General features: G+C 63.5%; 55 protein-coding genes and 2 pseudogenes (2 of these 57 running past the window's edge). 28 read left to right on the top strand and 29 right to left on the bottom strand.

From position 1 onward, the window contains the following. From CK486_RS06100 to CK486_RS06090, 3 genes are all read left to right on the top strand, one after another. On the top strand, window positions 1–61 hold the end of the coding sequence (locus CK486_RS06100) for an OmpA family protein (RefSeq protein WP_095939391.1). 632 nt of this gene lie to the left of the window's left edge; only the last 61 of its 693 coding nucleotides appear in the window; its start codon lies off the left edge, out of view; it ends in the stop codon at window positions 59–61. A 127-nt stretch (window positions 62–188) separates the two neighbouring features. Then, on the top strand, window positions 189–926 hold the full coding sequence (locus tag CK486_RS06095; protein ID WP_176481659.1) for an OmpA family protein: 738 nt from the start codon (window positions 189–191) through the stop codon (window positions 924–926). A 104-nt stretch (window positions 927–1030) separates the two neighbouring features. Then, complete coding sequence (locus CK486_RS06090) at window positions 1031–1222, top strand: DUF1145 domain-containing protein (protein WP_176481658.1); 192 nt, start codon at window positions 1031–1033, stop codon at window positions 1220–1222. An 83-nt stretch (window positions 1223–1305) separates the two neighbouring features. On the opposite strand, the gene CK486_RS06085 is transcribed toward CK486_RS06090, so the two are convergent. Then, window positions 1306–1770 (bottom strand): CopD family protein, encoded by a 465-nt coding sequence (locus tag CK486_RS06085; RefSeq protein WP_095939388.1) that lies wholly within the window; start codon window positions 1768–1770, stop codon window positions 1306–1308. A 90-nt stretch (window positions 1771–1860) separates the two neighbouring features. On the opposite strand from CK486_RS06085, the gene dinG reads away from it, so the two are divergent. Beyond that, on the top strand, window positions 1861–4005 hold the full coding sequence (gene dinG, locus CK486_RS06080) for an ATP-dependent DNA helicase DinG (protein WP_095939387.1): 2145 nt from the start codon (window positions 1861–1863) through the stop codon (window positions 4003–4005). 5 nt (window positions 4006–4010) lie between these two features. Here dinG and CK486_RS06075 read toward each other — a convergent pair whose 3' ends face one another. Further along, a complete protein-coding gene (locus tag CK486_RS06075) occupies window positions 4011–4835 on the bottom strand; it encodes an HDOD domain-containing protein (RefSeq protein WP_095939386.1) in 825 nt (274 codons plus the stop codon). Between the two features lie 271 nt (window positions 4836–5106). Between CK486_RS06075 and CK486_RS06070 the strand changes: the two genes are divergently transcribed. From CK486_RS06070 to CK486_RS06050, 5 genes and pseudogenes are all read left to right on the top strand, one after another. After that, window positions 5107–7173: a beta-agarase gene (locus tag CK486_RS06070; RefSeq protein WP_371915479.1), complete on the top strand. Its 2067-nt coding sequence runs from the start codon at window positions 5107–5109 to the stop codon at window positions 7171–7173. A gap of 96 nt (window positions 7174–7269) precedes the next feature. Then, window positions 7270–8415 carry a serine hydrolase domain-containing protein gene (locus tag CK486_RS06065; protein WP_095939384.1) on the top strand — a complete coding sequence of 382 codons (1146 nt, stop codon included), beginning with the start codon at window positions 7270–7272 and terminating at the stop codon, window positions 8413–8415. Between the two features lie 311 nt (window positions 8416–8726). Next, window positions 8727–9242, top strand: a pseudogene (locus CK486_RS06060) (OmpA family protein); the annotation flags it as partial. 39 nt (window positions 9243–9281) lie between these two features. Then, window positions 9282–9929, top strand: a complete 648-nt coding sequence (pdxH, locus tag CK486_RS06055) for a pyridoxamine 5'-phosphate oxidase (RefSeq protein WP_095939382.1) — start codon at window positions 9282–9284, stop codon at window positions 9927–9929. A 3-nt stretch (window positions 9930–9932) separates the two neighbouring features. Continuing rightward, window positions 9933–11069 carry a glycerate kinase gene (locus CK486_RS06050; protein WP_095939381.1) on the top strand — a complete coding sequence of 379 codons (1137 nt, stop codon included), beginning with the start codon at window positions 9933–9935 and terminating at the stop codon, window positions 11067–11069. Here CK486_RS06050 and CK486_RS06045 read toward each other — a convergent pair. Further along, entirely contained in the window at window positions 11057–11290 is a 234-nt protein-coding gene (locus tag CK486_RS06045) for a hypothetical protein (RefSeq protein ID WP_095939380.1), read from the bottom strand. The two genes, CK486_RS06050 and CK486_RS06045, sit on opposite strands and share 13 nt — an antisense overlap. 154 nt (window positions 11291–11444) lie before the next feature. Here CK486_RS06045 and CK486_RS06040 point away from each other — a divergent pair, with 154 nt between their 5' ends. After that, window positions 11445–11909 carry a glycine zipper 2TM domain-containing protein gene (locus tag CK486_RS06040; protein WP_095939379.1) on the top strand — a complete coding sequence of 155 codons (465 nt, stop codon included), beginning with the start codon at window positions 11445–11447 and terminating at the stop codon, window positions 11907–11909. 52 nt (window positions 11910–11961) lie between these two features. Here the strand turns inward: CK486_RS06040 and CK486_RS06035 are convergent, their stop codons facing one another. Next, window positions 11962–13518, bottom strand: coding sequence for an NAD(P)/FAD-dependent oxidoreductase (locus CK486_RS06035; RefSeq protein WP_095939378.1), 1557 nt, complete (start codon window positions 13516–13518; stop codon window positions 11962–11964). Window positions 13519–13642: 124 nt separating this feature from the next. Here CK486_RS06035 and CK486_RS06030 point away from each other — a divergent pair, with 124 nt between their 5' ends. Beyond that, a complete protein-coding gene (locus CK486_RS06030; RefSeq protein ID WP_095939377.1) occupies window positions 13643–14665 on the top strand; it encodes an AraC family transcriptional regulator in 1023 nt (340 codons plus the stop codon). A gap of 54 nt (window positions 14666–14719) precedes the next feature. Here the strand turns inward: CK486_RS06030 and CK486_RS06025 are convergent, their stop codons facing one another. Together CK486_RS06025 and CK486_RS06020 are read right to left on the bottom strand one after the other, a co-directional pair. Further along, the gene (locus CK486_RS06025; protein ID WP_095939376.1) at window positions 14720–15940 is read right to left on the bottom strand and encodes an argininosuccinate synthase; all 1221 of its coding nucleotides are present in this window, start codon (window positions 15938–15940) and stop codon (window positions 14720–14722) included. A gap of 111 nt (window positions 15941–16051) precedes the next feature. Then, window positions 16052–16930 carry an OmpA family protein gene (locus CK486_RS06020; RefSeq protein WP_095939617.1) on the bottom strand — a complete coding sequence of 293 codons (879 nt, stop codon included), beginning with the start codon at window positions 16928–16930 and terminating at the stop codon, window positions 16052–16054. A gap of 195 nt (window positions 16931–17125) precedes the next feature. Between CK486_RS06020 and pyrC the strand changes: the two are divergent. The 4 genes and pseudogenes from pyrC (at window position 17126) to bfr (ending at window position 19933) form a co-directional block, all read left to right on the top strand. After that, window positions 17126–18165 (top strand): annotated as a pseudogene (pyrC, locus tag CK486_RS06015) (dihydroorotase). Next, window positions 18158–18835 (top strand): ribonuclease T, encoded by a 678-nt coding sequence (rnt, locus tag CK486_RS06010; protein WP_095939375.1) that lies wholly within the window; start codon window positions 18158–18160, stop codon window positions 18833–18835. Before pyrC ends, rnt begins: the two are co-directional and overlap by 8 nt. A 208-nt stretch (window positions 18836–19043) precedes the next feature. Continuing rightward, window positions 19044–19277, top strand: coding sequence for a bacterioferritin-associated ferredoxin (locus CK486_RS06005; protein ID WP_095939374.1), 234 nt, complete (start codon window positions 19044–19046; stop codon window positions 19275–19277). Window positions 19278–19462: 185 nt separating this feature from the next. After that, on the top strand, window positions 19463–19933 hold the full coding sequence (bfr, locus tag CK486_RS06000) for a bacterioferritin (protein ID WP_095939373.1): 471 nt from the start codon (window positions 19463–19465) through the stop codon (window positions 19931–19933). A gap of 65 nt (window positions 19934–19998) precedes the next feature. On the opposite strand, the gene nhaA is transcribed toward bfr, so the two are convergent. Continuing rightward, the gene (nhaA, locus tag CK486_RS05995) at window positions 19999–21180 is read right to left on the bottom strand and encodes a Na+/H+ antiporter NhaA (RefSeq protein WP_095939372.1); all 1182 of its coding nucleotides are present in this window, start codon (window positions 21178–21180) and stop codon (window positions 19999–20001) included. A gap of 179 nt (window positions 21181–21359) precedes the next feature. On the opposite strand from nhaA, the gene CK486_RS05990 reads away from it, so the two are divergent. Beyond that, the gene (locus CK486_RS05990; protein WP_095939371.1) at window positions 21360–22259 is read left to right on the top strand and encodes a DMT family transporter; all 900 of its coding nucleotides are present in this window, start codon (window positions 21360–21362) and stop codon (window positions 22257–22259) included. Window positions 22260–22268: 9 nt separating this feature from the next. Further along, window positions 22269–23372 (top strand): PLP-dependent cysteine synthase family protein, encoded by a 1104-nt coding sequence (locus tag CK486_RS05985; RefSeq protein ID WP_095939370.1) that lies wholly within the window; start codon window positions 22269–22271, stop codon window positions 23370–23372. Between the two features lies 1 nt (window position 23373). Here the strand turns inward: CK486_RS05985 and CK486_RS05980 are convergent, their stop codons facing one another. The 3 genes from CK486_RS05980 to CK486_RS05970 form a co-directional block, all read right to left on the bottom strand. Then, entirely contained in the window at window positions 23374–24474 is a 1101-nt protein-coding gene (locus tag CK486_RS05980) for a polyamine ABC transporter substrate-binding protein (protein WP_095939369.1), read from the bottom strand. A gap of 134 nt (window positions 24475–24608) precedes the next feature. Beyond that, window positions 24609–25643, bottom strand: a complete 1035-nt coding sequence (gene gap / locus CK486_RS05975) for a type I glyceraldehyde-3-phosphate dehydrogenase (protein ID WP_095939368.1) — start codon at window positions 25641–25643, stop codon at window positions 24609–24611. A 70-nt stretch (window positions 25644–25713) separates the two neighbouring features. Further along, window positions 25714–26391, bottom strand: a complete 678-nt coding sequence (locus CK486_RS05970; RefSeq protein WP_095939367.1) for a COG3650 family protein — start codon at window positions 26389–26391, stop codon at window positions 25714–25716. A gap of 108 nt (window positions 26392–26499) precedes the next feature. Between CK486_RS05970 and CK486_RS05965 the strand changes: the two genes are divergently transcribed. Next, complete coding sequence (locus tag CK486_RS05965) at window positions 26500–26820, top strand: DUF5629 family protein (protein WP_095939366.1); 321 nt, start codon at window positions 26500–26502, stop codon at window positions 26818–26820. 6 nt (window positions 26821–26826) lie between these two features. Here CK486_RS05965 and CK486_RS05960 read toward each other — a convergent pair whose 3' ends face one another. From CK486_RS05960 to CK486_RS05925, 8 genes are read right to left on the bottom strand one after another with little or no spacing between them, the layout of a single operon-like run. Further along, window positions 26827–27588, bottom strand: a complete 762-nt coding sequence (locus tag CK486_RS05960; protein WP_095939365.1) for an ABC transporter permease — start codon at window positions 27586–27588, stop codon at window positions 26827–26829. Then, entirely contained in the window at window positions 27585–28511 is a 927-nt protein-coding gene (locus tag CK486_RS05955) for an ABC transporter ATP-binding protein (RefSeq protein ID WP_095939364.1), read from the bottom strand. Before CK486_RS05955 ends, CK486_RS05960 begins: the two co-directional genes overlap by 4 nt. Window positions 28512–28568: 57 nt before the next feature. Next, window positions 28569–29222: an HAD family phosphatase gene (locus CK486_RS05950; RefSeq protein ID WP_095939363.1), complete on the bottom strand. Its 654-nt coding sequence runs from the start codon at window positions 29220–29222 to the stop codon at window positions 28569–28571. Further along, a complete protein-coding gene (locus CK486_RS05945) occupies window positions 29222–30211 on the bottom strand; it encodes an ABC transporter ATP-binding protein (protein ID WP_095939362.1) in 990 nt (329 codons plus the stop codon). The genes CK486_RS05950 and CK486_RS05945 overlap by 1 nt, the downstream gene beginning before the upstream one ends. Beyond that, window positions 30208–30993, bottom strand: a complete 786-nt coding sequence (locus tag CK486_RS05940) for an ABC transporter permease (RefSeq protein ID WP_095939361.1) — start codon at window positions 30991–30993, stop codon at window positions 30208–30210. Before CK486_RS05940 ends, CK486_RS05945 begins: the two co-directional genes overlap by 4 nt. Then, window positions 30980–31825 carry an ABC transporter permease subunit gene (locus CK486_RS05935; RefSeq protein ID WP_176481657.1) on the bottom strand — a complete coding sequence of 282 codons (846 nt, stop codon included), beginning with the start codon at window positions 31823–31825 and terminating at the stop codon, window positions 30980–30982. The genes CK486_RS05940 and CK486_RS05935 overlap by 14 nt, the downstream gene beginning before the upstream one ends. Continuing rightward, window positions 31822–32628 carry an alkaline phosphatase family protein gene (locus CK486_RS05930; RefSeq protein ID WP_095939360.1) on the bottom strand — a complete coding sequence of 269 codons (807 nt, stop codon included), beginning with the start codon at window positions 32626–32628 and terminating at the stop codon, window positions 31822–31824. The genes CK486_RS05935 and CK486_RS05930 overlap by 4 nt, the downstream gene beginning before the upstream one ends. Before the next feature lie 48 nt (window positions 32629–32676). Beyond that, a complete protein-coding gene (locus CK486_RS05925; RefSeq protein WP_095939359.1) occupies window positions 32677–33729 on the bottom strand; it encodes an ABC transporter substrate-binding protein in 1053 nt (350 codons plus the stop codon). Window positions 33730–34036: 307 nt separating this feature from the next. Here CK486_RS05925 and CK486_RS05920 point away from each other — a divergent pair, with 307 nt between their 5' ends. After that, window positions 34037–34753 carry a UTRA domain-containing protein gene (locus tag CK486_RS05920; RefSeq protein WP_095939358.1) on the top strand — a complete coding sequence of 239 codons (717 nt, stop codon included), beginning with the start codon at window positions 34037–34039 and terminating at the stop codon, window positions 34751–34753. 61 nt (window positions 34754–34814) lie between these two features. Here the strand turns inward: CK486_RS05920 and CK486_RS05915 are convergent, their stop codons facing one another. The 5 genes from CK486_RS05915 to minC form a co-directional block, all read right to left on the bottom strand. After that, entirely contained in the window at window positions 34815–36104 is a 1290-nt protein-coding gene (locus CK486_RS05915; RefSeq protein WP_095939357.1) for a M18 family aminopeptidase, read from the bottom strand. A gap of 76 nt (window positions 36105–36180) precedes the next feature. Further along, window positions 36181–36816, bottom strand: a complete 636-nt coding sequence (locus tag CK486_RS05910) for an RluA family pseudouridine synthase (protein WP_095939356.1) — start codon at window positions 36814–36816, stop codon at window positions 36181–36183. A 56-nt stretch (window positions 36817–36872) separates the two neighbouring features. Further along, window positions 36873–37127 carry a cell division topological specificity factor MinE gene (minE, locus tag CK486_RS05905; protein ID WP_095939355.1) on the bottom strand — a complete coding sequence of 85 codons (255 nt, stop codon included), beginning with the start codon at window positions 37125–37127 and terminating at the stop codon, window positions 36873–36875. Then, window positions 37127–37939 carry a septum site-determining protein MinD gene (gene minD, locus CK486_RS05900; RefSeq protein WP_095939354.1) on the bottom strand — a complete coding sequence of 271 codons (813 nt, stop codon included), beginning with the start codon at window positions 37937–37939 and terminating at the stop codon, window positions 37127–37129. The genes minE and minD overlap by 1 nt, the downstream gene beginning before the upstream one ends. A 365-nt stretch (window positions 37940–38304) precedes the next feature. Continuing rightward, window positions 38305–39063: a septum site-determining protein MinC gene (gene minC / locus CK486_RS05895; protein WP_095939353.1), complete on the bottom strand. Its 759-nt coding sequence runs from the start codon at window positions 39061–39063 to the stop codon at window positions 38305–38307. A 101-nt stretch (window positions 39064–39164) separates the two neighbouring features. Between minC and CK486_RS05890 the strand changes: the two genes are divergently transcribed. Both CK486_RS05890 and CK486_RS05885 read left to right on the top strand, forming a co-directional pair. Continuing rightward, window positions 39165–40091, top strand: coding sequence for a lipid A biosynthesis lauroyl acyltransferase (locus CK486_RS05890; RefSeq protein ID WP_095939615.1), 927 nt, complete (start codon window positions 39165–39167; stop codon window positions 40089–40091). Between the two features lie 58 nt (window positions 40092–40149). Next, window positions 40150–41406 (top strand): patatin-like phospholipase family protein, encoded by a 1257-nt coding sequence (locus CK486_RS05885; protein ID WP_095939352.1) that lies wholly within the window; start codon window positions 40150–40152, stop codon window positions 41404–41406. Window position 41407: 1 nt separating this feature from the next. Here the strand turns inward: CK486_RS05885 and CK486_RS05880 are convergent, their stop codons facing one another. Both CK486_RS05880 and CK486_RS05875 read right to left on the bottom strand, forming a co-directional pair. Beyond that, on the bottom strand, window positions 41408–42172 hold the full coding sequence (locus tag CK486_RS05880; RefSeq protein ID WP_095939351.1) for a VacJ family lipoprotein: 765 nt from the start codon (window positions 42170–42172) through the stop codon (window positions 41408–41410). Continuing rightward, a complete protein-coding gene (locus tag CK486_RS05875; RefSeq protein ID WP_095939350.1) occupies window positions 42165–43463 on the bottom strand; it encodes a serine/threonine protein kinase in 1299 nt (432 codons plus the stop codon). The genes CK486_RS05880 and CK486_RS05875 overlap by 8 nt, the downstream gene beginning before the upstream one ends. Window positions 43464–43627: 164 nt before the next feature. Here CK486_RS05875 and CK486_RS05870 point away from each other — a divergent pair, with 164 nt between their 5' ends. Beyond that, window positions 43628–43984 carry a hypothetical protein gene (locus CK486_RS05870; protein ID WP_095939349.1) on the top strand — a complete coding sequence of 119 codons (357 nt, stop codon included), beginning with the start codon at window positions 43628–43630 and terminating at the stop codon, window positions 43982–43984. Here CK486_RS05870 and CK486_RS05865 read toward each other — a convergent pair whose 3' ends face one another. After that, window positions 43985–44743 carry a hypothetical protein gene (locus tag CK486_RS05865; RefSeq protein ID WP_095939348.1) on the bottom strand — a complete coding sequence of 253 codons (759 nt, stop codon included), beginning with the start codon at window positions 44741–44743 and terminating at the stop codon, window positions 43985–43987. It abuts the gene before it with no gap. 23 nt (window positions 44744–44766) lie between these two features. After that, entirely contained in the window at window positions 44767–45687 is a 921-nt protein-coding gene (gene metR, locus CK486_RS05860; protein WP_095939347.1) for a transcriptional regulator MetR, read from the bottom strand. Between the two features lie 136 nt (window positions 45688–45823). Here metR and CK486_RS05855 point away from each other — a divergent pair, with 136 nt between their 5' ends. The 4 genes from CK486_RS05855 (at window position 45824) to metE (ending at window position 51461) form a co-directional block, all read left to right on the top strand. Then, entirely contained in the window at window positions 45824–46711 is an 888-nt protein-coding gene (locus tag CK486_RS05855; protein WP_076584454.1) for a LysR substrate-binding domain-containing protein, read from the top strand. Between the two features lie 97 nt (window positions 46712–46808). Next, window positions 46809–47918 carry an agmatine deiminase gene (aguA, locus tag CK486_RS05850; protein WP_095939346.1) on the top strand — a complete coding sequence of 370 codons (1110 nt, stop codon included), beginning with the start codon at window positions 46809–46811 and terminating at the stop codon, window positions 47916–47918. Between the two features lie 9 nt (window positions 47919–47927). Beyond that, the gene (locus CK486_RS05845) at window positions 47928–49019 is read left to right on the top strand and encodes an extracellular solute-binding protein (protein WP_095939345.1); all 1092 of its coding nucleotides are present in this window, start codon (window positions 47928–47930) and stop codon (window positions 49017–49019) included. A 129-nt stretch (window positions 49020–49148) separates the two neighbouring features. Beyond that, window positions 49149–51461 (top strand): 5-methyltetrahydropteroyltriglutamate--homocysteine S-methyltransferase, encoded by a 2313-nt coding sequence (metE, locus tag CK486_RS05840; RefSeq protein WP_095939344.1) that lies wholly within the window; start codon window positions 49149–49151, stop codon window positions 51459–51461. A 2-nt stretch (window positions 51462–51463) separates the two neighbouring features. On the opposite strand, the gene CK486_RS05835 is transcribed toward metE, so the two are convergent. Both CK486_RS05835 and CK486_RS05830 read right to left on the bottom strand, forming a co-directional pair. Continuing rightward, on the bottom strand, window positions 51464–51814 hold the full coding sequence (locus CK486_RS05835) for a hypothetical protein (protein ID WP_095939343.1): 351 nt from the start codon (window positions 51812–51814) through the stop codon (window positions 51464–51466). A gap of 161 nt (window positions 51815–51975) precedes the next feature. Continuing rightward, window positions 51976–52929 (bottom strand): class I SAM-dependent methyltransferase, encoded by a 954-nt coding sequence (locus tag CK486_RS05830; protein ID WP_095939342.1) that lies wholly within the window; start codon window positions 52927–52929, stop codon window positions 51976–51978. A gap of 206 nt (window positions 52930–53135) precedes the next feature. On the opposite strand from CK486_RS05830, the gene CK486_RS05825 reads away from it, so the two are divergent. Both CK486_RS05825 and brnQ read left to right on the top strand, forming a co-directional pair. Further along, window positions 53136–54155 carry an alpha/beta fold hydrolase gene (locus CK486_RS05825; RefSeq protein ID WP_095939341.1) on the top strand — a complete coding sequence of 340 codons (1020 nt, stop codon included), beginning with the start codon at window positions 53136–53138 and terminating at the stop codon, window positions 54153–54155. Window positions 54156–54320: 165 nt separating this feature from the next. Continuing rightward, window positions 54321–54834, top strand: the start of a protein-coding gene (gene brnQ, locus CK486_RS05820; protein WP_095939340.1) for a branched-chain amino acid transport system II carrier protein. It continues 800 nt past the right edge of the window; only the first 514 of its 1314 coding nucleotides appear in the window; the start codon lies at window positions 54321–54323; the stop codon falls past the right edge of the window.

Genomic DNA, 54834 nt, shown 5'->3' with positions numbered 1-54834 from the left:
CACCGAAGAAGGCCGTGCCATCAACCGCCGCGTTGAAGCCGAAGTCGAAGCTCGTCCGTAAGTCGCCTCAGGCCTGTGGCGGTCATGACCTCTGGTCTGGCCGTTCGCAGGCTGTCTTGTAGACCTACATAGTGTGGTCTTAACTCCTGTGTCACCGGAATTTAACCGGAGACACAGGAGATCATGCCATGAGAACAAGACTCTCACGGGCTGCACTACCCCTTCTCTTGGTCAGCAGTGTTCTCACTGGTTGTGTTTCAACCTCCAGCACGGGGGATGCGGCACTCAATCAGCAGAACTGGCCTATTTGTAGCTTGATCGGCGGTGCCGTAGGCGGCGGACTGGGTGCTATCGAAAGCTCAGCCTGGGCCGGCGGTGGCGCTGCGGCCGGTGCTTTGGTCGGCGGCCTGATCTGCTACGCGCAGGATGGCGATCAGGACCATGACGGGGTGCATGACCGCCGAGACCGCTGTCCGGATACGCCGGCAGGCTCTGCAGTTTTCCCCAACGGTTGTCCGTACAAGGATGATCCTGCTCCAACACCCGCTGTCGTTGCCGAACCCGAGGTCGCTCAGGACGAAGTCATTGTGCTCAGTGACCTGGGCAATGTGCTGTTCGAGTTCAATTCGGCCGAGCTGACGGGGAATGCACAGGCGGTTCTGGAGCAGGTAGCCAATCGCCTGACCGGTGCCAGTCTGGTCAGTGTGCGGGTAGTCGGGCATACCGACAGTGTGGGTTCGGATGCCTACAATCAGGGCCTTTCCGAGCGTCGTGCACAGAGCGTGGTCAGCTACCTGTCCAGCCATGGCGTGCCGGCCGAGAAGCTTTCGGCTGCCGGGCAGGGGGAAAGCCAGCCGGCTGCGGATAACTCGACCGATGCCGGGAGGGCGCAGAACCGTCGGGTGGAATTGTTCGTCGATCGTTGAGTATTGTTATGACCGAACAGGGGCGCTCAGGCGCCCCTTGTCGTTTCTGGTGTTCGGCACAGGCCAAGGCTATGGTGGCGGCTTCTGTTGTGCGGAGATTACCCATGCTCTGGTTACGCGCTATCGCCTGTGCTCTTGTGCTGCTGTTCTGGGGGCTGTTGCTGAGCAACCAGCTGAGCCCACTGAATCAGCCATTTTCTATGCTGTTGCAGTTGCTTGGCGCCACCATGCTGGTGCTCAACCTGCTGACTGTGGCTTTTTATCATCAGCTGCTTAAGCAGCAGTCCCATCCCTAGCGTCAGCCCTGCTGGTCCTGCTGTTTGGCGCCTTGCGACTGCCTGCAGAAGGCAGGACAGCAGACAGTCTGGAAAGCGCTTGATCAGAGCGTCGGGCGGGCGCTCGCCAGAGTAACCAGCAGCAGGCCAAGCAGCAGGTTGAAGCCCACCAGGCGGCGGATTTTCCCCAGTGCTTCACCGCCGGCGGGCCAGTTTTCGGCAGTAATCGTCTGGCGCAGCACCGGCAGTTGCAGCAGTTGCACGCGCAGGAACAGGGCGAGCATGGCCAGGTACAGGCCCATCATGATCTGCACGTAGCGCGGCGCAGTTTCCAGACCGGCAAAGCGCAGGTGCAACAGGCCCATGCCACTGATCGGCAGCACCAGCACGGCCAGCCATACCCAGCGGAAGAACCGCTGAAATACCGAGGCCCACAAACGCAGGCGTTCGGGGGCCTGCAGGGTATCTACAGCAGCGGGGCGCAGAATCATCCAGGCGAAGAACATGCCGCCGACCCAGATGAGGGCGGCGAGGACATGCAGGGCATAGAGCGGGGCGAAGGGCGTCATCTCGGACTCCGGCGATGGAAAGACGGGGCGCTATGATAGCCAGCCTGATAAAGTACTGAGAATTTATCCAGCTCTAGCGTTGTCCGATCCATGCTCAGTGCCGAACTCAAAGCCCAGATCCAGGGCGCTTACACTCGCTTTCTCGAGGCCAAGGGCCACAAGCCCCGTTATGGCCAGCGCCTGATGATTGCTGAGGTGGCTAAAGGGCTGGGCGGCATTCGCTGTGACGATGAAGGCCATCGGGAGGGGGAGCCGGCCGTGGTCGCGGTGGAGGCCGGAACCGGTACGGGCAAGACGGTGGCCTACAGCCTGGCCGCCATTCCGGCAGCCAAGGCGGCTGGCAAGCGGCTGGTGATCGCCACCGCCACCGTGGCGCTGCAGGAGCAGATCGTTCACAAGGATCTGCCGGACCTGCTGCGCAACAGCGGGCTCAGTTTCAGCTTCGCTCTGGCTAAGGGACGCGGTCGTTACCTGTGTCTGTCCAAGCTCGATGCGCTGTTGCAGGAAGGTCAGGCGCAGAGTGCCACTGCCCAGCTGTTTGCCGATGAAGGCTTTCGCATCGATGTCGACGAGCGCAGCCAGAAACTGTTCAACACCATGATCGAGCGCCTGGCCGGCAACCGCTGGGATGGTGACCGTGATGCCTGGCCTGAGGCCATCGAGGACGAGGACTGGGCACGCCTCACAACCGATCACAGTCAGTGCACCAATCGGCATTGTCCCAACTTCCAGCAATGTGCCTTCTACAAGGCTCGGGAAGGCATGACCAAGGTCGATGTGATCGTCACCAACCACGACATGGTTCTGGCTGACCTGGCTCTGGGGGGCGGTGCCGTGTTGCCTGACCCGCGCGAGACCGTCTATGTCTTCGACGAAGGCCATCACCTGCCGGACAAGGCCATTGGCCATTTCGCCCATTACACCCGCCTGCGTGCCACCGCCGACTGGCTGGCACAGATCGACAAGAACCTGAGCAAACTTCTGGCTCAGCATCCCATGCCGGGAGAGCTGGGGCGTCTGGTCGAGCAGGTGCCGGAGCTGGCCCGCGAGCTGCGCAGTCAGCAGCAGTTCATGTTCGGCGCCTGCGAGGAGCTGGCCGATTTCCGCGCCGGTGAGGACATGGAAGGGCGCGAGCGTCCACGGCACCGGTTCCCGGCGGGCGTTGTGCCTGATCACCTGCGCGAGATGGGCATCGAGCTGAAGAAGGGGTTTGCCAAACTCACCGATCTGTTCACCCGCCTGGCTGAACTGCTCAAGCAGGCGATGGATGGCGAGGCGGGTATCGGTATCGCCAGCCATCAGGCCGAGGAGTGGTATCCGCTGTTTGGCAGTCTGCTGGCCCGCGCTCAGGGTAACTGGGACCTGTGGCTGGCCTTTACCGCCGAAGACCCCGAGGACAGCCCGCCGATGGCGCGCTGGCTGACTCTGGCCGAAAGCGGTGCGCTTTTCGATATAGAGGTTAATGCCAGTCCGATTCTGGCGGCCGAAACCTTGCGCCGCAATCTGTGGAATGTTGCCTACGGTGCCCTGGTGACCTCGGCCACACTGACCGCGCTGAACAGTTTCGACCGTTTCCGTATGCGCGCCGGCCTGCCGCGTTCGGCAGTTACCGCCGTGGTCCCCAGCCCGTTCATGCATGCCGATGCCGGTGTACTGCGCGTGCCTGATCTCAATGCCGATCCGCGCGATGCGGCGGCGCACACGGCGGCCATCATCCGCGAACTGCCCAATCTGGTGAATGGCGAGCGTGGCAGCCTGGTGCTGTTTGCTTCGCGCAAGCAGATGCAGGAAGTCTTCGATGGTCTGCCGCGGGACTGGCGCAAGCGGGTGCTGATTCAGGGCAATCTGTCCAAGCAGGAAACCCTGAACAAGCACAAGTCCAGAGTCGATGACGGTGAGGCGAGTGTGCTGTTCGGTCTGGCCAGTTTCGCCGAAGGCGTGGACCTGCCCGGCGCCTATTGCGAGCACGTGGTTATCGCCAAGATTCCCTTTGCCGTGCCGGATGACCCGGTGGAGGCAGCCCTGTCGGAATGGATCGAGGCCCGCGGCGGCAATCCCTTCATGGAAATTGCCGTCCCCGACGCCTCGTTGCGGTTGGTTCAGGCCTGCGGCCGGCTGCTGCGAACCGAGGAAGACCGCGGCATCATCACCCTGCTGGATCGCCGGGTGGTGACTCAACGTTACGGCAAGGCCATTCTCAATGCCCTGCCGCCGTTTCGCCGCGAGATTGCCTGAGCGGGTTAGTTGAGCAACTGGGCAAAGGCCTTGTCGGCCTCCAGCACCTCGGGCAGCTTGCTGAACAGATCCTCCATGTCCAGACCTTCGCAGAGCGGGTTGTCCAGCTCGTTCTTGGTCGCCTCAAGATCGCCGTTATGCTGGTCGATGGCCTCGGCAATCATCACGGCCTGGGCCATCAGGCGCGGCAGCGGCATGTCTGCCCCGGCCTTGTGCGGTTGTGCCTGCAGGGCGATGGCCTGCTGAATCACTTCCGGCAACTGCCAGCGCTTGGCCAGTTCGGCGCCCACCTCTGGGAAGCCGAAACCCAGTTGGAGGGTTTCCTGCGCAACGCGTCCGGCCGCGTCCGTGGCCGCCTTGCGGTTGAGGCGGGCGGCAATTTCCGGTGCGCCGGTCTGAATCAAAAGTTCACCGATGTTGTGCATCATGCCGCAGGTAAAGGCGGTTTCTGCCGCCACACCGCGGCTTTTGGCCAATAGCCGGCAGAGGCTGGCCACTTTGAAACTGTGCAGCCAGAAAGCTTTGAGGTCGAAGCCCGAATCTGTATTGAAGGCTCCTGTTACTGCCGAGGCCAATACCAGTGTGCGTAAGGTATTGAAGCCCAGTCGGCTGGCGGCATCTTCAACACTGGCGGCTTCGCGAGCGCCGCGGAAGCGTGCGGAGTTGGCCAAACGCAATACTTTGGCTGCAATCACCGGATCGAGTGATATGTTGCGCGCCACGCTGTCGATACTGGTATTAGGGTTGTCGAATTGCAGAATCAGGTCTTGAGCGACCTTAGGAATAGTGGGCAGGGTATGCAGTTGATTGAAGAGGCTGTGCAGATCCATGAAAACGCTCCAACGGTTTGATCCTATGAAAAACAATAGTCAGAAGTCAGGGTTTTGCTCGGCTTAATAAGTAAAAATTCACCGCGTAACAGGTTGATTCTTGAGAGGTCTGATCGTGACAAAGGGAGTCGTGCAACTCCGTGGTCGGCTGTCTGCCGCGCTATTCGTGGCTTTGCTGGGAGCTTCCAGTCAGGTCATGGCTGCGGAGCAGGTGTTATTCAATTTTGTTCGGCCGCTCGATAGTGTTCAGGTCATCCTGAAAGATGCTGTGTTGCCTGACCTGCAGGCTGAGACCAATGGTCAGGGTGAGATTCTTCGCCGCGTGACTTTCAGTCCTGCCGCCCAACCAAGTCTGACGCTGACCCCGGCGCAGGGCAGTTGGGACTGGTCGCAGCAGGGCGCCATGAGCCTGCGTCTGCAGAATGCCATGGACTGGGATCTGACCCTGCTGGTGCGGATCGAGTCGCTGGATGGTCAGCAGCTCAGCAGCCGTATTGCTATTCCGGCCGGGCCGGCGCAAACCCTGCTGGTGCCCTTGCAGGTCACGGCGCCTATTGCTCAGGGGATGCGCGCAGCACCACCGATGCCCTGGCGGCATAACGGTCAGAGTGTGCTGGTGGCCACCGAGGTCAGTGGCCAGCTGGACGCGCGCCAGATCAAGCGCGTGGAGTTGTCCCTGGAGCAGCCGCAGACTGCGCAAAGCCTCTTGCTGGGGCGTTTTGGCAGTCAGCCGGAGGCGCCTCTGTCCGCTGTCTATGCCGGCTTGATCGACCGCTACGGGCAGTCCACCCGACGCGACTGGCCAGGTAAGATCACCAGCGATGCCCAGCTCAAGAACGAGGTTGTCCGTGAGCAGCAGCAAGTGCAGGGCTGGCTCAAGCAGCGTCCAGTTCAGGACCGTTTTGGCGGCTGGCAGACCAGTCAGCCATTCGAGGCCAATGGTTTTTTCCGTACCGAACAGCGTGACGGACAGTGGTATCTGGTGACGCCGGAAGGCAATCCGTTCTTTTCCCTCGGGGTCAACGCGGTGACGCCTCACCAGAGCCAGACTTACGTCACCGGCCGGGAAAGCATGTTCATGCAGCTGCCCAAACCCGGTGAGCCTCTGGCTGCCTTCTACGGAGAGTCCGACAGCCGCAGTGGTAATGCGGCCAATCGGGGGCGTGGCTATGCCCAGGGCCAGTGGTATGACTTTTATGCCGCCAACCGCGCGCGCAGCTACGGCGAGGCCGATCTGTCTGCCTGGCGCAGCAGCGCCCTGCAACGCCTGCAGGCCTGGGGTTTCAATACGCTGGGTGGCTGGAGCGAGGGCGTCTTCAGCGGCCAGGACCGCATTCCCTACACCATCTCACTGTCGATTCAGGGGGACTTTGCCACCATCGACAGCGGCAATGCCTGGTGGGGTGGTGTGCCCGATCCGTTCGACCCGCGCTTCGCCATGGCGGTTGAACGTGCGGTGGCGATTACCGCCCGTGACCACCGGGAAGATCCCTGGCTGCTCGGGTTCTTTGCCGACAACGAGGTGGCCTGGGCAGCCCCGGGCAATGAGCCTCAGGCACGCTACGCGCTGGCTTATGCCACCCTGCGTCTGACCACCGATGTGCCGGCCAAACGCGTCTTTCTCAAGCAGCTGCGCGACAAGTACCGCAACCATGAAGGGCTTTCCAGGGCCTGGGGTATCGAGCTGAAGGCTTGGGAGCTGATGGAGGATCCGGGGTTCCAGGCGCCGTTGCCGAGTGCCGAGTTCCCGGCCATTGAAAAGGATCTGCAGCGTTTCCTGCGCACCTACGCTGACACCTACTTCAAGACCATCGCCGATTCGCTGGAATGGCATGCGCCCAATCACCTGCTGCTCGGCGGACGTTTTGCCGTCAGCACCCCCGAGGCGGTGGCTGCCTGTGCGCAGTATTGCGATGTGCTGAGCTTCAACCTGTACACCCGGGAGCCGGAGCATGGCTACGACTTTGCCGCACTCAAGGCGCTGAACAAGCCGGTGATGATCAGCGAGTTCCACTTCGGCTCGCGTGACCGCGGGCCGTTCTGGGGCGGGGTGGTTGAGGTGTACAAGGAGGAGGAGCGTGGCCTGGCCTATGCCCAGTTCCTGGAAAAGGCAGCCCGCCATCCGCTGATCGTCGGTGCGCACTGGTTCCAGTACCTGGACCAGCCCGCGAGTGGCCGCCTGCTGGATGGCGAGAACGGCCATCTGGGTCTGGTAGCCATTACCGATCGCCCCTGGCAGGGCTTTGTCGAGCAGGTGCGCAAGGCCAATCTGCAGTTGCCGAACTGGCTGAAGGCCCCGCTTGCGGCACCTATGCCGGGGCATTCCGCCGCTCAATAAGGCGTGCGCCCACCTTGCGCCGGGTTTCCTGCGCGGGGTGGGCCTGAAACAATCGCGCCCCGCTACTCATTTAACCCGCAGTGCAGGAGTCCGGCTGTGCAGATTCAGGGCTATTTCGATCTTCGTTTCGAGGCAGTGAAGGATGCCTTCGCTGAACTGTTCAACGATCCGCAGGAGCGCGGTGCCGCCCTGTGCGTGCAGATCGACGGGGAAACCGTGCTCGACCTGTGGGCCGGTGTGGCCGACAAGGATGGCGAGCAGGCCTGGCACAGCGACACCCTGGCCAATCTGTTCTCCTGTACCAAGACCTTTACGGCGGTGGCGGCCCTGCAGCTGGTGGGCGAAGGCAAGCTGGCGTTGGATCGGCCGGTGGCGCAGGACTGGCCGGAATTTGCCCAGGCCGGCAAGGGCGCCATCACCCTGCGTCAGTTGCTCAGCCATCAGGCTGGTCTGCCAGCCCTGCGCCAGATGCTGGCGCCCGAAGCGCTGTATGACTGGCAGGCCATGACCGCGGCGCTGGCAGCGGAACAGCCTTGGTGGGAGCCGGGCAGCGGGCACGGCTATGCCCCGATCACTTATGGCTGGCTGCTCGGTGAGCTGATCCGGCGGGTCGAGGGCTGTGGGCCGGGCGAGGCCATCGTGCGGCGCACGGCCATTCCGCTGGGGCTGGATTTTCATATCGGTCTGCACGATGACGAGTTCCCGCGGGTGGCTGCCATCGGCCGCAAGAAGGGCGACCTGGGCGATGCCGCCGCCCAGCGTCTACTGCGCTGCATGATGAGCGAGCCGGCCTCGATGACCACGCGGGCCTTCACCAATCCGCCGTCGATCATGACCAGCACCAACAAACCGGAGTGGCGCCGCATGCAGCAGCCGGCGGCCAACGGCCATGGCACGGCGCGGGCGCTGGCCGGTTTCTACACGGGCTTGCTGCAGGGACGTTTGCTGGATGCGGCCTTGCTTGCAGAACTGACCCGTGAACACGCCTGTGGCGAGGACCGCACCCTGCTGACCCAGACCCGTTTCGGTCTCGGCTGCATGCTTGATCAGCCTCAGGTGGCCAATGCTACCTATGGTCTCGGTCCGCAGGCCTTTGGCCATCCCGGAGCCGGTGGCTCCATCGGCTTTGCCGATCCACAGCGCGGCGTGGCGTTCGCCTTCGTGACCAACAGCCTCGGCCCCTATGTGCTGATGGACCCGCGCGCGCAGCGCCTGGCTCGTTTGCTTGGTGAAAATTTGTAGCTGTGTCTGAGTGCTGTCCGTTCTGTTGTGTGCAGCAGCTTTAAGATTGCCTAGCAGGCTGGACGGCTGTGAGCCGACAGATTGCAAGGCAATAGCGCCGCAGAGCGCTTATCATGGCCAGCAGCATGAACCCGTCGGTAGTTTCGGGTCAGCGCACTATTCCATTGGGGGGAATAACCATGAAGAAAATCATTTTTTTGCTCAGTCTGGCCGTCCTCGCCGGCTGCAGTGGCGCTCCCAGGGAGTCGGTAGGGGCCAGTGATAAGAAACCGCTGACACCCAAGCAGGAAGTTGAAGCCCTGGCGGGCGAGACCAAGGCCTGGCTTGATCGCTACGAGCCAAAGCTCAAAGCAGCGATTGAGGGTAGCGGTTTTACCCTTGAGCGGCGTCGCAATGTGTTGGCAGTCCATATGCCGGTCAAGGGTGGTTTCAACCCCGACCGTCCACAAATGCTGATGCCGGCCAAGCTCGGCCCGCTGACCAAGCTGGCCAAGATTGCCGAGCAGGACGCCGATGCCGCTGTACTAGTACTCGGCCATGCCGACAGCAGCGGTGCCGCCGAGCAGAATCTGAAACTCAGCGAGCAGCGCGCCATGGCGGTGGCCTCGATCTTCCGCCTGAGCGGCCTGCAGCGTGATCGCATGCTGCTTAAGGGCATGGGGTCAAACATGCCGCGTGCCGCTAACGACAGTGCAGCAGGGCGTGAGCTCAACCGCCGGGTAGAAATTATCCTGACGCCGAAGAACACCCTCGTGGCGTTGATGAATTTCTATAACCAGCCAGCTCAACCGACTCTTGTCGCAGATCAAACCAGCAAACCCAAGGCCAATTAAGCTGCGCTCAGACTTTTCTTGCGGAGCATTGCCATGACTCAGAACATCGCCGATATGCGGCGTGACTACACCCGGGACGGCCTGAGCGAAGCTCAGGCTCCGGATGAACCGTTGAGCCTGTTTCATCGTTGGTTTGACGAGGCGGTCAAAACCGAACAGTTGCCGGTTGAGCCCAATGCCATGACGCTCGCCACGGTTGACGCTGACGGCCGTCCGCACTGCCGGGTGCTGCTGCTCAAAGCGCTGGATGAGCGTGGCTTTACCTTCTTCAGTAATTACGACAGTGCCAAAGGCGAGCAGTTGGTGGCGCGACCGTTTGCGGCCATGACCTTCTTCTGGCCAACCCTGGAGCGCCAGGTGCGCATCGAGGGCCGGGTAGAGCGCGTCACTGCTGAAGAGTCCGATGCTTACTTCCAGGTACGACCGCTGGGTAGTCGCCTGGGTGCCTGGGCTTCACCGCAGAGTCGCGTCATCGCCGATCGCAGCGAGCTGGAGCGGTTGCTGGCCGTGACCCAGGAGCGCTTCCTCAATACCGCGCCGCACTGCCCGGAACACTGGGGTGGTTATCGCCTGCTGCCCGAGCGTATCGAGTTCTGGCAGGGCCGCCCCAGCCGTCTGCATGACCGCCTGAACTACCGCCTGGTCGATGGTGGCTGGCTGCGTGAGCGGCTGGCGCCCTGATCCATGCGGGTGGTCTTTGCCCCCGATTCCTTCAAAGAGTGCCTGACCGCCGGCGAAGTCGCGGCGGCCATGGCGCGTGGCTGGCTGGCGGTTGATCCGCAGGCTGAATGCATCTGCGTGCCAATGGCCGACGGCGGTGAAGGCACGCTGGATGCTTTGCTTGCGTCCCGTGGCGGCCAGCGCCTGCAGGCCTGGGTCGAGGGGCCTCTCGGCGAACCCGTGCAGGCCGACTGGGGGCTGCTTGCGGACGGTACGGCGATTATCGAAGTGGCGGCCGCCAGTGGACTGGCACTGGTTGAGCCTGCCCGGCGTGACGTGCTGCGTGCCAGCAGTTATGGCACCGGTCAGTTGATTGGCGAAGCGCTCCGGCAGGGAGCCCGTCATTTGCTGCTGACCCTTGGAGGCAGTGCCTGCAACGATGGTGGTGCCGGTCTGCTGCAGGCCCTCGGGGTGAGTCTGCGTGACGCCGGCGGTGCCGAGCTCGAACGCGGCGGCGCAGCGCTGGCGCGCTTGCGTCATGTCGATCTCTCCGGACTGAATCAAGGCCTTAAGCGCTGTACCTTCGAGGCGGCGGTGGATGTCGATAATCCGCTTTGCGGCCCGCGCGGTGCTTCGGCCGTGTTTGGTCCGCAGAAGGGCGCCAGCGCGGCTCAGGTGGCGCAGCTGGATGCCGCGCTGGGGCACTTTGCAGCTTTGCTGGAGGCTGCCACCGAGCAGTCGGTGGCAACTGTTCCTGGCAGCGGTGCGGCCGGTGGTATCGGTTTTGCCCTGCGTTGTGTGTTGGCTGCAGAGCTGCGGCCGGGCGTGAGCCTGGTTGCCGAGCAGGTGGGGCTGGCTGAGCATCTGCGGGGCGCTGATCTGTTGGTGACCGGCGAGGGACGCCTGGATGGCCAGACCCTGCATGGCAAGACCCCGCTGGGCGTGGCGCGACTGGCTCAGGCCGCCGGTGTGCCGGTGGTCGCTCTCGGGGGCAGTCTGGGGCCTGGCTATGAGGCGCTTTATGAGCAGGGGGTGAGCGCGGCGTTCAGTCTGTGCGAGGGGCCGCAGTCGCTGGCAGAGGCCCTGGCCTGTGCCGGGCCGCAGATCGAGTCACGTATGGGAGCCATTGCTCGCCTGTGGCATGCGGCTCAGGGGCGGTAGTGCGCGGCGGCCTGCTGCAGCCACTCTGTTAGGTCGCGGCGCTTGATTTTCTGGGTCTGCGCCAGGGCCAGCTGTTCGAGCATGTAGGCACGTTTGCCGGCATCGCCTTCGGCCATCGACAGGGCCAGGTCGCGGTCGCTCCAGCGGCGAATCCGCACAAACAGCCACCAGTGAAAGTACAGGCCGGCGGCGGTGGTGATGAAAATAATGAAGTAATCCATAGGCTATCCTCTGCTCGCGTGCAGGCTACTGCAGGAAGCCTGGCTGATGACACTAGACTGATTGTCGCGCCGCCCCAGAGTTTTTCCCATATCAGCGGTGACACTTGGCACTTGCCGCTGTCTAATGGACACACCTTTAAAGCGAGGATTCATCATGCGTAAATCCGTTGTGCTGCTGGCTGCCATGACCAGTGTTGGCCTGCTGCTTGGCGGCTGCCAGTCGAGTCTGACCGGCGACTCCTATTCCCGAGATGAAGCGCGCCAGGTGCAGACTGTGCGTATGGGCACGATCGAGAGCCTGCGGCCTGTGAAGATCGAAGGCAGCAAAACGCCGATTGGGGCTATTGCCGGTGCAGGTGTGGGTGGTGTGGCTGCCAGTGGGATTGGTGGCGGTAAAGGCAGCACCGTAGCAGCCATTATTGGTGCAGTGGCGGGCGGTATGCTGGGAGCTGCTGCAGAAGAGGGCTTGACCCGTACTCAGGGAGTCGAGATTACCGTGCGTGAAGATGACGGTTCATTGCGCGCTTACGTCCAGGAAGTGCAGGAAAACGAGATTTTCCGGGTTGGCGAGCGTGTGCGCATCATGAGCGTCAACGGCACCAGTCGCGTCGCTCACTGATCAAACATTCAGCGAAAACGCCCCGCGTTGCGGGGCGTTTTTGTTTCCGCTGTCAGGCAGACTCTACGGCTTTCTGTTGGCGGCGCGGCTCCGGCTGGGCCTCGCGGCGGTGGAAACTGTAGTCGGCGAGCGGTACCTGGCGCGTGGCCAGCCAGTAACGCCAGGTGGACCAGGGCCAGATGGTGAAGTTCTTGCCGTCGCCCTGCTGGTACCAGCTGACGCAGCCTGAGCTCCATACCGTCCCTTTCATGGCTGCCTGCACCTTGGCATTGAAACGCGCCTGCGCTTCGGGCTTTACATCCAGGTAGTCGGCGCCGCGGTTGTCCATGGCCTTCATGGCTTCGAGGATGTAGTGCACCTGCGCTTCGATCATGAAGATGATCGAGTTGTGCCCCAGCGCGGTGTTGGGGCCGACCAGCTGGTGCAGGTTGGGGTAGCCATGCACGCTGATGCCCAGATAGGCCTCGGCACCATCCTTCCAGTCGTCCATCAGTTCATGGCCGGGCAGACCGCTGCAGGGGAAGTCCTGCATGTACAGGCGCGGGTCGACCTGGAAACCGGTACCAAGGATGATGCAGTCGGCTTCTATCTCGCGGCCGCTGCTGGTCACCAGCGAGTGTTCGCGGATCTCGCGCACGCCCTCGCTGACCAGCTCCACGTTGCTGCGGTTGAACATGGGGTACCACTTGTTGGAGATCAGGATGCGCTTGCAGCCCAGCACATAGTCCGGGGTCAGCCGGCGCACCTGTTCGGGATCCTTGACCTGGTATCGGATGAACAGCTTGGCCAGGTTCTGCAGGACCCTGGCGATCGCCGGATTGAAGATCGGCCAGACGCGCGATTCGTTGCTCCAGTACAGGCGCGCACGGTGCAGCTTGCGGATCAGCGGGAAGCGGGCGAAGAGTTTTTTCTTCCACTCGGGGTACTTGCGCGTATCGCGCGGGATGACCCAGGCCGGCGTGCGTTGCATCACGGTCAGTTGCTCGACCTCCGGAGCAATCTCCGGGCAGTACTGGATGGCGCTGCCGCCGGTACCGATCGAAATGACTTTCTTGCCCTTGAGATCGACGCTGTGATCCCACTGCGCCGAATGGAACAGCGCCCCCTTGAAGGTCTCCATGCCCTTGAACTGAGGGATGGAAGGCACATGCAATGGCCCGGAGGCGAGCACCACATGGCGTGCGCGGATCACATCGCCGGCGGCGGTGTCCAGTGTCCAGAGCGCGGTGCTCTTGTCGAAGCGGGCGCCGCTGACCATGCAGTTGGGGCGAATGTAGCGGCGCAGGCCGTAGGCGTCGGTGGTGTCGAGGATGTACTGCTGGATTTCCTGCCAGGGCGCATAGCGCTGGCTCCAGTCCGCCTTGCCGGCGAAGGAGAAGGAGTACATGTGCGATTGCACATCGCAGGCCGCGCCCGGGTAGCTGTTGTCGCGCCAGGTGCCGCCCACTTCGGCGGCTTTTTCCAGCACTACGAAGCGATCATTGCCGTTTTTCAACAGCTGGATGGCCATGCACAGGCCGCCAAAGCCGGCGCCGATGATGGCGACATCCACCAGCAGCGGCGAGGGCGCGGTGGCAGGATCGAACGAGGGGGTAACGCGAGCATTCATGGGCAGTCTTCCTTCTTGTTGTCGGGCGGCGGGTTGGCCGATGACCCGCACTTTAATGGGCTGCCGTTTTGTGGGGATATGCTAGGGTGGCAGGATAAATTGATAATTCCGGCAAGTGATCCGTATGACCACTCAACCCGTGCTCGGCCTGCTGTACATGCTCAATACCCTGCGTGCCGAGGGCTTCGATCTGTCGCCGGTGCTGGCCAGCTATGGTCTTTCCGAGGAGCAACTGGCTCCCGGCGCGCGCATCGACCGTGCGCTCGAGCTGCGTCTGCTCTGTGATCTGGCCGGCCGCTTGCCACGCGCCGATCTGGGTCTGACGCTGGGGCAGGGTTTTGGCTTCACCGGCTACGGGCCGTTCAGCTTCCTGTTGCTGACCTGCGCCAATGCCTATGAGGCGTTGCAGTGCGGGTTGCGCTACCAGCAACTGACTTTTCTCTTCAGTCCGCTGAGTTTCGTGCCCGGTGAGCGCGAGAGTGCGCTGTGCCTGACGCCGCTGGAGCTGCCCGAGCCCGGTCGGCGTTTTCTGGTCGATGTGGAAATGGCCGGTACCTACAAGCTGCTGCTCGATCTGCAGAACAATCTCGGCCTGAATCTGCGCGCTGCGCGGGTCGAGGTGCCATATCCCGCGCCGGCGGACGGCCGGCCCTACGAGGCCTATTACGGTTGCCCGGTGCGCTTTGGTGCCGAGCAGGCGCGCTTCTGGATTGCCAACGAGCACCTGCAGCTGAAGCTGCCAACGGCCGACCCGACGGCCCATGCCTACTATCGCGGGCAATGCGATGAGCGTCTGGCGCAGCAACTGCAGGAGCAGCGGGGTGGCGACGTGGTCGCTCAGGTACGCCAGCACCTGGCGTTGTATTCGCAGGGCTATCCGGATGCGGCTCAGGTGGCCGCTGCGCTCGGCCTGGCCGAACGCACTCTGCGTCATCAGCTGAGCGCCGCCGGCAGCAGTTATCGCCAGTTGCTCGACGAGACCCGCTTCAGTCGTGCCCGGCAATTGCTGGGCAGTGGTACCCAGAGTGTCGAACAGGTGGCGCTGGCGCTGGGCTATGCCGAGGCGGCGGCCTTCATCCATGCCTTCCGGCGCTGGGCCGGTTGCACGCCGGCGGCCTGGCGGCGCCAGCAAGCTGCGCCGGAATGAAAAAAGCCCCGTGCGGGTCGTGGCCGCACGGGGCTTTTTAACAGCTGCAGTCGCTTATTTCAGCGGGCTGCGGCCTTTGCCCGCCGCAATGCGCATGCGCAGTGCATTGAGCTTGATGAAGCCGCCGGCATCCGCCTGGTTGTAGGCGCCGCCGTCTTCTTCAAAGGTGGCGATGTTGGCGTCGAACAGCGAATCGTCGGACTTGCGGCCGGTGACGATGACGTTGCCCTTGTACAGCTTCAGGCGCACGACGCCGTTCACGTTGGCCTGGGAGGCGTCGATCATCTGCTGCAGCATCAGACGCTCCGGGCTCCACCAGTAGCCGTTGTAGATCAGGCTGGCGTATTTCGGCATCAGCTCGTCTTTCAGGTGGGCCACTTCGCGGTCCAGGGTGATGGACTCGATGGCGCGGTGGGCGCGCAGCATGATGGTGCCGCCGGGGGTCTCGTAGCAGCCGCGCGACTTCATACCGACGTAACGGTTCTCGACGATGTCCAGACGGCCGATGCCGTTCTCGCCGCCGATGCGGTTCAGTTCGGTCAGCACCTGGGCCGGGGTCATTTCCTTGCCGTCGATGGCAACAATGTCGCCCTTGCGGTAGGTCAGCTCGATGTAGGTGGGAACGTCCGGCGCCTTCTGCGGGCAGACGGTCCAACGCCACATGTCTTCTTCGTGCTCGGTCCAGGTGTCTTCCAGCACGCCGCCTTCATAGGAGATGTGCAGGAGGTTGGCGTCCATGGAGTAGGGCGACTTCTTCTTGCCGTGACGCTCGATCGGGATGCCGTGGGTTTCGGCGTAATCCATCAGCTTCTCGCGGGACAGCAGGTCCCACTCGCGCCAGGGGGCGATCACTTTCACGCCCGGCTTGAGTGCATAGGCGCCCAGCTCGAAGCGCACCTGGTCGTTGCCCTTGCCGGTGGCACCGTGGGAGATGGCGTCGGCGCCGGTCTCGTTGGCGATCTCGATCAGGCGCTTGGCGATCAGCGGGCGGGCGATGGAGGTGCCCAGCAGGTACTCGCCTTCGTAAACGGTATTGGCGCGGAACATCGGGTAGACGAAATCACGCACGAACTCTTCGCGCAGGTCGTCGATGTAGATTTCCTTCACGCCCAGGGCCTGGGCCTTGGCACGGGCTGGCTCGACTTCTTCGCCCTGACCGAGGTCAGCGGTGAAAGTCACGATTTCACAGTTGTAGGTGTCTTGCAGCCACTTGAGGATCACCGAGGTGTCCAGGCCACCGGAATAGGCCAGAACGACCTTCTTAACGTCCGTCATGCCATCAGCTCCACGGGGTTGTACGGAAAAGCGCACGATTCTACCGGTGGTAGACGCTCTTTTACAGGGGCGCGACACCCTCTGACGACAAAGCGACTGAGGATGATGGATTCAGGAGGTGGCCGCGGGAGTGTCGCTGCTGGTCGGCGTGGTCGGCGCGGGTGCTTCTTCGGCTTCAGGTTCGCGCGACAGGGTGATGGTTACCCGGCGGTTTTTCGCCCGGTTGCTGGCGGAGTTGTTGGGTACCAGCGGATAGCGCTCGCCATGGAAGCGCAGGGTGATCTGCTCTTCGGCGATGCCCTTGGCTTTCAGGTACTCCATGACGGCCAGGGCCCGTCGCCGGGAGTGGTCACGGTTGAGCAGGCGATTGCCACTGTTGTCGGAGTGGCCGTCCAGCTGGATGCGGTTCACCGTCGGGTCGGCCTTGAGGTACTCGAGGATGATGTCCAGCTTGGCCTTGCCCAGATCATCCAGAGCAATACCGCTGGCAAAACCGATCTGGGTGTTCCTGATCTGCTCGAAATTCACCGGCAGCAGCTTGGTGTTACAGGTGGCAAACTCGGCGTAGGCCTTGGCGAAGTGCGTTGGCAGCAGGCGCACTTCGGTGCGGTCGCCCTGCCAGCTCTGGTGGCGTACCAGCGGGCTGCGGCCTTCCAGCAGACCGGTCAGCAGGCGCGCGGCCTGGGCTTCGCTGGTGGCCAGCGGGGTGCTGCCGAACTGCACCTTGACCGCCCCGAGGTTGATGTCGCCTCGTCCCGGTTGCCAGGGGGCAGCTGCGGCCAGCAGGGTGGCTTGTCCCTGGCCCAGCAGGCGCTCGCTGGCGTTGAGGCGAAAGATCGCCTGCTCGCCGGCCTTGCGCACAAACTCGCCACTGCCAAAGTCCGCCACCGGCTGGCTCAGACGGCACTCGAACTGGTCGCCTTCGACCTGCCACTGGGCCTTTTCCAGTCGGGGCTGGAAGGTCAGGGCCGTGGCCGGCAGGCTCAGCATCAGGCCGAGCAGGGCAAATGTGGGCTGGTGCACAGTGCGCTCCAGAGTGACAAGGGTCGATGCAGTCAGTATCGGCGGCAGGCTCGCAAACTTGATGCCGGGCGACAGCTGGTGACCGGTCGGTGAAATTCGCTGCCCGGCAATCGGCCTTTTCCGGTAGCATTTGCCCACGTTTTACCCGCCAGGAAAGTCTTCATGTCCGACCGTATTTCTCTGCTGCGCCCCGATGACTGGCACATCCATCTGCGTGACGGTGCCGCCCTGGCGCAGACCGTCGGTGATGCTGCCCGCACCTTCGGCCGTGCCATCGTCATGCCCAACCTGGTGCCGCCGGTACGCAATGCCGCCGAGGCCGACGCCTACCGTCAGCGCATTCTCGCGGCGCGCCCGCCGGCAGCCGTTTCGAACCGCTGATGGTGCTGTACCTCACCGACAACACCACGCCCGATGATGTGCGTGGCGCCAAGGCCAGCGGATTTGTGCATGCCGCCAAGCTGTACCCGGCCGGGGCGACCACCAACTCCGATTCCGGGGTGACCAGCCTGGACAAGATCTTCCCGGCGCTGGAGGCCATGGCCGAGATCGGCCTGCCGCTGCTGGTGCATGGCGAGGTGACCCGTCCCGAGGTCGACGTGTTCGACCGTGAGAAGCGTTTCATCGATGAGCACCTGACCCGCGTGGTCGAGCGTTTCCCGACCCTGAAGGTGGTGTTCGAACACATCACCACCGGCGATGCCGCCGCGTTCGTTAAGGCCGCGCCGGCCAATGTCGGCGCCACGATCACTGCCCACCATCTGCTGTACAACCGTAACCACATGCTGGTTGGCGGTATCCGCCCGCATTTCTACTGCCTGCCGATTCTCAAGCGCGGCACCCACCAGCAGGCGTTGCTGGAGGCGGCCACCAGTGGCAACCCGAAGTTCTTCCTCGGCACCGACTCGGCGCCGCATGCCAAGCACGCCAAGGAAGCCGCCTGTGGCTGTGCCGGCTGCTATACCGCCTATGCCGCCATCGAACTCTACGCCGAGGTGTTCGAGCAGCAGGGCGCTCTGGACAAGCTGGAAGCCTTTGCCAGCCACTTTGGTGCTGATTTCTACGGCCTGCCGCGCAACACCGACCGCATCACTCTGGTACGCGAGGAGTGGACGGCACCGGCCAGCCTGCCGTTCGGCGATTTCGAAGTCGTGCCGCTGCGAGCCAATGAGCAGCTGCGCTGGAGACTCGTCGATGAGTGAGGATCTGGAGTACTACGAAGACGAACTGGAGCCGCACAGCGGCGGACTCAAGCCGCCGATGGCCCGTCGTTTCCGTGGCTACCTGCCGGTGGTGGTGGATGTCGAGACCGGTGGCTTCAATGCGGCCACCGATGCCTTGCTGGAAATTGCCGCGGTCACCATCGGCATGGACGAGGAGGGCCTGCTGTTCCCCGAGCACACCTATTTCTTCCGTATCGAACCCTTCGCCGGGGCCAATATCGAGCAGGCGGCGCTGGATTTCACCGGCATCAAGCTGGATCACCCGCTGCGCATGGCCGTGAGTGAAGAGCAGGCACTGGGCGAAATCTTCCGCGGCATCCGCAAGTCGCTCAAGGCCAATGGCTGCAAGCGGGCGATCCTGGTCGGGCACAACAGCAGTTTCGACCTTGGCTTTCTCAATGCCGCGGTCAATCGCACGGCCCTGAAGCGCAATCCATTCCATCCGTTCTCCAGCTTCGATACCGCAACTCTCGCCGGTCTGGCTTATGGTCAGACAGTCCTTGCCAAGGCCTGTCAGGCAGCTGGTATTGCCTTCGACGGCAAGGAAGCACACTCGGCGCGTTATGACACCGAGAAGACGGCCGAGCTGTTCTGCGGCATCGTCAACAGCTGGAAGCAGATGGGCGGCTGGATGGACGACGAGGACTGAGTGCCTGTGTCCAGAACGAAACCCGGCCTTGGCCGGGTTTTTTGTATTTGCTTGGCCGGCCCTGTTGGTCGGCGTGCCCTGTGGTCAGGCTCAGCCAAAGCATTGGATATAGATGTACAGAGGTTGTTGCGAATAAATAGCGGATGTTTTGACAAGCATTCTCATTAAGATTAAGCTCTGCGCATACGCTTAATCAGGACTCATTCGCATGTACGTCTGCCTCTGCAACGGGATTACCGACGGCCAGATCCGCGAAGCCATCTACGAAGGCTGCTGCAGCTATCGCGAAGTGCGCGAAACCTTGGGGGTGGGCTCCCAGTGCGGCAAGTGCGCCTGTCTGGCCAAACAGATCGTCCGCGAAACCGTGAGCAATATGCACACCGCCCATGTGGGGCAGGTTGGCGTGCAGACCTTCACGCCGGCCACCTACGCCGTGGCGTGAGCGTAAGCATCGGGTAAAACCGGGCCATGCCCGGTTTTTTTTCGCCTGCATTTCAGGGGTTCAGGGTTATGTCTGTCACCGGCAGGGCTGGTCCGTGCCGGCCGGCTTGCTTCTGCGTTTGACAGTAGGAAGACCGCGGACCAGACTCGGGCATTACTTCACTGAGCTTGATAGAGGCGCGGGTCATGAAAGGCGACAAGAAGGTCATTCAGCATCTGAACAAGATCCTTGGCAACGAACTGGTGGCCATCAACCAGTACTTCCTGCACGCGCGCATGTATCAGGACTGGGGACTGGAAAAGCTCGGCGAGCACGAGTACCACGAGTCCATCGACGAGATGAAGCATGCCGACAAGCTGACCAAGCGCATTCTCTTTCTCGAAGGTCTGCCCAACCTGCAGGATCTGGGCAAGCTGCTGATCGGCGAGAACGTCAAGGAAATGCTGGAGTGCGATCTCAAGCTGGAGATGAAGGGCATTCCCGACCTGAAGGCGGCGATTGCCTATTGCGAGAGCGCCGGCGATTACGCCACCCGCGAGTTGCTCGAAGAGATCCTCGAGTCCGAGGAAGAGCATGTGGACTGGCTGGAAACCCAGCTCGGCCTGATCGAGAAGGTCGGTTTGCAGAACTACCTGCAGTCGCAGATGGACGAGTAATTCCCCTCGCAAGAGCTAACAAAAAGGCCCGTCCACTGGACGGGCCTTTTTATTGTGCACCGGGGTCAGTTAGCCGGGGCGCGGCTGCTCAGCCGGCAGATCACATAACCGAGCACGGCGGCCAGCAGTGAGCCGGTGAGAATGCCCATGCGGTCCTGGCCGGCATAGGGGCTGACATCCGGGGTGAAAGCCAGGGAGCCGACAAACAGGCTCATGGTAAAGCCGATGCCGCAGAGTACGGCCACGCCCAGCAGTTGCCCCCAGTTGGCGCCTTCGGGCAGGCGGGCCATGCGGGTGAACACGGCGATGGCCGTCAGACCAAGGACGCCGACGGTCTTGCCCAGCAGCAGGCCGGCGGCAATGCCCAGCGGTACCGGTTGCAGGAAACTCTGCAGGTTCATGCCCTCCAGCGAGACACCGGCATTGGCGAAGGCAAACAGCGGCAGAATGCCAAAGGCCACCCAGCCATGCAGGGCGTGCTCCAGTGTGGCCAGCGGCGAGTGCTCGGGGTTATCGCCTTTGACCGGAATGAAGAACGCCAGCGCCACACCGGCCAGCGTGGCGTGCACGCCGCTTTTCAGCACGCAGACCCAGAGGAACAGACCCAGCAGCAGGTAAGGGCCCAGTTGGCGTACGCCCATGCGGTTGAGGGCAAGCAGGCCGATCAGTGCCGCGCCCGCCAGCATCAGTGAGAGGCTGGAAAGTTCGCTGGAGTAGAACAGGGCGATGACGATGATGGCGCCCAGGTCGTCAATGATCGCCAGGGTCATCAGGAACAGCTTGAGCGAGGTCGGAACCCGCGAGCCAAGCAGGGCCAGCACGCCCAAGGCGAAGGCGATATCGGTGGCCATGGGAATGGCCCAACCGCGCATGGCTTCGCTGTCGCCATGGTTGAACCAGACATACACCAGTGCCGGTACCAGCATGCCGCCGATAGCCGCGGCACCCGGCAGGATAATCTGCGAGGGAGTGGCCAACTGGCCGTAGACCACCTCGCGCTTGAGCTCCAGCCCGACCAGCAGGAAGAAGATCGCCATCAGACCGTCGTTGATCCACAGCAGCAGGGGTTTGGCGATCTTCAGCGCGCCAATCTGAACGGCTACCGGCACATCCAGAAGCGAACTGTAAAAGTGGGCAAAGGGGGAGTTGCTGATCAGCATGGCGAGCACGGCGGCAGCAATCAGCAGCAGGCCGCTGGCCGACTCCAGTTGAAAGAATCGCGCAAGCGCGTTTCGCAGTGCAGTCATGGGAATACTCCTTGAAAGACGCTTTAAAGCCTAACCAGATAAAGAGTTTGGTTAAACAAAAACTATATTCTTATTTGCTATATGCGGATTTTCAGGGGGCTGTACGGGTGCAATAGCGTCCGGCTGTACCGCAGCCCCGGTAGGCCGGCCTCTATACTGAGGTTTTCTCGGGAGTACTTATGGCGCGCGCAAACGGGGCGCTGCTGGCGCTGGTGCTGGCCATGGCCCTGTGGGGCAGTTCCTTCATCGCTTTGAAGCTGGCTTTTGCCGAATTGCCGGCGCTGTGGGTGATTGCCGCCCGCATGCTGATTGGTGCCGGGCTGTTTGCGCTGGCCTGGCGCTGGCGCGGAGAGATGCGTTACCAGCCCGGGGACTGGAAGTACCTGCTGGGGCTGACCCTCTGCGAGCCCTGCCTGTACTTCATCTTCGAGGCCTTGGCCCTGCAGAACACCAGCGCTGCGCAGGCCGGCATGATCACCGCGCTTCTCCCCCTGCTGGTGGCCGTCGGCGCCTATGTTCTGCTGGGCGAACGCGTCAGCCGCATGACTCTGATCGGCTTCGGGGTGGCGATTGCCGGGGCCGTCTGGCTGAGCCTGGCCGGCGATGCGCAGGAGGGCGCGCCCAACCCGTTGCTGGGTAATGCCTTCGAGTTTCTGGCCATGCTCTGCGCCACTGGCTATACCTTGCTGCTCAAGCACCTGTCCTCGCGCTATTCGACGTTTCTGCTGACAGCTTTGCAGGCCTTTGCCGGGACGCTGTTTTTCACGCCCCTGGCGTTCTGGCTGGAGCCTTCACCGGCACTGCCGGGCTGGCAGGGAGGACTGGCGGTGATCTACCTGGGGACCTTGGTAACGGTCGGGGCCTACGGGCTGTTCAATTACGCCGTAGCCCGCCTGCCGGCCTCGCAGGCGGCAGCCTGGGTCAACCTGATTCCGGTGTTCACCCTGATTTTCGCGGTGACATTGCTGGGCGAGCGGCTGTCGGGTGCTCAGATCCTGGCGGCGGGGCTGGTTTTTGCGGGGCTGGCCCTGAGCCAGTGGCGATCACAGGCGCCGGCACCGGCCGGCATTCTTGACTGAGGAGACCCCATGAACGATTACCGGCAGTGGGTGGGCGAGGCCGTGCGGCGGATCGAGGCCGACTTCCAGCGCAGCGCGGACACGCACCTGATTCCGTTGGCGCTGCCTGGGTTCCCGGGCGTGGATCTGTACTTCAAGGATGAGTCCAGCCACCCGACCGGCAGCCTGAAGCACCGTTTGGCCCGTTCCCTGTTTCTGTACGCGCTCTGTAACGGCTGGCTGCGGCCTGGCGCGCCGGTGATCGAAGCCTCCAGTGGCTCGACGGCGGTTTCCGAGGCGTATTTCGCCCGGCTGCTCGGGTTGCCGTTTATCGCGGTGATGCCGGCCACAACCTCGAAGGCCAAGATTGCCCAGATCGAGTTCTATGGCGGGCAGAGCCATCTGGTCGATGATCCGTGCGCCCTGCATGAGGCGTCGCGCCAGCTGGCGCGTGAAACCGGCGGACATTTCATGGATCAGTTCACCTACGCCGAGAGGGCTACGGACTGGCGGGCCAACAACAACATCGCCGAGTCGATCTTCCAGCAGATGCGTTTCGAGCCGAATCCGCTGCCCTGCTGGCTGGTATCGAGCCCGGGAACGGGCGGCACGCTGGCCACGCTCGGGCGTTATGTCCGCTACCGTCAGCACCCGACCCGGGTGCTGTGTGCGGATGCTGAACGTTCGGTGTTCTACGAGGCATTCGTGAGCGGTGACCGCACGCTGAGGCGCGAGGACGGTTCGCGGATCGAAGGTATCGGCAGGCCACAGGTGGAGCCTTCTTTCATGCCCGACGTGCTGGATGCCATGTGCCGGGTGCCGGACAACCTGTCGCTGGCGGCCATGCACTACCTGAGCGGCCGGCTGGGACGGCGGGTCGGGGCCTCGACGGGAACCAATCTGGTGGGAGCGTTGCTGGCGGCCTGGCGCATGCACGAGCGGGGCGAACGAGGCTCGGTGGTGGCGATTCTGTGCGATGGCGGGGAGCGTTACGCGGGCAGCTACTACGACGGAGCCTGGTTGCAGGCCAATGGATTTGAGCTGGCAGAGGATCTGGAGCGGATACGCGCGTGCGCGGAAGAGGGGGCGGCACTGCCGGCGGTGGTCGCCGGCAGTGCGCGCTGGCGCGACTGAATCAGTTGCCGCCTTTGACCTTGGTCCAAGCGCGGGTCATGGCGCGCAGGACTTTCTGTGGCAGTACATCGGATACCCACAGGGTCTTGAGCACTTCCTCGGAAGGGTAGACGCCGGGATTGTTGGTGATGGCTTCATCCACCAGCGATTTGGCGTCCTTGTTCGGGTTGGCGTAGGCCACGTAGTTGGAGATCGGTGCGATCACTTCCGGACGCAGGATGTAGTTGATGAAGGCCAGTGCAGCCTTGGGCTCCTTGGCATCGGCTGGGATGGCCATCATGTCGAACCACAGCATCGAGCCTTCTTTGGGGATGCTGTACTTGATCACCTGACCGTTACCGGCCTCATTGGCACGGGATGCCGCTTGCAAGACGTCGCCGGAGTAGCCGAGGGCTACGCAGATATCACCATTGGCCAGGTCGCTGATGTAGCGCGAGGAGTGGAAGTACTTGATGTACGGGCGCACGCTCTTGAGCTTTTCGGCGGCCTTGGTGTAATCCGCGGCATTGGTACTTTCGCCCGGCAGGCCCATGTAGTTGAGCACCAGCGGGAAAATCTCGTCGCCGGAGTCGAGCACGGCGATACCGCATTTGGCCAGCTTCTCGGCATATTTGGGTTCGAGAACCAGCTGCAGGGAGTCGACCGGAGCGTCCTCGCCCAGGATTTCCTTCACCTTCTTCTCGTTGTAGCCAATGCCATTGGTGCCCCACAGATAAGGCACGGCGTATTCGTTGCCCGGGTCTGCTTTCTGCAGTTGCTGCATCAGGATCGGGTCAAGATGGCTCATGTTTGGTAGCTGAGATTTGTCCAGCTTCTGGAAGGCACCGGCCTTGATCTGCTTGGACAGGAAATGCGCGGTGGGTACTACGATGTCGTAGCCGGAGCGGCCGGACAGCAGTTTGGCTTCCAGGGTCTCGTTACTGTCGAAGACGTCGTAGACCACCTTGATGCCGGTTTCTTTCTCGAAGTTGGCAATGGTGTCTTCGGCGATGTAGTCCGACCAGTTGTAGATACGCAAGGTGGTTTCGGCCAGGGCGCTGGTGCTGGCCAGTAGGCCACCAAGCGCCAGACTGACCAACGATTTTGCGAAGCGGAGACGCATGGGAAGAACCTCGGACTGTTGTTATTGATCTGTTGTCGAACGCGCCACCGGCAGTACGGGCGTGCGAAATGTCGTCCGATAGTGTTTGCTTTGCTTTACAAAAGCAACCAAAAAATTGTGACTTATGTCACGCTTTAGCCTGCGCCGCGGGGTGTGCTGTACTGCTGCTCCAGCGGGTGCAGCCAGGCCAGCAACACGTCAAGCATGCGGTTGGCAAAGGCCCACTCGTTGTCGTACCAGGCCAGTACCTTGACCAGACTACCCTGCACGCGGGTGTGGTTGAGATCGACCACGCAGGACACCGGGTAGCCATTGAAGTCGGCGGAGACCAGAGGCAGGTCATTGCACTCCATAACCCCCAGCGGCAACTGCCGAGCACCCTGCTGCAGGGCCTGATTGATGCTGGCCACGCTGCAGGCACGTTCGGCCTGGAAGCTGAGGTCGACCAGTGACACGTTGGGCGTGGGCACACGAACCGCCAGACCATCCAGGCGGCCGGCCAGCTCCGGCAGGACCAGACCGATGGCCTTGGCCGCCCCGGTGCTGGTGGGAATCATCGACAGGGCAGCGGCGCGGGCCCGGTAGAGATCGTCGTGCTCCTTGTCCAGCAGGTTCTGGTCGTTGGTATAGGCATGCACCGTAGTGACCAAGCCCTGACTAATGCCGACCGCTTCGTGCAGCACCTTGGCCAGTGGCGCCAGGCAGTTGGTGGTGCAGGAGGCGTTGGACACCAGTTGCTGGCTGCCCAGCAGCTCATGGTTGACGCCGTAGACCACGGTGAGATCGGCGCTGTCCAGCGGATGTGACAGCAGCACGCGCGGGGCGCCGGCAATCAGGTGCTGCTCGGCACTCTGGCGGCTTTTCAGCTTGCCCGAGCATTCCAGCACCACATCCACGCCCAGCTTGCCCCAGGGCAGTTTGACGGTGTCGCGCTGCTGAAACAGATGCACCGACTGGCCGTTGATCTGCAGGATGTCATCGCGCAGGTGGACGGTGTGCGGAAAGCGGCCGAAGGTGGAATCGAAGCGGGTCAGGTGGGCCAGGGTGGAGAAATCACCGAGGTCATTGATCGCTTCCAGATGCAGGCGCTGGTGCAGGCCGCGTTCGAACAGGGCGCGGACCACGGCCCGGCCGATACGGCCGTAACCGTTGATGGCAATACGCAACATGAGACTGCCTCGCTGAGGGGTTTACCTCAGCATAGGCAGTGTTGGCCAAACAAACGGGGTTGCCCGTGTCTTAGTCGCTTTGTGCGCCGCCATAGTAGGCGCAGCCGCGCATGACCTGGCCATTGAGGCGCAGTTCGGCGCTGAGGTGCTGCACGCTGCCGCTCATGCTGTCCTCGCAGCGTTGCGGGGCGACCCAGAGTTCCAGTTGCTGGCCGTTGGCCGCGCTGGAGAAATTGCGCCGGCCCTGCAGCAGGTCTTCTTCCAGATAGGGCAGGGCCAGGTCTTCCTGACCGGGGCGGCTGAGAATCAGCCCCTTGCTGGTGACGGCGATGCTCCAGTCCGGTTCATGACCGCTGGCCTGGACGCGTACACGCTTGTAGTTGGGGTCTTCGCAGCCAAGGCCTTCACCCTGCACCCGGTAGCGGCGAGTGATGTTGAACTGGCCGTTGACACCGGCCTCGGTGCTGCTGTCGAGCTGGCCCTTGAAGTCGCCATAGAGCCTGCTCTGGCCGTCGGCGGCCAGGCTGGCCAGATCCTTGAGGTTGTCCTGGCCTTCGCCATCGCTGAGCACAAAACGGCGCTGCTCCTGACACGGCCGCAGCAGCCAGCGGTCGCCCTGACGGCTGATTTCGCCCTGCAGACGTTGGCTGGGCTTTTTCACCGGGTCCTTGTATTCCAGATCGGCGAGGGTCTGGCAGCCGGCGAACAGCGGCAGGATCAGCAGCAGGGAAGAGCGAAGGTTGCGCATGCGGGGTCTCCAAAACAGTGGCGCCACGTTAGCCGCCCGGCGCGATCATCTCAAGCGCACCTGAGGAATGCTCTATCATGCGCGCCTTTCTTTTGCGGACATTCAGTCATGAGCCAAACCTCGACCACCCTGCGCAGCGTGCTGGAAAGCTGCGACATGCTGATTATCGACGACCTGCATGCCTGGCAGTTCACCCTCAAGGACACCGAGCCGGCCCTGCTCATCGAGTGCATGGATGGCCGCAGCCGGCGCGTGTGGAGCTTCACGGCCGAGGAGCTGGCCGCTGCCCGGCAGGACGGCGAGGACTGGCAACTGCGCAGTGCTCAGGGCGAGCATCGCCTGCAGTGTCTGGGCGCCATCTGTGCCGACAATGATGATGACCCGGACGACGAGCCCGGCGCCGAGAGCAGCGACGCCGAGCAGCTTTGAATCGCGTCAGTTCTTCAGCCGGTAGCCGCTGCGGAACATCCAGCTGACCACGCCCAGGCAGATGGCCAGGAAACCGGCCATCATCGCCAGACTGATGCCGACATCCACATCCGCCACGCCGAAGAAGCTCCAGCGGAAGGCGTTGATCAGGTACACCACCGGGTTGAACAGGGTGATGGTTTGCCACAGCGGCGGCAGCATGCTGATGGAGTAGAAGCTGCCGCCGAGGAAGGCCAGCGGCGTGACGATCAGCGCCGGCACCACCTGCAGCTTTTCCCAGCCGTCGGCCCAGATGCCGATAATGAAGCCGAACAGGCTGAAGCTGAACGCGGTGAGCAGCAGCAGGGCGAACATCCACAGCGGGTGGAGGATCTCGAAGTCGACGAACAGCCGTGCGGTGATCAGGATCACCAGACCGAGGATGATCGACTTGGTGGCGGCGGCGCCGACATAGCCGATGACGATCTCCAGTGGCGACACCGGCGCCGAGAGCAGCTCGTAGATGGTGCCCGAGTAGCGTGGCATGTAGATGCCGAAAGAGGCGTTGGAGATGCTCTCGGTGAGCAGGGCCAGCATGATCAGCCCGGGCACGATGAAGGCGCCGTAACTGACGCCGTGGACCTCGGTCATGCTCGAACCGATGGCCGAGCCGAACACCACGAAGTACAGCGAGGTGCTGATTACCGGCGTGGCGATGCTCTGCAGCAGCGTGCGCCAGGTGCGGGCCAGTTCGAACAGGTAGATGGCGCGGACGGCCTGCAGGTTCATGCGCGGTTCCTCACCAGATTGACGAAGATTTCCTCCAGCGAGCTCTCGCTGGATTTCAGGTCCTTGAACTCGATGCCGGCGCTTGCCAGCGCGGCGAGCAGTTCGGCAATGCCGGTCTGTTCCTGCTGGGCGTCGTAGGCGTAGCGCAGGGCGTGGCCGTCATCCAGCAGTTCCAGCTGATACGCCGCCAGGCTGGCGGGCACGGCGGCGAGGGGCTGCTTGAGCTGCAGCTGCAACTCCTTGCGCCCCAGACGCTGCATCAGGGTGTGTTTGTCCTCGACCAGAATCAGCTGGCCCTGACGGATCACCCCGATGCGGTCGGCCATCTCCTCGGCCTCCTCGATGTAGTGGGTGGTGAGGATGATGGTCACGCCGCGCTCGCGCAGGCGCCGCACCATGGCCCACATGTCGCGGCGCAGCTCGACATCCACGCCGGCGGTGGGTTCGTCGAGAAACAGGATGGAGGGCTCGTGGGACAGTGCCTTGGCGATCATCACCCGGCGCTTCATGCCGCCGGACAGCTCGATCAGCTTGGCGTCGCGCTTGTCCCACAGCGACAGGTCCTTGAGCAGTTGCTCCAGGTAGGCCGGGTTTGGCTTCTTGCCGAACAGGCCGCGGCTGAAACGCACGGTGGCCCAGACCGTTTCGAACACGTCGTTGACCAGTTCCTGCGGCACCAGACCGATTTCCGAGCGCGAGGCGCGGTAGTCGCGGACGATATCGTGGCCGGCGACCAGCACCTGGCCGCTGCCCGGATTGACGATGCCGCAGACGATGCTGATGAGGGTGGTCTTGCCGGCCCCGTTGGGGCCGAGCAGGGCGAAGATCTCGCCGCGGCGGATCTCCAGATTGATCTCACGCAGCGCGCTGTGACCCGACGCATAGGTCTTGCTCAACTGCTGGATGGAAATGACCGACTCCATGAGGGCTCCCTGTAGGTCGATGGCAGACGCGCAGGGTAGCAGGCAGCGGCAGGTGCGTCAGTGCCAGGCGAGAATGGGCCAGCCGTTCTCCTGTGCGTGGGCCCGCAGCGCCTCGTCGGGGTTGACCGCGCGGGGGTTGCTGACCTGCGACAGCAGCGGCAGGTCATTGCGCGAGTCGGAGTAGAAGAAGGCGCCTTCGAGGCTTTCAGCCTGCTCGCCGAGCCAGTGCTGCAGGCGGGTGACCTTGCCTTCACGGTACGTGAGCACACCGCAGGTCCTGCCGCTGTAACAGCCATGCTGCTGCTCCAGATCGATGGCCAGCACTTCACCGATGCCCAGACGTTCGGCGATGGCTTCGACCAGAAACACGGCGGAAGCGGAGATGACCAGAATGCGGTCGCCGGCAGCGCGGTGCTCGGCGATGCAGCGCATGGCATCACTGAAAATCAGCGGCTCGATGACGTCCTCAACGAAGGGGCCGACGACGTAAGCCACTTCTTCGGGCGTGCGGCCGACCAGAGGGGAAAGGGTGAACGCCATGTAATCCTCCATGGCCAGTTCGCCCCGGCCGTACAGCCTCATCAGCTCCTGCTCGCGGGCGAGGAAACTGTCACCGTCGACCCACTGCAGGTCCACCATGTGCTGCGCCCAGAGCGACGCACAGTCGCCGTCGATCAGGGTTTCATCGAGATCGAAAATTGCCAGGGCCATCAGGCCACCTCACGAATAGCGGTTGGATCAATGTTCAGGTTCACGGCACTGCCTGCCGGCAGCAGGTCGTCGGCTGAGCGGTTGAGGACATCCACCAGCAGATCGACGCCATGGGCCTGCACGCGGTAGCGGATCACGTTGCCCAGCAGGCTGTGACCCTGCACGATGCCGCGCAGCGAACCCTCTGCCTGCAGGCTGATGGCCTCCGGGCGAATAGCGATCTGCCGGGGTTGCGGGCGTTGCAGGAGGCGGCTGGCCTGCTCGGCATCGAGCAGGTTGTAGTTACCAATGAAACCGGCGGCAAAGGCGTTGGCAGGTTCGGTGTAGAGCATCTCGGCGCTGCCACTCTGCACGATCTGTCCGGCATTCATGAGGACAATGCGGTCAGAGAGGATCAGTGCTTCCTCCTGGTCGTGGGTCACGAAGAGGGTGGTCAGCCCCAGCTCCTGCTGAATGCTGCGAATCTGCTCGCGCAGGTGCTTGCGGATACGGGCGTCCAGCGCCGACAACGGCTCATCGAGCAGCAATAGTCGTGGCCGGGTGACCAGCGAGCGGGCCAGGGCGACGCGCTGGCACTGGCCACCGGAGAGCTGGTGCGGGTAGCGGTCGGCATGGGCGCTGAGTTCAACCAGGGCGAGGATGTCCTCCACGCGCTGGCGGCATTCGTCTCTGGCGACTTTCTGCATGCGCAGGCCGAAGGCGACGTTCTCCGCGACCGTCAGGTTGGGGAACAGTGCATAGCTCTGGAACACCATGCCGATGCCGCGCTTTTGCGGGGAAAGCGGCAGCAGATCCTGCCCGTCGAGGACAATCTGCCCTCCATCGACCGCTGTCAGGCCGGCGATGCAGCGCAGCAGCGTGGACTTGCCGCAGCCGGACGGGCCGAGCAGGGTGACGAATTCGCCCCGGTTGATTTCGCAGTTGATGTCACGGAATACCGGGGTGGCGGCGTACTGCTTGTGCAGACCGCGAATGCTCAGGTAACTCATGTCCGATCCTTGTTCAGGCGGCTGGCCGCCCAGGTGCAGAGTACGACGAAGCTGAAATACAAGATCACCAGCGCGCTGTTGAAGTGGCCGCTGCTGTTGCGCATGTTGTTGAGGTAGACCTGCAGAGTCTCAAAGCGGGTGCCCACCAGCAGGTTGGCAAAGACAAACTCGCCGAACAGGAAGCTGAAGGACAGAAACAGCGAGACCATCAGGCCTTTGCGCAGGTTGGGCAGAATCACCTGCAGCGCGGCCTGCAGCGGGCTGGCACCGAGCAGTTGGGCGGCATCCATCAGGTCATGCAGGTGGATGGCCTGCAGGTTGTTGCTGATGGCACGGTAGATGAACGGCAGTGACAGGCTGAAATAGCAGCCGAGCAGAATCCACGGCGTGCCGACCATGGCCAGCGGCCCCGAGCCATAGAGCTGCAACAAGCCGACCGAGGACACCACCGGTGGCACGGCAAACGGCAGCAGAATCAGCAGATTCATCAGACCGTCCAGGCGCGGGAAGTGGTAATGCACCACGAACAGCAGCGGCAGAATCAGCAGCACCGCCAGCAACAAGGCACCGGCGCATACCAGCAGGGATTGCGCAAAGGCGGTGAGAAAGCGCGCATCACTCCACAGCGCGCCATACCACTTGAGGGTCAGGCCGCTGGGCAGGATGGTGGCAGACCAACTGGTGGCCAGCGAATAGAGCAGGGTGCCCAGCAGTGGCAGCAGGAGAATCAACAGCAGCAGCCAGACCACGCTGCGGTGGTAGAGCTGATTAGCGCGCGACATGGTAGCTCCTCCTCAGCAGCCACTGGTGAACTAGGGTGATCAGCGCCATGAGCCCGACCAGCAGCATGGACAGGGCGCTGGCCAGGTTGGGGTCCAGGTTGATGTCGCCCGAGACCAGTGCGGCAATACGGATAGGCAGCACGTTGAAGTTGCCGGTGGTCAGGGCATACACCGTGGCGTAGGCGCCCAGTGCGTTGGCCAGCAGGATGACAAAGGTGCCGAGCAGGGCAGGGGTCAGCACCGGCAGAGCGATATGACGCCAGTACTGCCAGCGGTTGGCGCCGAGCAGGGTGGCGGACTCCTGCCAGTCCTGGCGCAGCGCATCGAAGGCCGGGTAGAGGAGGAGTACGCCCAGCGGAATCTGGAAGTAGGTGTACAGCAGGATCAGGCCGTTGCGCGAATAGAGGTTGAAATCCTCGATCAGTCCCGCCTGTTTCAGCAGCAGGGTCAGCGCGCCGTTGAAGCCCAGCAGGATGATGAAGGCGAACGCCAGCGGCACCCCGGCAAAGTTGCTGCTCATGTTGGCAAAGGCCATCACCAGATCGCGCAGGCGGCTGTCGATCTGACGCAATGAGTAACTGCCGAAGAGGGCAATCAGCAGGCCCAGCACGCTGGAGTAAAAGGCAATTTCCAGACTGTGCTGCACCGCCTGCAGGTAAAAGCGCGAGGCGAACAGTTTGCTGAAGTTGCCCAGTCCCCAGCCGTCCGGAGTGATCAGGCTGTGCACCGCTACCCAGAGCAGCGGCGCGATCTGGAAGGCAGTAAAAAACACCGCAAAGGGCACGAGGCACAGCAGGGCCAGCCATTTGCCACGGGGCAGACGCCGGCTCATGCGAGCAGCTCCGCGCAGCGCGGTTTGTCATGGGCCAGGCCCAGCAGGCTGCAGAGGGTGCCGCACAGTTCGGTCTGCTTCGGCCGGGCATCGGGGTTCAGGCTGAAGGCTGAGCCAATCACGAACAGGGGAACCTCACGTTCCTCGGGCAACAGGCCGTTGTGCGAGCGGTCGTTATTCATGCCGTGGTCGGCCGTCACCATCACCTGATAGCCGGCATCCAGCCAGGCCTGCAGGTAATCGGCCAGCAGAATGTCGGCACTGCGGGCGCTGTTGCGGTATTGCGCCGAGTCGGCACCGTGGCGGTGGCCGGCATCATCGATATTCATCGGGTGTACCAGCAGAAAATCGGGCTGGTGACGCAGGCGCAGGCTCTCGGCATCCACGAACAGGTGGGAGTCCGGATAGTGGTCGGCGTAGTAGAAGTGCCCGTGCTGGATCGGCAGGCTCGGGTCGCTGGTATGGCGGTCGCGCACGGCGACAAAGGGCGAGCGGTTATACAGCTCACTGATCCAGTGGTAGGCCGCCGCCGCGGTGGTCAGGCCAGCCTCGCGGGCGAGGTGAAACAGGCTCTGCTGATTCGACAGGCGCACGACCTGATTGTGCACCACGCCACTTTCGATGGGCGCGCTGCCGGTCAGCAGGCACTCGTAGAGCGGGCGTGACAGGGCCGGCAGTTCACAATCCAGCTTGTACAGCTGCGCGCGGCCGGCGGCCCGGTAGGCCTGCAAATGGCCCAGGGCATGTTCGGCGACCTGATAGTTCAGGCCGTCGAGAATCACCAGAATGACTTTGTGGGGCATGACAGCATTCCTGCAGGAAATGGGGCCGGCTGGCCGGCCCCGTTTCGCTTACTGCATTTCGATGATGACGTGTTCCTGCCAGAGCTGAGGCAGTGCCTTGGCCGTGGCCTCCCAGGCGGCGCCGTCTTTGACCGGCTGGACCTTGGCATATTGCTCCTGCGGCAGCAGCTTGGCCTGCACATCGGCTGGCAGCTTCAGGAACTCGGCACGTATCGGGCGGGCGTTACCCTTGGCCAGATTGATCTGGCCGGCATCGGAGAGGATGTATTCACGCGCCAGTTTGGCCGCGTTGGGGTTTTTCGCGTACTTGTTGATGATGGTGGTGTAACCGGAGATCACCGAGCCATCGGAGGGGATCAGTACTTCGAAGCGGCTCGGGTCGATCTGGTCCCGGTAAGACAGGCCGTTGAAGTCCCAGACGATACCGACTTCCACTTCACCCTTCTCCAGGGTCTGGATGGTCGGGTTCGACAGACCGAGACGGTTCTGCTTGGCCAGGGTGGCGAAGAAGTCCAGAGCCGGCTGGATGTTGTGCTCGTTGCCGCCGTTGGCGATGGCGGCAGCGAGGACACCATTGGTGGCTTGGGCGGCGGTGCTGACATCGCCGATGGTGACTTTGTAGCTGCCGTTTTTCAGGTCGGCCCAGGAGCGCGGAATATCCTTGACCAGCGTCTTGTTCACGATAAAGGCGATGGAGCCGGTGTAGGCCAGCATCCAGTGACCGTCGGCATCCTTGGCCCAGGCCGGGATCTGCTCCCACGTGCTCGGTTTGAAGGCCTGGGTGACGCCCTGCTGCACCGCAATAGGGCCGAATGCGGCGCCGACATCACCGATATCCGCCGTGGCGTTGTCCTTTTCGGCGGCGAATTTGGCGATTTCCTGAGCCGAACTCATGTCGGTATCCATGTGCTTGAGGCCGTAAAGCTTTTGCAGATCAGCCCAGGTGTCCTTCCAGTTGGCCCAGCTGTCCGGCATGCCGACGCTGTTGACAGCGCCTTCGGCGCGGGCGGCCTTTTCGAGTGCCTGAATATCCACAGTTGAAGCCTGGACGTTGAGTGCCAGTGTCGAGCCCAGCAGTGAAGCCAGCAGCAAGCGTTTCATGTGTGAGTCCTTTTCAGGTGGTTTGGTCTAGATCAGCAAGACGCGAGCCAATCTAACCATGGCAGGTGACGTTTTTATTGCAGCGTCGAACTGTCTCTGCAGTTCTCCTGTGCCCCCAATCATTCCTGCAGCCCCGTGTGGCTGTTTTTCAAAGCGCCGTGCGGAAGATCTGCAGAAGGGGTGGCGACTTCATGGTAAGAAATCGCTACTGTCTGGCGGCAGTCATAAACTGCGCAGAAATCAGTCACAAATTCGGCCATTTGGGCGTTTATGCTTTTATGGTCTAGTCCAATATGGAGCTGTATCCATGCGCGAAGAAGCGCCCCGCACCGTGACCGCCATCTGCCGTGCTCTGCAGGAGCAGATCGAGCATGGCCTGCTGCCTCAGGGGGGGAAGTTGCCGGCCGAACGCCAGCTGGCGGAGGTGTTCGATACCACCCGCATCACGCTGCGTGAGGCGCTGGGGCAGATGGAGGCCCAGGGCCTGATCTATCGCGAGGACCGCCGTGGCTGGTTCGTTTCGCCGCCGCGGATCGCCTACAACCCGCTGGTACGCAGCCATTTTCACGCCATGGTCGGTGAGCAGGGGCGGGTTCCGGAGACGGAGGTGCTGAGTGCGCGTATCGTGCCGACGCCGGCTGAGATGTGTGCGCGCCTTGAGTTGCCGGCCTTGTCCAGCGTGATCCAGATTCGCCGGGCGCGGCGCATCGACGGGCGCCTGGTGCTGTATGTCGAGCATTACCTCAATCCGCAGGTGTTCCCCGGTATTCTGGATTTCGACCTGACCCGCTCCCTGACTGATCTGTATGCCAGTGAATACGACATTCGCTATGGTCGGGTGGCTTTCGACATGGTGCCCACCGCCCTGCCGGCGGAAGCGGCCAGCATCCTCAAGGTCACCGCCGGCAGCCCGGCACTGCTGATCACACGGGTCAACCGCGATCAGCATGGGCGGGTGATCGACTGTGACGTGGAGTACTGGCGGCATGACGCCATTCACGTCAGCGTGGAAGTGCCGGACTGACAGGTCCTCAGGCAGCAAAAAGCCGGGCATGCCCGGCTTTTTCATGCGCCGCTGAAAGGCCTTACGGCAGATCGGCGCTGTTGTAGAACGCGCGCAGCACGGTGACCAGGTGCGCCAGGTCGTGACTGCCAGCCAGTTCGCGGATCGAGTGCATGGCGAAGGTTGGCAGGCCGATGTCGACGGTGCGCACGCCCAGCTGGCTGGCGGTGATCGGGCCGATGGTCGAACCACAGCCCATGTCGCTGCGGGTCACGAAGCTCTGCACCGGTACTTCGTTCTCCAGGCACAGGTGGCGGAAGAAACCGGCGGTTTCGCTGTTGGTGGCGTAGCGCTGGTTGTTGTTGATCTTGATCACCGGGCCGGCGTTGAGCTTGGGGCCGTGGTTGGCGTCGTGCTTGTCGGCGTAGTTGGGGTGCACGCCGTGGGCATTGTCGGCCGACACCAGCAGCGAGCGCTGGAGGATGCGCACCACGGCATCGCCTTCGGGCAGCAGGCGGCGCAATACCTGCTCCAGGAACGGGCCGTCGGCGCCGCAGGCCGAGCAGGAGCCGACTTCCTCGTGGTCGGTGCACACCAGAACACCGCTTTCCTCGTCGCTGGAGTCGAGCAGGGCCTGCAGGCCGGCGTAGCAGGACAGCAGGTTGTCCAGACGGGCGCCGGCAATGAAGTCGCGGTTGAGGCCGATCACGGCCGCGCTCTGAGTGTCGTAGAACGACAGTTCGTAATCGAGGATGGCATCGGCGGCCAGGTCGTGCTCGCGGGCCAGTTGGTCGGCCAGCAGAGCGCGGAAGTCGGCTGCACTCGGGTCGCTCAGTTGGGCGAGTATCGGTGGCAGTTCGTTCTGTGCGTTGATCACCCAGCCCTGGTTGGCCTCGCGGTTGAGGTGGATGGCCAGGTTGGGAATGACCGCCAGCGGTGCCTGGAAGTCGATCAGAGCGCTTTCCACCTTGCCGGCGGTGCGGTAGGTGACGCGTCCGGCCAGCGACAGATCGCGGTCGAACCATGGCGCGTACAGGGCGCCGCCATAGACCTCCACGCCCAGCTGCCAGAAGCCCTGGCGGGTTAGTTCCGGGTTGGGTTTGACGCGCAGGCAGGGGCTGTCGGTGTGGGCGCCGACCAGCCGCAGGCCGCCTTCGAGCAGAGGCCGCTTGCCGAGCTTGATGGCGATGATCGAGGAGTCGTTGCGGGTGACGTAGTAACGCCCGTGCGGCTGCACCGGCCAGGCGTCGCGCTCGTCGAGGCGCTTGTAACCGGCCGCTTCCAGGCGTTGAGCCAGGCTTGCGGTGGCGTGGAAGGGTGTAGGCGAGGCCTTGAGGAAATCGATCAGGCCCTGATTCAGCTCTTCGCGCATAACGGACTCCAGACGGGATGGGCGCAGTGTAAAGGATTTGCCCGGCCCGGCGGAGTCATGAAGGCTCAGCCAGTCCTCAGAACGGTGCGGGGCTCTCGAAGCGCATCCGCTCGCCGGTTTGCGGGTGGGTCAGGCTGAGCATGCTGGCGTGCAGGCACAGGCGTGGCCAGGCGGCCAGAGCCTGTTCGTGGGCGTACAGACCGTCGCCGAGCAGCGGGTGGCCGATCGACAGCATATGTACGCGCAGCTGGTGCGAGCGGCCGGTAATGGGCGTCAGCTCGACGCGGCAGTAGTCACCGCAGCGCTCCAGTACACGCCAGTAGGTCAGCGCATGCTTGCCCAGTTCGTGATCGACCACATGCCGTGGCTTGGTGGGCGGGTCGTAGCGCAGCGGCAGGTTGATACTGCCGCTGTCGGCTTCTGGCTGGCCCCAGCACAGGGCGGTATAGGCCTTCTCGGTCTCGCGGTCGTGGAACTGCCGGGACAGCTCACGGTGGCTGTCGGCGTCGCGGGCCAGCACGATGATGCCGGACGTTTCCCAGTCCAGGCGGTGGACGATGCGGGCTTCCGGATAGCCGTTCTCCTGCAGGCGGGTCACCAGGCAGTCGCGGTTGTCTTCGGCGCGGCCGGGTACCGAGAGCAGCAGGGTGGGCTTGTTGATCACCAGCAGGGCGGCGTCCTGATGGATGATTTCGACATTCGACAGCGGCATGGGCGTTCCACAAATGACAACGGCGGCCTGGGCCGCCGTTGTGTGCGCGCAACCGATCAGCGATCGGGGAGCGTGATGTTGAGTTCCAGAATGGAGCAGCTGCCCTGATTCTCCAGCGCTACCTGAACCTGGTTCTGGTCGATATTGACGTACTTGCGGATCACCTCGACCAGCTCTTTCTGCAGGGCCGGCAGATAGTCCGGCTGGCTGCGCTGGCCGCGCTCGTGGGCGACGATGATCGACAGACGCTCTTTCGCAATCGACGCAGGGGTTTCCTTCTTGCGCTCACGAAAGAAATCGAAAATGTTCATTAGCGCGCTCCAAACAGGCGTTGCATGAGTCCTTTCTTCTGCACATCGAGGAATCGATGCGGTACATCCTTGCCCAGCAGGCGGTCAACGGCATCGCCGTAGGCCTGGCCGGCATCGCTTTGTTCGTCGAGGATCACCGGTACGCCCTGGTTGGAGGCTTTCAGTACGGCCTGGGACTCCGGGATCACGCCGAGCAGGTTGATGGCGAGGATTTCCTCGACGTCTTCCACACCGAGCATTTCGCCCTTGGTCACGCGCTCCGGGTTGTAGCGGGTCAGCAGCAGGCGTTCCTTGATCGGCTCCAGGCCCTGTTCGGCGCGGCGGGACTTGCTGGCCAGCAGGCCGAGCATGCGGTCGGAGTCGCGGACCGAGGACACTTCCGGGTTGGTCACGACAATGGCTTCGTCGGCGAAGTACATGGCCATGTGCGCACCGGTCTCGATGCCGGCCGGGGAGTCGCAGATGACGTATTCGAAGTTTTGCGCCAGTTCGTCGATGACCTTGCCGACGCCTTCCTTGGTCAGGGCCTCTTTGTCACGGGTCTGGCTGGCGGCCAGCACGTAGAGGTTTTCCAGACGCTTGTCCTTGATCAGGGCCTGGCTGAGGGTGGCCTCGCCATTGATCACGTTGACGAAGTCGTACACCACGCGGCGCTCGCAGCCCATGATCAGGTCGAGGTTACGCAGGCCGACGTCGAAGTCGACGATGACGGTCTTGTGCCCGCGCAGGGCGAGGCCGGTGCCGATGGCGGCGCTGGTGGTGGTTTTGCCCACGCCACCCTTGCCGGAAGTGACTACGAGGATCTTGGCCAAGGTGATTCACCCCAAATATATGAAAAAGCGGGAAAACCGGCGCCAGTACCCTGGCTTCCGAATGCCCTTTGGTCCTTGGGGGCTGTTCCCACTTCGTTCGCGAGCCGCGTTACTGCGCAAAATCGCGCCAGGCTAGGCGTGGAACGCCGGCAATGGTGATCCCTTGGCAAGTTCCGCAACGACGCATGGCGCGATTTTGTGCGTAACCCGGAGGGACGGGCCCGCTTTTGCGCGGAACGTTGTTGCTCGACAGCTCATTTGGACGACCAAACTTCGTGTCTCGCGCCTAGCTCCGCGCAAAAGCGGGTGCCGTCGCGGCCGTGAACGAAGTGGGAACAGTCCCCTGAATTGCGCCGCAGTATCCGTTAAAGGCGGGTGATGTTCAACACATCTCCCGACAAGCTGACATGCACGCTGCGTCCCCATTGCGGATCGCGGCGCAGGTCTTCGGCGACCTTGTAAATACCGGCGATGGAGAGCATCTCTGCGCCCATCTGCTGGCAGAAAATCTGTGCGCTGGTGTCGCCCTTGACGCCTGCCAGGGCTCTGCCGCGCATGGGGCCGTAGACATGGATGTTGCCGTCGGCCAGCAGTTCGGCGCCGGCACTGACCGGGCCGAGTACCACCAGATCGCCATCGGCGGCGTAGATCTGCTGGCCGCCGCGGATCGGGTGATTGATGACCTTGGTTGGCTTGCGCTCGGGTTCTTTGGGTTTTTCCAGCTCGGCAGGGGCCGCAGGTTCTGCCGCAGCCTGGCGCGCTTCGACCAGTTCGATCAGTTTTTCCCGCGCCCCGGACGGCGGCAGCACTGGTAGGTCGAGAGCGCTGGCGGCGGCGATGTCTTCCTCGCGCCCTGCGCGCAGGGCCAGGGTGCGCAGGCCATGCTTGCCGCACAGTTGCATCAGGGCGGCCAGGTCGATCTGACCTTCGGCTTCGGGCAGCTTGTCCACGGCGATGATCAGCGGGATGTTCTCGAAGAAGGCCGGGGCTTGCGCGACCTTTTCTTCAAGTTGGCGATCCAGGCGAGCCAGGTCGTTGTGGCTGAGCTCGAGAATGGTGGTGGCCAGCATGCTGCCCTTGAGCAGGAATACGGGGTCTTGGTCGAGAAGGTCTGGCTGGCTCATGGATCGCCCATCGGTACAAATGGCCACGACTTATAACCAGAAGCCCTGCCTGTCGCAAGCCATGTAGAATGCGCGCCTTTGTCGTCTTTTCGGATTTCGTGATGGATCGTCCGGCTTTTCGTATCTATTTCCTGCATCCGCGCTTCTGGCCGCTGTGGCTGGGCATGGGGCTGCTCTGGCTGGTGGTGCAGTTGCCGTATCGCTGGCTGGTGGTGCTGGGGCGGGGACTGGGCGGACTGATGTACCACCTGGCGGGCTCGCGCCGGCGTATTGCCGCACGCAACCTGGAACTGTGTTTTCCTGAACTCTCGGTCGGCGAGCGCCAGCGTCTGCTGCGTGAGAATTTTGCTTCCACAGGGATGACCTTCTTCGAGATGGCCATCAGCTGGTGGTGGCCGGTGGAACGGCTCAAGCGCCTGGGGACGGTCGAGGGGCTGGAGCATCTGCGTCAGGCCGAGGCCGATGGTCAGGGGGTGATTCTCATGGCCTTGCACTTCACCACCCTGGAAATGGGGGGCGCGCTTCTGTGCATGCAGCAGGATATGTATGGCATGTACCGCGCGCACAAGAATCCATTGTTTGATTTCATCCAGCGTCATGGCCGTGAACAGCGTCTGCTCGGGGCGATCGAGCGCGATGATGTACGCGGCATGCTCAAGGTCCTGCGCGCGGGTGGCGTGGTCTGGTATGCCCCGGATCAGGACTATGGCGCTCAGCGCAGTCTGTTCGTGCCGCTGTTTGGCGTGCAGGCGGCGACTGTTACCGCAACCAGCAAATTTGCCCGCCTCGGTCGTGCGCGGGTGGTGCCCTTCACCCAGACGCGCCTGGCCGATGGCTCCGGCTATAAGGTCACCGTGCACCCGGCTCTGGCTGACTTCCCGGGAGACAGCGAGGAAGCCGACTGCCTGCGCATCAATCAGTGGATTGAGCAGGCAATCCGCCAGCAGCCCGAGCAGTACCTGTGGGCACACCGGCGCTTCAAAACGCGCCCGGCCGGTGAGCCGAAGTTGTACCGCAAGAAAGGCTAGGGCGGCGGCCTCAGGGCGCTTGGCTATACTCGCTGCATAGTTCAAGGAAGTGCCCGACGTGACAGACAGCCCCAGCCAAGGTCGTTCGATAACCGGCCTCATCCTCTCCGGCGGCGGTGCCCGCGCCGCCTATCAGGTTGGCGTGCTTTCGGCGATTGCCGACTTGCTGCCGGATGCCGCGCATAACCCCTTTCCGGTCATCGTTGGCACCTCGGCCGGCGCGATCAATGCCGTGGGGCTGGCCTGCGGAGCCCTGCATTTCACCGAGGCGATTCACCGCCTGACCCAGGTCTGGCAGGGCTTTCATACGCACAATGTGTACCGTAGCGACTGGGCTGGTGTGCTGCAGCAGAGTGCGCGATTTGTCGGCCACAGCCTGCTGGGTCTGGGCGGCGACGTGCCGGTCGCACTGCTGGATAACGCGCCACTGCGGGACTTGCTCAGCCGCGAACTGGATTTCTCCGGGATTGCCGCTGCCGTGGCGCGACGTCGGTTGCGGGCGGTGGCGGTAACGGCCTTTGGTTACGAATCGGGGCAGGCGGTGACTTTCTATCAGGGGCGAGCGGCTATCGATCCCTGGTTCCGTCATCGCCGTGTCGGGGTGCCGACTCGTCTGAGTCTTGAGCACCTGATGGCCAGCGCGGCCATTCCGCTGATTTTCCCGCCGGTGCGGGTCAATCGCGAGTATTTCGGTGATGGTGCGGTTCGCCAGTCGGCGCCGATCAGTCCGGCGCTGCATCTGGGCGCGAGCCGCGTGCTGGTCGTGGGGGTGAGCAACAACGCACGGACCACTGCCGAAGCGACTCCGCGCAATCAGACCGGCAAGCCGCCGACTCTGGCGCAGATCAGCGGGCATATGCTCAACAGCACCTTCATCGACAATCTGGAAAGCGATATCGAACTGCTCGAGCGGATCAACCATCTGGGCCGGCTGGTGCCGCCGGATGCCCGCAGCAAGGGGTTGGGCAGCAAGCCGGTGGACGTGCTGGTGATCTCGCCGAGCCGGCCTCTGGATCAGATTGCCGCCCGCCATCGGCGTGAGCTGCCCAAAGCCCTGCGCCTGTTCCTGCGTGGGCCGGGGGCGACCCGGGCCAGTGGTGCCGGGGTGCTCAGTTACCTGCTGTTCGAACCCGGCTACTGCAATGAGCTGATCGAGCTGGGTTATCAGGACGCCATGGCGCAGAAGGAAGAACTGTGCCGCTTCCTCGGCCTGCAACAGATGCCCGCGCCGGTGATCAATCTGGGCGTGGAAACGCGTGTTGCCGAGGCTTCTCAGCAGAGTGTGGCCGAGGCCATGAGCCCCGGCGCTCGCTGAGTCATTCGGCGATCTGCAGGTCACGTGCCTTGCTGTAGACGTAGCGCAGCTTCACGTACTCGAACGGGCTGTTCAGCTGGCCGTAGCGCAGGGGTGTGCTGTAGCGCTTGTCGATGGCGCGCAGCAGCGTGACCTCGGGGTGATCGCTGCTGACCTCGGCCACATTGAGGAAATTCACCTGGCTTTCGGCCGCGAAATCCACCACCAGACCGCCGGTGTCGCGCAGGTTGGACGGCCCCAGTAGCGGCAGCATGACGAACGGACCGTCGGGTACGCCATAGAAGCCGAGGGTCTGGCCGAAATCCTCGCTCTGCTTGGCCAGGCCCATGCGGCTGGCCGGGTCCCACAGGCCGAAAACGCCCACTGTCGTGTTGAACAGCAGGCGCCCGGTAATCTCCATCGAGCGCTGCCCTTTGAGCTGCAACAGACTGTTGAGCAGGTTGGGGATGTCGCCGAGATTGCTGAAGAAGTTGCTCACGCCACTGCGCACAAAACCGGGGGTGACCTTCTCATAGCCGCGCACCACCGGCAGCATGACCCACTGATCGGCGCGGTAGTTGAAGTGGTACACGCGCCGGTTCCACGACTCCCACGGGTCGTAGATATCCAGGGCATCCAGGGTCGAGCGCTCGAACTCGCGCTGGTCCAGCGCCGGGTTGATCTTCAGGTGTTCCAGTGGCCGGGTGTAGCCGTCGGCGTCGGCGCCATGCTCGGCCTGAGCCAGGGGAGCGGTCAGGAGCAGGGCAAGGAAAAGGTACTTAGCCACGGAAGAACTCCAGCATTGCTTGGCTGTTGTCGCGGTAGTCCATATTGCCGCAGTGGCCGCCGCGCGGATAAAGGGTCAGGCGCTCGCCGAAGGTGCGCCTGAGGAAACCGAGGTCGCCGGGGCCGAGGATCAGGTCATCGGCGTTGTGCATCACGGCGATTTTCGGTGACTGGCGCAGGTAGTCCTCCAGTGCATACAGGCTGGTTTGCTGGATCAGCATCTGCAGGCCGCTGCCCTCGTATTTCTTACGCCAGAACGGGATCAGTTGCTCGGTCATGTAGCAGTCGAAGTCGCACAGCAGGGCGCGTTTATAGAACGGGGTCAGGCTGGTGCCATCGTCGATCGGGTAGCGCGGCGGGGTGATGAAGCCGCGCTGGTTGATCAGGTCGGAGGTGAAGGCGATGTCCGAAGCGGTGAAGCGGAACGACGAGCCGATCAGCATGGCCATTTCTTCGTTGGACAGACGCTGCTTCGATTCCTGGAAGTCGTAGAGCAGGGCGTCATCCATCTGGATATGGCCCTTGTCTTGGAAGTAGTGGGTGAGCTTGCCCAGCAGCAACTCGAAGAAGCTGCCCTGATTGCGCACCGCCGGCACTTCACTCTGCACCAGTAGCTGCAGATTGCTCACGGAGGTGTAGAGGTTGACCGGTGGGTTGATCAGCAGCACGCGCTTGAAGTTGAACACACGCTCCTGTTCGTCGAGATGGCTGACGAACGCCGAGTTGAGGCCGCCCAGGCTGTAGCCGGTCAGGTAGAACTCGGTGATTTTCAGGTTCTCCTGTTGCTCGCGGATGGCGATCATGGCGCGATACAGGTCCTTGGCATCCTCCACGCTGAAACCCGGCGTGGCGTGGCGCGAGGCGGCGGCCATGAAGTCGTAACTGGTGGGTGAGGACAGTTGCACCACGTGGTAGCCGGCGCCGTAGTACAGGCGCTTGAGGAACTCCATCTTGCCGCCGCTGTAATGCCCGCCGGTGCCGGCGATGATGAAGATCAGCGGTGCCGGGCCAGCCTGACGGGCCAAACGGTAGCTCAGGCGTTTGACCGGCCAGAAGTTGGACGGCAGCCTGGCTTCGCGCTTGGGCAGCAGGTTGAGGCTGTAGTCGCCCTGATCGATCTCGTCGTCGGATGGCAGTGTTGGGCGCAGTTCCGCCGGGGTGCCGGCAATGGTGGCCTCGAACGGGTTACTGATGGGAAAGCCATAGCTGGCCGGCACCGTGCTGTTGGCCACGGCCGTCAGGCTCAGGCAACTGGTGAAAGCCAGGGCTGCCAGGCGCAGGAAAATGGGCATGCTGATCCTCCGTGATGGATGGATGCAGTGGACCCGCTCCGCTGGTTTGGCGCAAGTGGGTGGTGGCTTTTTTAACGCGCATCAGCGGTTTGCAGTGGCGTGGTCGCCCGGTATCCTTGGCGCCCGTTGAATTGTGCCCGCCGACATACGTCTGGAGTTACCGCATGACCCGCCGTTCCGCCCTGCTTCTCCTGCTCCTCGTGCCCCTGTGGCTGGCTGCCAGCTATGGCGTGCGCTTTGCCCTGATGGAGGATGCCAAGTGGGTCGGGCTGTGCGTGGAGCAGGCCGGACTCTGGCAGTGCGAGGTTCGTAGTGCGCTGGGCCTGCTGATTCACTTCCGGGTGATTGCCGGCGCTGCGCTGCTGGCCGCCCTTGTTGCCTTCTTCCTGCCGCGTGCGGCCGGCTGGTGGCTGGCCGTGCTGGGTCTGTTTCTCGCTCTGCCGGCGCTGGTGCTGTACAGCGCCAGCCTGGCGGTCTTTGCAGTGGTGTTGTCGGGCCTGCGTCTGGTGCGCAAAGCCTGATCAGCGATCGCGAATTTCCGACTGGCGCAGCAGTAGCGGGTTCAGCCCCGCTTCGTGCAGTCGCTGGCTGACCTGTTCGGCATAGCCGGGGTCGGCGAAGGGTGAAACGTACACCTGCTGGATCAGCCGCGGCAGATCGATCCGCACGTTGCGACCCTGACTGGCATCGAAGGGTGCGTGCTGGCCTTTGGGGCGGTTGTCCTGGCCATCGAGGATGAACAGGCGCAGTTCCTTTTCGAAATCGTAGAACGGCTTCTTGGTGGTGATCACCGCCAGGCGTTCCGCCTGCGCCACGGTCAGATGCCGCCGGTATTGCACTTTGGCCAGGTAGAAATCCTGCGGGTAGTCATCGCCACCCTGCAGCAGGGCGCGGCGCAGGCTGCTGACCGTACTGCGGATGGCCACGCCGTTGCGCTCGCCGCCCAGGTAGATCTTCCACAATGCGTAGGATTCGTGGGCACTGAGCGACCAGCAATTGACCAGTACCTGCTCCTTGAGCGGGTTGCACTCCCAGTGAAAGGCCGCCAGCGCGGTCTCCAGACTCTGCCCCTGGAGGCCGCTGGCGGCCAGTTCATCGCGCTTGGCTTTTAGCGTGCTGGCCGGGATCGATACTTCGTACTGGTCGGACAGGCGGCTGGCATTGGGGAAGAACAGGGCGCGGTCCAGCAGCAGTTTCTCCAGCTTCCATTGCGCCATGTAGCGCCACACGGCGGCGTTGCCGTGGGGGATTTCCAGCTGCGGGTCTTGCAATGCTTTCATACTGCATCCTTGCAGGGAAAGGCTCAGCTGCGCGCGGCGCTGACGCCTTCGAGGGTGGCGAACGAGGTGTCCTTGGCGGTGAGCAGAAAGTCGCGCATGAACGGCGCATCCAGCATGTCGGCGCGGATACCGGCATACAGGGTAGCGAACAGGCCCTTGTCGCCCAGGCGTTTGGCGGTCACGTAGCCGCGCGAGCTGTACTCATGCAGCGCCCAGTTGGGCAGGCCGCAGACGCCCCGGCCGCTGGCCACCAGCTGCATCATCATCACCGTCAGTTCCGAGGTGCGCACCTGCGCCGGTTCGACGTCGGCCGGTTCAAGGAAGCGGGTGAAGATATCCAGCCGGTCTCGCTCCACCGGATAGGTGATGAGGATTTCCCGCGCCAGGTCTTCCGGCATCACGTAGGGCTTGCCCGCCAGCGGATGCTGGTTGGCCACCGCCAGCATGGCCTCGTAGGTGAACAGGGGGACGTAGGTGATGCCAGGCATGTCCACCGGGTCGGAGGTGACCACCAGATCCAGGTCGCCACGGGCCAGCGCCGGCAGCGGGGCGAAGGAGAAGCCAGAGGCCAGGTCCAGCTCCACCTCCGGCCAGGCATCGCGGAACTGGTCGATGGTCGGCATCAGCCACTGGAAACAGCTGTGGCACTCGATGGCCATGTGCAGGCGGCCGGCCGTGCCGCCGGCCAGCCGGGCCAGGTCGCGTTCGGCGGCGCGCAGCTGCGGCAGCAGGCTGTCGGCCAGTTGCAGCAGGCGCAGGCCGGCGCTGGTGAAGCGCACCGGCTTGGTCTTGCGGATGAACAGCGACAGACCCAGCTGGCTCTCCAGCTCCTTGAACTGGTGCGACAGCGCCGACTGGGTCAGGTGCAGGCGCTCGGCGGCTTCCACCAGGCTGTCGGCCTCGCGCAGGGCGTGCAGGGTTTTCAGATGGCGCAGTTCGAGCATGTCAGGCCTCGGTGAGTAAAACTTATGGTGTTTCACGATTCTGGTGAGTTTCCTTCAAGATGGCCGGGCTGTCGAGCGCTTGCCCGAAGCCCTGCTCTGGGCCAGCATGCGGGCCTGCCCGTTTCCGGAGTCGTCCATGCGCCGCCTGCCTTCGCTCACCGCCCTGCGCACCTTCGAGGCTGCCGCCCGCCACGCCCATTTCGGCCGTGCAGCGGCCGAGTTGTGTGTGACTGACAGTGCGGTCAGCCACCAGATCCGCCAGCTCGAGGAGCAGCTCGGTACGCCGCTGTTCGAGCGGGAGGGGCGGCAGGTGCGCCCGACGCCGGCCGCGCGGCGCCTGCTGCGCAGCCTGCAGCAGGCCTTCGAGCTGATCGGTGAGGCCTGCGACGAGCTGCGCGACCCCGGTTCCCAGGCCCAGCTGCGGATTGCGGTGACGGTGGAACTGGCGCAGAAATGGCTGATCGGCCGGCTGGCCGACTTCACCGAGCGTCACCCGCAGATCACCCTGCACCTGCATGAGCAGCCGCTGGAAGCGGCGCTGCCGGGAGCTGAGATCGACCTGGCGATCACCTACGGCACCGGCCCCGAGGATGCCAGCGCCTACTTCGTGCGGCCGCTGCCGACCCTGCAGTTCTTTCCGGTGTGCAGCCCGGGGCTGTTCAACCAGCAGCCGCTCAAGCACCCGCGCGATCTGGCCCGCCACTGCCTGCTGCATGACGACCAGGACGGCAAGACCTGGACCGCCTGGCTGACCACTCATGCCGGCGATATCCAGCCGGCGCGTCACCTGTACCTCGGCCACGCCGGGCTGACCATGGAAGCGGCGGCGCGCGGGCAGGGCGTGGCCATCGGCGACAACCTGACCAGCGCCGAGGATCTGGCCAGCGGCCGTCTGGTGCGTCCGTTTGCGGCACAGGTGGCCTCGCTCGGGCAGTACGCGCTGGTCTGCGAACGCCTGAGGCTGGACAAGCCGGCGGTGGCGCAGTTCATTGAATGGTTCACTGATCAGTTGGTTGATCTGTGAATTGAATTCAATGGTTCCGCGATAATGGTCATTGGTCGCGGACGCTCTGGCACGGGTACTGTCGGCTCATCCAACCGCCACCGATGAGTCCCCTGCAATGGCCCGTACCCTGACTTCCCTGCCCAAAGCCGACGGCTTCCGCCTGCCCGGCGAATTCGAACCCAAATCCCGCTGCTGGCTCGGCTGGCCGGAGCGCCCGGACGTCTGGCGCAACGGCGGCAAGCCGGCGCAGAAGGTCTGGGTCGAGATCGTCACCGCCATCGCCAGCAGCGAGCCGGTCACCGTCTGCGCCTCGGCCGCCCAGTACGCCAACGCCCGCCGTCAGTTGCCGGCCCATGTGCGGGTGGTGGAGATGACCTGCAACGACACCTGGCTCCGCGACAGCGGCCCGGCCTTTCTGCTCAACGACGCGACCGGCGAGGTGCGCGGCGTGGACTTCGAGTTCAACGCCTACGGCGGCCTCGATGGCGGCCTCTACTATCCCTGGGACAAGGACGACCAGATTGCTCAGAAGATCCTCGAGATCGAGGGCTTCGACCGCTACCGCGCGCCCTTCATTGCCGAGATGGGTGGCATCCAGAGCGACGGTCAGCGCACCCTCCTGACCACCGAGCAGTGCCTGCTCAACCGCAACCGCAATGCCCATCTGGGCAAGGACGAGATGACCCGCCGTTTGCAGGACTACCTGGGCGCCGAGCAGGTGATCTGGCTGCCGCGCGGCTGCAAGTTCGATGAAACCGACGGCCATATCGACGACCTGGCCTGCTTCGTCCGCCCCGGTGTGGTGGTGATGCAGTGGACCGACGACCGCAGCGATCCGCAGTGGGAAATCTATCAGGAGGCCTACGACATCCTGCGCAGCACCCGCGATGCCCAGGGCCGCGAGCTGCAGATCCACAAGCTGCCGCAGCCGCGCGTGCTGGAGTGGACGGCGGAAGAAGCCGAGGGCCTGGACCAGGACGACGCCACCCACACCCGTCAGGCCGGCACGCAGATCTGCGCGTCCTACATCAACTACTACGCCGGCAACTCGGCCATCGTCGTACCGCTGTTCAACGACCCGAATGACCGCATCGCCCAGGCGACGCTCGCCGAGCTGTTCCCCCAGCACCGCATTCTCGGTATCCAGAATTCGCGCGAGATCCTGCTCGGTGGCGGCAACGTTGCCTGCATCACCTCTCCGCAATACGCCGCGCCCAAGCGCTAGGAGGCCAGCATGAAACTGCCCGCCTCATGGCTGGCCCTGGCGTTGTCCGTCTGCGCGAGTGCGCTGGCGGCCGAGCCCGCCAAGCAGGTCAACCTCTATATCTGGAACGAGTACCTGGCGCCGGACACCCTGTCATCCTTCGAGCAGAAGACCGGGATCAAGGTGGTGGTCGATCACTTCGACTCGCTGGAAACCGTGGAAACCAAGCTGCTCACCGGCCGCAGCGGCTACGATCTGGTGCTGACCGCCGGCCAGCACCTGCAGCGGGCGATCCAGAGCGGCGCGCTGCGGCCGCTGGACAAGGCCGCGCTGCCTAACTTCGCCGGCATCGGGCCGGAGTTCGCCAGGCACATGGCGGCCTTCGACCCGGGCAACCGCTACGCCGGCATCTACCTGTGGGGCACCACCGGTTTTGGTTACCAGCAGCAGGCCATTGCCAGGCGTATGCCCGAGGCACCGGTGAACAGCTGGGCCATGCTGCTCGATCCGCAGGTGGTGGCGAAGTTCGCCGACTGCGGGGTGAGCTACCTCAACGATCCCAATGAGGTGTTCGCCGCCGCCTTCCGCTACCTGGGGCTGGACATCAATAAGCAGAACCTGGATGACCTGAAAAAGGTCGAGGCACACCTGGCTCAGGTGCGGCCGCATATCCGCTACTTCGACAATGACCGCAACATCGCCGATCTGGCCAACGGCGACACCTGTCTGGCGATGTCGTGGAACGGCAACGTCGGCATCGCCGCCGGCCAGGCCCAGCAGGCCGGCAAGCCCTATTCGCTGAGCTACAGCATCCCGCGCGAAGGGGCGCTGATCTGGTTCGATGCCATGGTCATTCCCAGGGATGCGCCGCATCCCGAGGCGGCGCTGGCGCTGATGGACCACCTGATGACCCCCGAGGTGATCGGAGCCATCACCAACACGGTGTTCTATGCCAATGCGGTACCGGCGGCGGACAAGACGGTCGATCCGGCCATTCTGGCCGACCCCGGCACCTACCCACCGGCTGAGGTGCGCGCCACGCTCTACACCAAGAACGACAACGCCAAGGCGTTCAACCGGGCGCTGACGCGGGCGTTCAGCCGGTTCAAATCAGGGACCTGATGCGAGAAAGGGGCGCCGAAAGGTGCCTCTTGCATGAATTAAACTTGAGTTAATCAAGAATTTATTGAGTTTGTCTCACTTTGTCTGGCTGCCGAGAATGTCGCTATCCACAGACAAGGAGAGACACCCATGGCATTGGCCCACAACCTCGGTTTCCCGCGCATTGGCCGCGACCGCGAATTGAAGAAGGCGCTGGAAGCCTACTGGAAAGGCGAACTGGCCGAGGCCGGTCTGCGCGAGGTGGGCGCCCGCCTGCGCGCCGAGCACTGGCAGCTGCAGAAGGATGCCGGTATCGAACTGCTGCCGGTCGGCGATTTCGCTTGGTACGACCAGGTGCTGACCCACTCGCTGATGTTCGGCGTGATTCCCGAGCGTTTCCGCCCCTATGCCGGCCAGCCGACGCTGGACACCCTGTTCGGCATGGCGCGTGGCGTTTCTGGAAACAAGAGCAGCCACAGCACCTGCTGTGGTGGCGCACATGCGCAAGAGATGACCAAGTGGTTCGACAGCAACTACCACTACCTGGTGCCTGAATTCACCGCCGACCAGCAGTTTGCCCTGAGCTGGGAGCAGCTGTTCGAGGAAGTGGCGGAGGGCAAGGCTCTCGGTCACAACCTCAAGCCGGTGCTGATCGGCCCGCTGACCTACCTGTGGCTGGGCAAGTGCAAGGGTGAAGCCAACAGCTTCGACAAGCTCGACCTGCTGGAGCGCCTGCTGCCGGTCTATGGCGAGATTTTCCAGCGTCTGGCTGCCCAGGGCATCGACTGGGTGCAGATCGACGAGCCTATCCTCGCGCTGGATCTGCCGCAGGACTGGAAGAATGCCTTCGAGCGTGCCTACAACCTGCTGCAGAAGGAGCCGGGCCGGAAGCTGATCGCCACCTACTTCGCGGGTCTGGAAGATAACCTCGGCCTGGCCGCCGGCCTGCCGGTGGACGGTCTGCACATCGATCTGGTGCGCGCGCCCGAGCAGTTCCCGGCCATCCTCGACCGCCTGCCGGCTTACAAGGTGCTGTCGCTGGGCGTGGTCGATGGCCGCAATATCTGGCGCACTGACCTCGCGCAGGCGCTGGAGGTACTGCAGCAGGCCCACGAACGCCTGGGCAGTCGCCTGTGGGTCGCGCCCAGCTCTTCACTCTTGCATGTACCGGTGGACCTGGAGCGCGAAACGGAGCTGGATGCTGAGCTGAAGAGCTGGCTGGCCTTCGCCGTGCAGAAGTGCCGCGAAGTGGCGGTGCTGGCGCTTGCCCTGAATCAGCCGGCCGCAGCCGAAGTTGAGCATGCTCTCGCGTTGAGCCGTGCCGTGCAGGCCAGCCGTGCCGCTTCGCCGCGCATCCACAAGCCGGCGGTGCAGAAACGTCTGGCCGCCGTTACCGCCCGGGACAGTCAGCGCCAGTCTCCGTTCGCCGAGCGTATCGCCAGGCAGCGGGCGCTGCTCAACCTACCGCCATTCCCCACCACCACCATCGGCTCCTTCCCGCAGACCTCGGCCATCCGTCTGGCGCGCCAGGCGTTCAAGGCCGGCAAGCTGTCCCAGGCCGAATACACCGAGGCGATGCACAGCGAGATCCGCCACGCGGTGCAGGTACAGGAGCAACTGGGTCTGGACGTGCTGGTGCATGGCGAGGCCGAGCGCAACGACATGGTCGAGTACTTCGCCGAGCAGCTCGACGGTTATGCCTTCACCCGCTTCGGCTGGGTACAGAGCTACGGCTCGCGCTGTGTGAAACCGGCGATCATCTATGGCGATTTGTCCCGTCCGCAGCCGATGACGGTGGACTGGATCAGCTACGCCCAGCGCTGCACCGACAAGGTGATGAAGGGCATGCTGACCGGACCTGTGACCATGCTGATGTGGTCATTCCCGCGCGCAGATATTTCCCGCGAACAGCAGGCGCGCCAGCTGGCACTGGCCATCCGTGACGAGGTGGTGGATCTGGAAGCGGCCGGCATCAGGATCATCCAGATCGACGAAGCGGCTTTCCGCGAGGGCCTGCCGCTGCGCCGCGCCCAGTGGCAGGGCTATCTGGACTGGGCCACCGAGGCCTTCCGCCTGTGCGCCTCGGGCGTGCGCGACGAGACGCAGATTCACACCCACATGTGCTACAGCGAGTTCAACGACGTGATCGAGTCCATCGCCGCCATGGATGCCGACGTGATCACCATCGAGACCTCGCGTTCGGACATGGAGCTGCTGGATGCCTTCGAGCGCTTCGAGTACCCCAACGAGATCGGCCCGGGCGTCTACGACATCCACTCACCGCGTGTGCCGGACAGTGCCGAGATGGTACGTCTGATGAAAAAGGCTGCCCGTCGGGTGCCTGCCGAGCGCCTGTGGGTCAACCCGGACTGCGGCCTGAAAACCCGTGCCTGGCCGGAGACCGAAGCGGCGCTGGTGAACATGGTGGCGGCGGCCCGTCAGCTGCGCGCTGAGCTGACCTAGGCTCAGGCCGTTTGGCTGGCGAGTTGCTCTTGCAGGTGATCCAGTGCGCGTTCGCCACTCTCGTCAGCCTGGCTGTGCCAGGCTTTTTCCAGGGCCTGGCAGAGTGACTGCAGGGCATTGAGCAGGGACCAGAACTCGGCGGAGTTGCCGGCCATGACGAAGTGCACGGCCGCTTCACGCAGGGCCTGGGCAAAGGCGGGCAGGTCGCCGGCATCGAGGGGTTGCATCAGCTCGGCGTGCACTGCCGGCGGCAGCGCCGGTGTGCCCTGTTCGGCCATGAACTGCTCGGCACGGGTCAGCAGCAGGTCTGACAGGTGTTCGATCCGGTGCGCGTGCTTGCGGTAGAAGTCCATCGTTTTGCCCTGTTACGGTCCGGCGCTGGGCGCCGGCCTGCGGGGTTCGAGTTATTGGCGGCCTAGTGCCGCTCTGCATCCTGTTGCCGTGGTCGGCATCAAGCTGGATTGTGTGATCTGTGTCGCAAAAAATCCAGCGTTGCGCGGCCTTTATTCGCCCTTCAGTCCTGAACGGCTTCCTGCTGGCGAAACAGCAGGACCTTGAGGGCGCTGTCCGGGTGGATGTCGGCGAACTCCGGCGGGTTGTTCAGTCGCTCGATGAAGCGCAGTCCCGGCGCCTCATGGGCCATGCCGTCGATGAGAAAGTCCGGACCGATGTCCGGGTCGTTGACGCAGGCCAGCACGCTGCCGCCGGGGCTGAGCAGTTCGGGCAGGCGGCGCAGGATCTTCTGGTAATCCTGAGTCAGGGCGAAGCTGCCTTTCTGGAAGGTGGGCGGGTCGATGATGATCAGATCAAAGGGGCCGTCCTTGCGCAGCTTGCCCCAGGACTTGAACAGGTCGTGGCCGAGGAAGCTGACCCGGCTGAGGTCCTGCTGGTTCAGCCGGTGGTTGTCGCGGCCACGGCTGAGGGCTGCGCGGGCCATGTCCAGGTTGACCACCCGGCTGGCGCCGCCGGCCAGTGCTGCGACCGAGAAGGCGCAGGTGTAGGCGAACAGGTTCAGCACGCGGAGCCCGCTGGCATTGGCCTGGACCCACTGACGACCCAGGCGCATGTCGAGGAACAGGCCGCTGTTCTGCTTGCTGCCCAGGTCGAGCAGGTAGCGCAGGCCGTTCTCGGTGATCTGCCAGTGCTCTACTGCCTCACCCAGCAGCCATTCGGCACTGTCCTGCTGGCGGTAGCGGTGCTGCAACAGCAGGGTGTGGGCGCTGCTGGCCTGCCAGACCGGCGTTTGCGTCAGCTCCAGCAGCATCTGCCTGAGCGCGGTCAGATCGGCGCTTTCCGGCTCGCGGAACAGCGCCACCAGAACGATGCCCTGCAGCCAGTCCACCGTGATCTGCTCCAGTCCAGGCCACAGCCTGCCACGGCCGTGGAACAGGCGGCGGGTTTCGCCGGGCGGCGAGGCGAGGGCCTGGCTGAGGTGTTGCTGCAGGGTGGTGTAGGCAGTGCTGGACATGGCGGTCGGGTCGACAGGGTTGGGGCGAGGATTCTACTGGGCGAAGGCACGTTGTGCCTGTTGAAACGGGTAGCGGGACAAGGCCTGGGTGAGTCACGACCGTTCGGCGGGCTTCATCAAATTGTCACGGCTTTGTGGCAGCGCAGTGGCGGGCGTTTGGCCAGACTTGCCGCTTGCCGTCATGCTTCGCTCTGGATGGACTCCCCATGCGCTGGTTACTTCCTATCGTCGCCCTGTTGGGCGCGTCGGTGGCTATTGCCGCCACACCCTGTGATACGCGTGCCCCAACAGCCATGGCTGACCTGGGAGAGGTGCGTCTGGCCTACCAGAGTATCGGCCGCGAGAGCGATCCGGCCCTGCTGCTGGTGATGGGCCTGGGCGGGCAACTGATCGACTGGCCTGACGAGGTGCTGGGCAGCCTGTGTCAGGCCGGCTGGCGGGTGATTCGTTTCGATAACCGTGATGTCGGCCTGTCGCGTCTCAAGGGGGAAGAACCTGACGCCAGTCTCACCTATGCGGCCATCCGCTACCGCCTGGGCCTGCCGGTCGAGGCGCCGTATCACCTGCGCGACATGGCGGTCGATGGCCTGCAGCTGATGGATCAGTTGGGTATCGAGCAGTTTCATCTGCTCGGTGCCAGCATGGGCGGGATGATCGCCCAGCACATGGCTGACCTGGCTCCCGAGCGGGTGCGCAGCCTGACGCTGCTGATGACCAGCAGCAGTGCCCAGGGCCTGCCGGCCCCCCGCGCACAGTTGCTGGAGTTGCTGGCGCGGCGTGAAGCGCCCAACCGCCAGGTGGCACTGGAGCAGCAGGCCGATCTGCTGGCCGCTCTGGGCAGTCCGCAGGTGCCGGATGACCGTGCCGCGCTGCTGCGCCAGGCGGCGCGAAGCTATGACCGCGCGCACTATCCGCAGGGCATCCAGCGCCAGTTGCTGGCCGTGCTGGCCGAGCCCAGCCGGGTCGAGTTGCTCAACCGCCTGCGCGTGCCGACTCTGGTGGTGCACGGTACTGCCGATCCCCTGTTGCCGGTGATGCACGGTGTGCACGTGGCGGCGCATATCCGTGGCAGCGAGCTGGTGCTGATTCCCGGGCTGGCCCATCGCTTTCAGAGCGCCTTCAAGCGCCCCCTGCTGCAGGCCGTGCAGGCACACCTGGCAGCCCAGCAGGTGCAGGCCCCGCAACTGGCCGGGCGGTTGGATGGCGAGGCCGTCTGGGTGCAGTAGATAACTGTCTAGTTGGTCAGGATAGTTACGGATTTGCGACATGCGCTTTAGCCTGGCGGACGCGCTTACCGCCGGTACATGCCGGGCGCCGGGCCTTGCAGTAAGGTGGCGGCCTTCGCCGCCGGCTGCGGTCGCCGGCTCCCTCGCTGTCGTGGTAATTCCTCTATGCATCGCCTCAATCGTTTCGATCTGCTCGCCCTGGGCTTCATGACCTTTGCCCTGTTTCTCGGCGCCGGCAACATCATCTTCCCGCCCAGTGCCGGCATGGCTGCCGGCGAGCAGGTCTGGAGTGCCGCGCTGGGCTTTCTGCTGACCGGCGTCGGCCTGCCGCTGCTTACCGTGGTGGCGCTGGCCCGTGTCGGCGGCGGCCTGGACAAACTCACCGCACCGCTGGGCCGCGGTGCCGGGCTGCTGTTCGCGGTGGTGGTCTATCTCGCCATCGGCCCGCTGTTCGCTACGCCGCGTACCGCGGTGGTGGCCTTCGAGATGGGCATGGCGCCCTTCAGTGGCAACAGCCAGCTTGCTCTGGGGCTCTACAGCCTGGGGTATTTCGCCGTGGCGCTGTTTCTCGCGCTGAATCCGGGTCAGTTGGTCGACCGCATCGGCAAGTGGATCACCCCGGTGCTGCTGGCTGCGCTGCTGGTACTGGGCGGTGCGGCCCTGCTCGCGCCGGCCGGAG

It is taken from the genome of Pseudomonas sp. HAR-UPW-AIA-41 (assembly GCF_002304225.1).
Classification (GTDB): domain Bacteria; phylum Pseudomonadota; class Gammaproteobacteria; order Pseudomonadales; family Pseudomonadaceae; genus Aquipseudomonas.
The sequence above is the reverse complement of the archived record's forward strand: the minus strand, read 5'-3'. Positions and strand labels throughout refer to the sequence as shown.

Coding starts and splice junctions, on each gene's coding strand:
- CK486_RS06095 (WP_176481659.1), top strand. CDS start 189: ATGAGAACAAGACTCTCACGGGCTGCACTACCCCTTCTCTTGGTCAGC.
- CK486_RS06090 (WP_176481658.1), top strand. CDS start 1,031: ATGCTCTGGTTACGCGCTATCGCCTGTGCTCTTGTGCTGCTGTTCTGG.
- CK486_RS06085 (WP_095939388.1), bottom strand. CDS start 1,770: ATGACGCCCTTCGCCCCGCTCTATGCCCTGCATGTCCTCGCCGCCCTC.
- dinG (WP_095939387.1), top strand. CDS start 1,861: ATGCTCAGTGCCGAACTCAAAGCCCAGATCCAGGGCGCTTACACTCGC.
- CK486_RS06075 (WP_095939386.1), bottom strand. CDS start 4,835: ATGGATCTGCACAGCCTCTTCAATCAACTGCATACCCTGCCCACTATT.
- pdxH (WP_095939382.1), top strand. CDS start 9,282: ATGACTCAGAACATCGCCGATATGCGGCGTGACTACACCCGGGACGGC.
- CK486_RS06050 (WP_095939381.1), top strand. CDS start 9,933: ATGCGGGTGGTCTTTGCCCCCGATTCCTTCAAAGAGTGCCTGACCGCC.
- CK486_RS06045 (WP_095939380.1), bottom strand. CDS start 11,290: ATGGATTACTTCATTATTTTCATCACCACCGCCGCCGGCCTGTACTTT.
- CK486_RS06040 (WP_095939379.1), top strand. CDS start 11,445: ATGCGTAAATCCGTTGTGCTGCTGGCTGCCATGACCAGTGTTGGCCTG.
- CK486_RS06035 (WP_095939378.1), bottom strand. CDS start 13,518: ATGAATGCTCGCGTTACCCCCTCGTTCGATCCTGCCACCGCGCCCTCG.
- CK486_RS06030 (WP_095939377.1), top strand. CDS start 13,643: ATGACCACTCAACCCGTGCTCGGCCTGCTGTACATGCTCAATACCCTG.
- CK486_RS06025 (WP_095939376.1), bottom strand. CDS start 15,940: ATGACGGACGTTAAGAAGGTCGTTCTGGCCTATTCCGGTGGCCTGGAC.
- CK486_RS06020 (WP_095939617.1), bottom strand. CDS start 16,930: ATGCTGAGCCTGCCGGCCACGGCCCTGACCTTCCAGCCCCGACTGGAA.
- rnt (WP_095939375.1), top strand. CDS start 18,158: ATGAGTGAGGATCTGGAGTACTACGAAGACGAACTGGAGCCGCACAGC.
- CK486_RS06005 (WP_095939374.1), top strand. CDS start 19,044: ATGTACGTCTGCCTCTGCAACGGGATTACCGACGGCCAGATCCGCGAA.
- bfr (WP_095939373.1), top strand. CDS start 19,463: ATGAAAGGCGACAAGAAGGTCATTCAGCATCTGAACAAGATCCTTGGC.
- nhaA (WP_095939372.1), bottom strand. CDS start 21,180: ATGACTGCACTGCGAAACGCGCTTGCGCGATTCTTTCAACTGGAGTCG.
- CK486_RS05990 (WP_095939371.1), top strand. CDS start 21,360: ATGGCGCGCGCAAACGGGGCGCTGCTGGCGCTGGTGCTGGCCATGGCC.
- CK486_RS05985 (WP_095939370.1), top strand. CDS start 22,269: ATGAACGATTACCGGCAGTGGGTGGGCGAGGCCGTGCGGCGGATCGAG.
- CK486_RS05980 (WP_095939369.1), bottom strand. CDS start 24,474: ATGCGTCTCCGCTTCGCAAAATCGTTGGTCAGTCTGGCGCTTGGTGGC.
- gap (WP_095939368.1), bottom strand. CDS start 25,643: ATGTTGCGTATTGCCATCAACGGTTACGGCCGTATCGGCCGGGCCGTG.
- CK486_RS05970 (WP_095939367.1), bottom strand. CDS start 26,391: ATGCGCAACCTTCGCTCTTCCCTGCTGCTGATCCTGCCGCTGTTCGCC.
- CK486_RS05965 (WP_095939366.1), top strand. CDS start 26,500: ATGAGCCAAACCTCGACCACCCTGCGCAGCGTGCTGGAAAGCTGCGAC.
- CK486_RS05960 (WP_095939365.1), bottom strand. CDS start 27,588: ATGAACCTGCAGGCCGTCCGCGCCATCTACCTGTTCGAACTGGCCCGC.
- CK486_RS05955 (WP_095939364.1), bottom strand. CDS start 28,511: ATGGAGTCGGTCATTTCCATCCAGCAGTTGAGCAAGACCTATGCGTCG.
- CK486_RS05950 (WP_095939363.1), bottom strand. CDS start 29,222: ATGGCCCTGGCAATTTTCGATCTCGATGAAACCCTGATCGACGGCGAC.
- CK486_RS05945 (WP_095939362.1), bottom strand. CDS start 30,211: ATGAGTTACCTGAGCATTCGCGGTCTGCACAAGCAGTACGCCGCCACC.
- CK486_RS05940 (WP_095939361.1), bottom strand. CDS start 30,993: ATGTCGCGCGCTAATCAGCTCTACCACCGCAGCGTGGTCTGGCTGCTG.
- CK486_RS05935 (WP_176481657.1), bottom strand. CDS start 31,825: ATGAGCCGGCGTCTGCCCCGTGGCAAATGGCTGGCCCTGCTGTGCCTC.
- CK486_RS05930 (WP_095939360.1), bottom strand. CDS start 32,628: ATGCCCCACAAAGTCATTCTGGTGATTCTCGACGGCCTGAACTATCAG.
- CK486_RS05925 (WP_095939359.1), bottom strand. CDS start 33,729: ATGAAACGCTTGCTGCTGGCTTCACTGCTGGGCTCGACACTGGCACTC.
- CK486_RS05920 (WP_095939358.1), top strand. CDS start 34,037: ATGCGCGAAGAAGCGCCCCGCACCGTGACCGCCATCTGCCGTGCTCTG.
- CK486_RS05915 (WP_095939357.1), bottom strand. CDS start 36,104: ATGCGCGAAGAGCTGAATCAGGGCCTGATCGATTTCCTCAAGGCCTCG.
- CK486_RS05910 (WP_095939356.1), bottom strand. CDS start 36,816: ATGCCGCTGTCGAATGTCGAAATCATCCATCAGGACGCCGCCCTGCTG.
- minE (WP_095939355.1), bottom strand. CDS start 37,127: ATGAACATTTTCGATTTCTTTCGTGAGCGCAAGAAGGAAACCCCTGCG.
- minC (WP_095939353.1), bottom strand. CDS start 39,063: ATGAGCCAGCCAGACCTTCTCGACCAAGACCCCGTATTCCTGCTCAAG.
- CK486_RS05890 (WP_095939615.1), top strand. CDS start 39,165: ATGGATCGTCCGGCTTTTCGTATCTATTTCCTGCATCCGCGCTTCTGG.
- CK486_RS05875 (WP_095939350.1), bottom strand. CDS start 43,463: ATGCCCATTTTCCTGCGCCTGGCAGCCCTGGCTTTCACCAGTTGCCTG.
- CK486_RS05870 (WP_095939349.1), top strand. CDS start 43,628: ATGACCCGCCGTTCCGCCCTGCTTCTCCTGCTCCTCGTGCCCCTGTGG.
- CK486_RS05865 (WP_095939348.1), bottom strand. CDS start 44,743: ATGAAAGCATTGCAAGACCCGCAGCTGGAAATCCCCCACGGCAACGCC.
- metR (WP_095939347.1), bottom strand. CDS start 45,687: ATGCTCGAACTGCGCCATCTGAAAACCCTGCACGCCCTGCGCGAGGCC.
- CK486_RS05855 (WP_076584454.1), top strand. CDS start 45,824: ATGCGCCGCCTGCCTTCGCTCACCGCCCTGCGCACCTTCGAGGCTGCC.
- aguA (WP_095939346.1), top strand. CDS start 46,809: ATGGCCCGTACCCTGACTTCCCTGCCCAAAGCCGACGGCTTCCGCCTG.
- CK486_RS05845 (WP_095939345.1), top strand. CDS start 47,928: ATGAAACTGCCCGCCTCATGGCTGGCCCTGGCGTTGTCCGTCTGCGCG.
- metE (WP_095939344.1), top strand. CDS start 49,149: ATGGCATTGGCCCACAACCTCGGTTTCCCGCGCATTGGCCGCGACCGC.
- CK486_RS05835 (WP_095939343.1), bottom strand. CDS start 51,814: ATGGACTTCTACCGCAAGCACGCGCACCGGATCGAACACCTGTCAGAC.
- CK486_RS05830 (WP_095939342.1), bottom strand. CDS start 52,929: ATGTCCAGCACTGCCTACACCACCCTGCAGCAACACCTCAGCCAGGCC.
- CK486_RS05825 (WP_095939341.1), top strand. CDS start 53,136: ATGCGCTGGTTACTTCCTATCGTCGCCCTGTTGGGCGCGTCGGTGGCT.